Origin of the sequence: Amycolatopsis nivea (assembly GCF_004522235.1) — a bacterium.
Lineage (GTDB): Bacteria > Actinomycetota > Actinomycetes > Mycobacteriales > Pseudonocardiaceae > Amycolatopsis > Amycolatopsis nivea.
In genome coordinates this window covers 57,672-112,573 of the sequence record NZ_SDLT01000035.1, presented here as the reverse complement: position 1 = coordinate 112,573, position 54,902 = coordinate 57,672, and the positions used below count along the sequence as shown (strand labels likewise).

61 protein-coding genes are annotated in these 54,902 nt (G+C 70.2%); 25 read left to right on the top strand and 36 right to left on the bottom strand.

The genetic code is table 11. The annotated features are described in order from the left end of the window. Window positions 1–165: 165 nt before the first annotated feature. Window positions 166–804, bottom strand: a complete 639-nt coding sequence (locus EIZ44_RS32990) for a class F sortase (protein WP_043837428.1) — start codon at window positions 802–804, stop codon at window positions 166–168. A gap of 4 nt (window positions 805–808) precedes the next feature. Further along, the gene (locus EIZ44_RS32985) at window positions 809–1,918 is read right to left on the bottom strand and encodes a hypothetical protein (RefSeq protein ID WP_134733045.1); all 1,110 of its coding nucleotides are present in this window, start codon (window positions 1,916–1,918) and stop codon (window positions 809–811) included. An 822-nt stretch (window positions 1,919–2,740) separates the two neighbouring features. Here EIZ44_RS32985 and EIZ44_RS32980 point away from each other — a divergent pair. Together EIZ44_RS32980 and EIZ44_RS32975 are read left to right on the top strand one after the other, a co-directional pair. Continuing rightward, window positions 2,741–3,061 (top strand): ArsR/SmtB family transcription factor, encoded by a 321-nt coding sequence (locus EIZ44_RS32980; protein ID WP_205673384.1) that lies wholly within the window; start codon window positions 2,741–2,743, stop codon window positions 3,059–3,061. A 2-nt stretch (window positions 3,062–3,063) separates the two neighbouring features. Then, window positions 3,064–3,477 carry a Fur family transcriptional regulator gene (locus EIZ44_RS32975; protein ID WP_162473063.1) on the top strand — a complete coding sequence of 138 codons (414 nt, stop codon included), beginning with the start codon at window positions 3,064–3,066 and terminating at the stop codon, window positions 3,475–3,477. A 588-nt stretch (window positions 3,478–4,065) separates the two neighbouring features. On the opposite strand, the gene EIZ44_RS32970 is transcribed toward EIZ44_RS32975, so the two are convergent. From EIZ44_RS32970 to hrcA, 18 genes are all read right to left on the bottom strand, one after another. Further along, window positions 4,066–4,821: a TIGR03943 family putative permease subunit gene (locus EIZ44_RS32970; RefSeq protein ID WP_134733043.1), complete on the bottom strand. Its 756-nt coding sequence runs from the start codon at window positions 4,819–4,821 to the stop codon at window positions 4,066–4,068. Then, entirely contained in the window at window positions 4,818–5,837 is a 1,020-nt protein-coding gene (locus EIZ44_RS32965) for a permease (RefSeq protein ID WP_167754346.1), read from the bottom strand. Before EIZ44_RS32965 ends, EIZ44_RS32970 begins: the two co-directional genes overlap by 4 nt. Before the next feature lie 1,004 nt (window positions 5,838–6,841). Further along, a complete protein-coding gene (locus tag EIZ44_RS32960) occupies window positions 6,842–7,261 on the bottom strand; it encodes a YbjN domain-containing protein (RefSeq protein WP_037813576.1) in 420 nt (139 codons plus the stop codon). Further along, entirely contained in the window at window positions 7,258–8,076 is an 819-nt protein-coding gene (locus EIZ44_RS32955; protein WP_037813582.1) for an isoprenyl transferase, read from the bottom strand. The genes EIZ44_RS32960 and EIZ44_RS32955 overlap by 4 nt, the downstream gene beginning before the upstream one ends. 26 nt (window positions 8,077–8,102) lie before the next feature. Beyond that, the gene (gene recO, locus EIZ44_RS32950) at window positions 8,103–8,879 is read right to left on the bottom strand and encodes a DNA repair protein RecO (protein ID WP_037813585.1); all 777 of its coding nucleotides are present in this window, start codon (window positions 8,877–8,879) and stop codon (window positions 8,103–8,105) included. A 49-nt stretch (window positions 8,880–8,928) separates the two neighbouring features. Then, window positions 8,929–9,390, bottom strand: coding sequence for a CD225/dispanin family protein (locus EIZ44_RS32945; protein ID WP_134733039.1), 462 nt, complete (start codon window positions 9,388–9,390; stop codon window positions 8,929–8,931). A gap of 45 nt (window positions 9,391–9,435) precedes the next feature. Further along, complete coding sequence (locus EIZ44_RS32940; protein WP_134733037.1) at window positions 9,436–10,533, bottom strand: RDD family protein; 1,098 nt, start codon at window positions 10,531–10,533, stop codon at window positions 9,436–9,438. 175 nt (window positions 10,534–10,708) lie between these two features. Continuing rightward, window positions 10,709–11,164 (bottom strand): DUF2752 domain-containing protein, encoded by a 456-nt coding sequence (locus EIZ44_RS32935; RefSeq protein WP_167754345.1) that lies wholly within the window; start codon window positions 11,162–11,164, stop codon window positions 10,709–10,711. Then, window positions 11,155–11,484, bottom strand: coding sequence for a CD225/dispanin family protein (locus EIZ44_RS32930; RefSeq protein ID WP_043837415.1), 330 nt, complete (start codon window positions 11,482–11,484; stop codon window positions 11,155–11,157). The genes EIZ44_RS32935 and EIZ44_RS32930 overlap by 10 nt, the downstream gene beginning before the upstream one ends. A 76-nt stretch (window positions 11,485–11,560) precedes the next feature. After that, window positions 11,561–12,460 carry a GTPase Era gene (era, locus tag EIZ44_RS32925; RefSeq protein WP_037813591.1) on the bottom strand — a complete coding sequence of 300 codons (900 nt, stop codon included), beginning with the start codon at window positions 12,458–12,460 and terminating at the stop codon, window positions 11,561–11,563. Beyond that, a complete protein-coding gene (locus tag EIZ44_RS32920) occupies window positions 12,457–12,795 on the bottom strand; it encodes a cytidine deaminase-like protein (RefSeq protein ID WP_043837413.1) in 339 nt (112 codons plus the stop codon). Before EIZ44_RS32920 ends, era begins: the two co-directional genes overlap by 4 nt. After that, the gene (locus EIZ44_RS32915) at window positions 12,788–14,113 is read right to left on the bottom strand and encodes a hemolysin family protein (protein ID WP_037813598.1); all 1,326 of its coding nucleotides are present in this window, start codon (window positions 14,111–14,113) and stop codon (window positions 12,788–12,790) included. The genes EIZ44_RS32920 and EIZ44_RS32915 overlap by 8 nt, the downstream gene beginning before the upstream one ends. A 9-nt stretch (window positions 14,114–14,122) precedes the next feature. Continuing rightward, on the bottom strand, window positions 14,123–14,674 hold the full coding sequence (gene ybeY, locus EIZ44_RS32910) for an rRNA maturation RNase YbeY (protein WP_043837412.1): 552 nt from the start codon (window positions 14,672–14,674) through the stop codon (window positions 14,123–14,125). Next, a complete protein-coding gene (locus tag EIZ44_RS32905) occupies window positions 14,671–15,717 on the bottom strand; it encodes a PhoH family protein (protein ID WP_134733035.1) in 1,047 nt (348 codons plus the stop codon). Before EIZ44_RS32905 ends, ybeY begins: the two co-directional genes overlap by 4 nt. 94 nt (window positions 15,718–15,811) lie before the next feature. Beyond that, on the bottom strand, window positions 15,812–16,183 hold the full coding sequence (locus tag EIZ44_RS32900; protein ID WP_037813605.1) for a histidine triad nucleotide-binding protein: 372 nt from the start codon (window positions 16,181–16,183) through the stop codon (window positions 15,812–15,814). Window positions 16,184–16,606: 423 nt separating this feature from the next. Beyond that, window positions 16,607–17,359, bottom strand: coding sequence for a 16S rRNA (uracil(1498)-N(3))-methyltransferase (locus EIZ44_RS32895; RefSeq protein ID WP_037813609.1), 753 nt, complete (start codon window positions 17,357–17,359; stop codon window positions 16,607–16,609). A gap of 2 nt (window positions 17,360–17,361) precedes the next feature. Further along, a complete protein-coding gene (dnaJ, locus tag EIZ44_RS32890) occupies window positions 17,362–18,525 on the bottom strand; it encodes a molecular chaperone DnaJ (protein ID WP_037813614.1) in 1,164 nt (387 codons plus the stop codon). Window positions 18,526–18,576: 51 nt separating this feature from the next. Next, window positions 18,577–19,602, bottom strand: a complete 1,026-nt coding sequence (gene hrcA / locus EIZ44_RS32885) for a heat-inducible transcriptional repressor HrcA (protein WP_134733033.1) — start codon at window positions 19,600–19,602, stop codon at window positions 18,577–18,579. Window positions 19,603–19,823: 221 nt separating this feature from the next. Between hrcA and EIZ44_RS32880 the strand changes: the two genes are divergently transcribed. From EIZ44_RS32880 to EIZ44_RS32860, 5 genes are read left to right on the top strand one after another with little or no spacing between them, the layout of a single operon-like run. Continuing rightward, window positions 19,824–20,324: a YbaB/EbfC family nucleoid-associated protein gene (locus EIZ44_RS32880; RefSeq protein WP_134663008.1), complete on the top strand. Its 501-nt coding sequence runs from the start codon at window positions 19,824–19,826 to the stop codon at window positions 20,322–20,324. Beyond that, window positions 20,324–20,647 (top strand): type VII secretion target, encoded by a 324-nt coding sequence (locus EIZ44_RS32875; RefSeq protein ID WP_134663009.1) that lies wholly within the window; start codon window positions 20,324–20,326, stop codon window positions 20,645–20,647. Before EIZ44_RS32880 ends, EIZ44_RS32875 begins: the two co-directional genes overlap by 1 nt. Next, entirely contained in the window at window positions 20,644–21,870 is a 1,227-nt protein-coding gene (locus EIZ44_RS32870) for a hypothetical protein (RefSeq protein WP_134733031.1), read from the top strand. Before EIZ44_RS32875 ends, EIZ44_RS32870 begins: the two co-directional genes overlap by 4 nt. Next, window positions 21,867–22,445 (top strand): hypothetical protein, encoded by a 579-nt coding sequence (locus tag EIZ44_RS32865; RefSeq protein ID WP_134663011.1) that lies wholly within the window; start codon window positions 21,867–21,869, stop codon window positions 22,443–22,445. Before EIZ44_RS32870 ends, EIZ44_RS32865 begins: the two co-directional genes overlap by 4 nt. Then, a complete protein-coding gene (locus EIZ44_RS32860; protein WP_134733029.1) occupies window positions 22,442–22,954 on the top strand; it encodes a hypothetical protein in 513 nt (170 codons plus the stop codon). Before EIZ44_RS32865 ends, EIZ44_RS32860 begins: the two co-directional genes overlap by 4 nt. Window positions 22,955–22,961: 7 nt before the next feature. Here the strand turns inward: EIZ44_RS32860 and EIZ44_RS32855 are convergent, their stop codons facing one another. Next, complete coding sequence (locus EIZ44_RS32855) at window positions 22,962–24,455, bottom strand: CoA-acylating methylmalonate-semialdehyde dehydrogenase (RefSeq protein WP_134733028.1); 1,494 nt, start codon at window positions 24,453–24,455, stop codon at window positions 22,962–22,964. A 130-nt stretch (window positions 24,456–24,585) separates the two neighbouring features. On the opposite strand from EIZ44_RS32855, the gene EIZ44_RS32850 reads away from it, so the two are divergent. From EIZ44_RS32850 to EIZ44_RS32840, 3 genes are all read left to right on the top strand, one after another. Next, a complete protein-coding gene (locus EIZ44_RS32850; protein ID WP_134733026.1) occupies window positions 24,586–26,232 on the top strand; it encodes a PucR family transcriptional regulator in 1,647 nt (548 codons plus the stop codon). A gap of 28 nt (window positions 26,233–26,260) precedes the next feature. Continuing rightward, the gene (locus EIZ44_RS32845) at window positions 26,261–26,632 is read left to right on the top strand and encodes an SSI family serine proteinase inhibitor (protein WP_134733024.1); all 372 of its coding nucleotides are present in this window, start codon (window positions 26,261–26,263) and stop codon (window positions 26,630–26,632) included. 99 nt (window positions 26,633–26,731) lie between these two features. After that, the gene (locus tag EIZ44_RS32840) at window positions 26,732–27,595 is read left to right on the top strand and encodes a hypothetical protein (RefSeq protein ID WP_240691479.1); all 864 of its coding nucleotides are present in this window, start codon (window positions 26,732–26,734) and stop codon (window positions 27,593–27,595) included. Between the two features lie 4 nt (window positions 27,596–27,599). Here EIZ44_RS32840 and EIZ44_RS32835 read toward each other — a convergent pair whose 3' ends face one another. From EIZ44_RS32835 to EIZ44_RS32825, 3 genes are all read right to left on the bottom strand, one after another. Next, entirely contained in the window at window positions 27,600–29,087 is a 1,488-nt protein-coding gene (locus tag EIZ44_RS32835) for a DUF4153 domain-containing protein (RefSeq protein ID WP_134733020.1), read from the bottom strand. A gap of 158 nt (window positions 29,088–29,245) precedes the next feature. Continuing rightward, a complete protein-coding gene (locus EIZ44_RS32830; protein ID WP_134733018.1) occupies window positions 29,246–30,298 on the bottom strand; it encodes a HAMP domain-containing sensor histidine kinase in 1,053 nt (350 codons plus the stop codon). Beyond that, window positions 30,295–30,966, bottom strand: a complete 672-nt coding sequence (locus EIZ44_RS32825) for a response regulator (RefSeq protein ID WP_043837387.1) — start codon at window positions 30,964–30,966, stop codon at window positions 30,295–30,297. The genes EIZ44_RS32830 and EIZ44_RS32825 overlap by 4 nt, the downstream gene beginning before the upstream one ends. Before the next feature lie 241 nt (window positions 30,967–31,207). Between EIZ44_RS32825 and EIZ44_RS32820 the strand changes: the two genes are divergently transcribed. The 4 genes from EIZ44_RS32820 to EIZ44_RS32805 are packed head-to-tail and all read left to right on the top strand — an operon-like array spanning window position 31,208 to window position 35,939. Beyond that, window positions 31,208–32,713 (top strand): NCS1 family nucleobase:cation symporter-1, encoded by a 1,506-nt coding sequence (locus EIZ44_RS32820; RefSeq protein WP_134733016.1) that lies wholly within the window; start codon window positions 31,208–31,210, stop codon window positions 32,711–32,713. Next, on the top strand, window positions 32,706–33,548 hold the full coding sequence (locus EIZ44_RS32815) for a nitrilase-related carbon-nitrogen hydrolase (protein ID WP_134733014.1): 843 nt from the start codon (window positions 32,706–32,708) through the stop codon (window positions 33,546–33,548). Before EIZ44_RS32820 ends, EIZ44_RS32815 begins: the two co-directional genes overlap by 8 nt. Further along, window positions 33,548–34,930, top strand: coding sequence for a dihydropyrimidinase (gene hydA / locus EIZ44_RS32810; RefSeq protein ID WP_134663015.1), 1,383 nt, complete (start codon window positions 33,548–33,550; stop codon window positions 34,928–34,930). The genes EIZ44_RS32815 and hydA overlap by 1 nt, the downstream gene beginning before the upstream one ends. Before the next feature lie 10 nt (window positions 34,931–34,940). After that, the gene (locus tag EIZ44_RS32805; protein ID WP_043837380.1) at window positions 34,941–35,939 is read left to right on the top strand and encodes a TIGR03842 family LLM class F420-dependent oxidoreductase; all 999 of its coding nucleotides are present in this window, start codon (window positions 34,941–34,943) and stop codon (window positions 35,937–35,939) included. Here the strand turns inward: EIZ44_RS32805 and EIZ44_RS32800 are convergent, their stop codons facing one another. The 4 genes from EIZ44_RS32800 to EIZ44_RS32785 are packed head-to-tail and all read right to left on the bottom strand — an operon-like array spanning window position 35,940 to window position 38,813. Next, window positions 35,940–37,172, bottom strand: a complete 1,233-nt coding sequence (locus tag EIZ44_RS32800; protein WP_134733012.1) for a serine hydrolase domain-containing protein — start codon at window positions 37,170–37,172, stop codon at window positions 35,940–35,942. It lies immediately after the preceding gene. A 10-nt stretch (window positions 37,173–37,182) separates the two neighbouring features. Further along, window positions 37,183–38,001: a siderophore-interacting protein gene (locus EIZ44_RS32795; protein WP_134733010.1), complete on the bottom strand. Its 819-nt coding sequence runs from the start codon at window positions 37,999–38,001 to the stop codon at window positions 37,183–37,185. 57 nt (window positions 38,002–38,058) lie between these two features. Then, window positions 38,059–38,418 (bottom strand): hypothetical protein, encoded by a 360-nt coding sequence (locus EIZ44_RS32790; protein WP_238605184.1) that lies wholly within the window; start codon window positions 38,416–38,418, stop codon window positions 38,059–38,061. Continuing rightward, window positions 38,406–38,813 (bottom strand): SgcJ/EcaC family oxidoreductase, encoded by a 408-nt coding sequence (locus EIZ44_RS32785; RefSeq protein WP_134733008.1) that lies wholly within the window; start codon window positions 38,811–38,813, stop codon window positions 38,406–38,408. Before EIZ44_RS32785 ends, EIZ44_RS32790 begins: the two co-directional genes overlap by 13 nt. Window positions 38,814–38,909: 96 nt before the next feature. Here EIZ44_RS32785 and EIZ44_RS32780 point away from each other — a divergent pair, with 96 nt between their 5' ends. Beyond that, window positions 38,910–39,617, top strand: a complete 708-nt coding sequence (locus EIZ44_RS32780) for a TetR/AcrR family transcriptional regulator (RefSeq protein WP_107051056.1) — start codon at window positions 38,910–38,912, stop codon at window positions 39,615–39,617. Here EIZ44_RS32780 and EIZ44_RS32775 read toward each other — a convergent pair. Both EIZ44_RS32775 and hemW read right to left on the bottom strand, forming a co-directional pair. Then, a complete protein-coding gene (locus tag EIZ44_RS32775; protein ID WP_134733006.1) occupies window positions 39,607–40,527 on the bottom strand; it encodes an NADP-dependent oxidoreductase in 921 nt (306 codons plus the stop codon). The two genes, EIZ44_RS32780 and EIZ44_RS32775, sit on opposite strands and share 11 nt — an antisense overlap. A 70-nt stretch (window positions 40,528–40,597) precedes the next feature. Beyond that, entirely contained in the window at window positions 40,598–41,806 is a 1,209-nt protein-coding gene (gene hemW / locus EIZ44_RS32770; RefSeq protein WP_240691478.1) for a radical SAM family heme chaperone HemW, read from the bottom strand. Here hemW and EIZ44_RS46190 point away from each other — a divergent pair. The 6 genes from EIZ44_RS46190 (at window position 41,739) to EIZ44_RS32745 (ending at window position 47,587) form a co-directional block, all read left to right on the top strand. Further along, window positions 41,739–42,161, top strand: coding sequence for a putative leader peptide (locus EIZ44_RS46190; RefSeq protein ID WP_369127029.1), 423 nt, complete (start codon window positions 41,739–41,741; stop codon window positions 42,159–42,161). The two genes, hemW and EIZ44_RS46190, sit on opposite strands and share 68 nt — an antisense overlap. A gap of 106 nt (window positions 42,162–42,267) precedes the next feature. Beyond that, window positions 42,268–43,968, top strand: a complete 1,701-nt coding sequence (locus EIZ44_RS32765; protein WP_134733002.1) for a nitrite/sulfite reductase — start codon at window positions 42,268–42,270, stop codon at window positions 43,966–43,968. Then, window positions 43,965–44,660 carry a phosphoadenylyl-sulfate reductase gene (locus EIZ44_RS32760; RefSeq protein ID WP_134733000.1) on the top strand — a complete coding sequence of 232 codons (696 nt, stop codon included), beginning with the start codon at window positions 43,965–43,967 and terminating at the stop codon, window positions 44,658–44,660. The genes EIZ44_RS32765 and EIZ44_RS32760 overlap by 4 nt, the downstream gene beginning before the upstream one ends. Before the next feature lie 10 nt (window positions 44,661–44,670). Then, window positions 44,671–45,591, top strand: a complete 921-nt coding sequence (cysD, locus tag EIZ44_RS32755; RefSeq protein ID WP_037813676.1) for a sulfate adenylyltransferase subunit CysD — start codon at window positions 44,671–44,673, stop codon at window positions 45,589–45,591. Continuing rightward, complete coding sequence (locus EIZ44_RS32750) at window positions 45,591–46,853, top strand: sulfate adenylyltransferase subunit 1 (protein WP_134663020.1); 1,263 nt, start codon at window positions 45,591–45,593, stop codon at window positions 46,851–46,853. Before cysD ends, EIZ44_RS32750 begins: the two co-directional genes overlap by 1 nt. Next, window positions 46,850–47,587 carry a sirohydrochlorin chelatase gene (locus EIZ44_RS32745; protein ID WP_134732998.1) on the top strand — a complete coding sequence of 246 codons (738 nt, stop codon included), beginning with the start codon at window positions 46,850–46,852 and terminating at the stop codon, window positions 47,585–47,587. Before EIZ44_RS32750 ends, EIZ44_RS32745 begins: the two co-directional genes overlap by 4 nt. Window positions 47,588–47,590: 3 nt before the next feature. On the opposite strand, the gene EIZ44_RS32740 is transcribed toward EIZ44_RS32745, so the two are convergent. Then, complete coding sequence (locus EIZ44_RS32740) at window positions 47,591–48,448, bottom strand: oxidoreductase (RefSeq protein ID WP_037813681.1); 858 nt, start codon at window positions 48,446–48,448, stop codon at window positions 47,591–47,593. A gap of 47 nt (window positions 48,449–48,495) precedes the next feature. Here EIZ44_RS32740 and EIZ44_RS45230 point away from each other — a divergent pair, with 47 nt between their 5' ends. Both EIZ44_RS45230 and EIZ44_RS32730 read left to right on the top strand, forming a co-directional pair. Then, window positions 48,496–49,044 (top strand): TetR/AcrR family transcriptional regulator, encoded by a 549-nt coding sequence (locus EIZ44_RS45230; protein ID WP_205673382.1) that lies wholly within the window; start codon window positions 48,496–48,498, stop codon window positions 49,042–49,044. 179 nt (window positions 49,045–49,223) lie between these two features. Further along, the gene (locus EIZ44_RS32730; RefSeq protein WP_037813684.1) at window positions 49,224–49,853 is read left to right on the top strand and encodes a hypothetical protein; all 630 of its coding nucleotides are present in this window, start codon (window positions 49,224–49,226) and stop codon (window positions 49,851–49,853) included. Between the two features lie 44 nt (window positions 49,854–49,897). Here the strand turns inward: EIZ44_RS32730 and EIZ44_RS32725 are convergent, their stop codons facing one another. Together EIZ44_RS32725 and EIZ44_RS32720 are read right to left on the bottom strand one after the other, a co-directional pair. Beyond that, window positions 49,898–51,220, bottom strand: coding sequence for an alpha/beta hydrolase family protein (locus EIZ44_RS32725; RefSeq protein ID WP_134732996.1), 1,323 nt, complete (start codon window positions 51,218–51,220; stop codon window positions 49,898–49,900). A 91-nt stretch (window positions 51,221–51,311) separates the two neighbouring features. Then, window positions 51,312–51,881: an ArsR/SmtB family transcription factor gene (locus EIZ44_RS32720; protein WP_134732994.1), complete on the bottom strand. Its 570-nt coding sequence runs from the start codon at window positions 51,879–51,881 to the stop codon at window positions 51,312–51,314. A 96-nt stretch (window positions 51,882–51,977) separates the two neighbouring features. On the opposite strand from EIZ44_RS32720, the gene EIZ44_RS32715 reads away from it, so the two are divergent. After that, the gene (locus EIZ44_RS32715) at window positions 51,978–52,751 is read left to right on the top strand and encodes an enoyl-CoA hydratase-related protein (RefSeq protein ID WP_134732992.1); all 774 of its coding nucleotides are present in this window, start codon (window positions 51,978–51,980) and stop codon (window positions 52,749–52,751) included. Window positions 52,752–52,793: 42 nt separating this feature from the next. Here the strand turns inward: EIZ44_RS32715 and EIZ44_RS32710 are convergent, their stop codons facing one another. The 3 genes from EIZ44_RS32710 to EIZ44_RS32700 are packed head-to-tail and all read right to left on the bottom strand — an operon-like array spanning window position 52,794 to window position 53,805. Further along, the gene (locus tag EIZ44_RS32710; RefSeq protein ID WP_037813689.1) at window positions 52,794–53,144 is read right to left on the bottom strand and encodes a barstar family protein; all 351 of its coding nucleotides are present in this window, start codon (window positions 53,142–53,144) and stop codon (window positions 52,794–52,796) included. After that, entirely contained in the window at window positions 53,141–53,593 is a 453-nt protein-coding gene (locus EIZ44_RS32705; RefSeq protein ID WP_134663027.1) for a guanyl-specific ribonuclease, read from the bottom strand. The genes EIZ44_RS32710 and EIZ44_RS32705 overlap by 4 nt, the downstream gene beginning before the upstream one ends. Window positions 53,594–53,604: 11 nt before the next feature. Further along, window positions 53,605–53,805, bottom strand: coding sequence for a hypothetical protein (locus tag EIZ44_RS32700; RefSeq protein WP_037813693.1), 201 nt, complete (start codon window positions 53,803–53,805; stop codon window positions 53,605–53,607). 60 nt (window positions 53,806–53,865) lie between these two features. Here EIZ44_RS32700 and EIZ44_RS32695 point away from each other — a divergent pair, with 60 nt between their 5' ends. After that, on the top strand, window positions 53,866–54,831 hold the full coding sequence (locus EIZ44_RS32695) for a zinc-binding dehydrogenase (protein WP_037813695.1): 966 nt from the start codon (window positions 53,866–53,868) through the stop codon (window positions 54,829–54,831). Window positions 54,832–54,902: the final 71 nt, after the last annotated feature.

Here is a 54,902-nt window from a genome sequence, read left to right as displayed (position 1 = left end):
AGCGTGCAGGCGGCGCGGCCGCAGCGTGCAGGCGGCGCGGTCGCGGCGGGCTGGCAAGACGGCGGCGCAGCGGTCGCGACGTGCTGGGCGGGGCGGACCGGGGTCGCTGACGCTCGGCCAGCCGGTCCCGCAGGTCTGGCGGCGCGGTCCCGCAGGTCTGGCGGATCAGTCCGGCCGGGAGACCAGGTCCGCCGTGACGATCCGGTTCTCGTCGTAGCCCTCGGTGCCGCCGACGTAGTCGCCGCCGCAGGTGACCAGGACCAGCCGGTGCGGGCCGGTCTGGGCGAACCAGCCGGGGGCCTGCGCGGGCAGTTGTTCTTTCGGGATCGTGGTCGCGCCGGTGACGCGGTAGAGCCAGCGGCCGCCGGACGCGTCGACGATGCTGACGTTGTCGCCGGTGCGGACGCGCCACAGGTCGTCGAAGGGACCCTTCGTGCCTGCCCAGTTGACGTGCCCGGACAGCACCGCCGCGCCCTGCTGCGCGCCGAGGCGGGCGCCCCACCACGCGGCGTCGCCGAGGCCGCGCGGGATCGGCAGGATGCCTTTCTGGGTGATCTCGGTGCGCTTCAGCCGGGCCTCGGAGCCGTCGGGCAACCGGATGCTGCCGGGGCGTTGCAGGCCGATCGCCTGGCCGTCCGCGGGCAGTTCGGCGGGCGCGCCGTCCTCGCCCGGCAGCGAGCCGGGCGGCGGGTCGGCGACGGCGACCGGGCTCGGCGCGGGCACCCAGGTCAGGACGATCACGCCGGCCGCGATCGCCAGGACGGCGATCACCGCCGACGCGACCGTGAGCACGGTGCGCGGCACGGCCCTATTCGCCGCGGGAGCGGACGACCCGCGCCGCGCGGCGCCGGCCGAGCACGATCGCGGCGGCTCCGAAGAGCAGCCCGCCGCCGAGCAGGCCGAAGCCGAGCGGCAGGCGCAGGTCGTCGGACGGCGCGGCGGCCTGCGGGCCGAGGTAGCCGGCCGGGACCTCGGTGGGCACGGTCGGCTGCTGCACGGTGCCGCCGCTGCCCGAGCCGTTGCCGGCCGCGGGGACGAAGTTCTTCGGGATCGAGCAGCTGACGCCGCCGAGCACCATGGTGGTCTGCACGTCGCTGAGCTTGGTGTTCTTGGCGTCGCGCGCGTGCGTGGTGATCTCGACGCGCCAGCCGGCCTGCGCGGTGACGTCGCCGGAGCGCCAGCCGTCCTGCTTGATCAGCTGGTCGAACGCGGAAACGCGGGACACGACGAGGTCGGAGGTGGTCTTGCCGGGGTCGCTCTGTGCCACGGAGGTGGGCGAGCCCATCTTGAGGCCGGTGACGCTGAGTGTCCCGGTGGCGGGCATCGCGACCTGCTTCAGCACGTCGTCCTCGCCGCGCACCCAGACGCGGGCGGCCGTCGTGGTGCCAGTGACCTTGCCAGGGCCGGAGCAGTCGACCGAACTGCGCGCGCCCTCGAGGACCAGCATCGTGTTGCCGACCGCCTTGAGCTGCTTGCGGCCGTTGTCGCGCAGCGCGTAGTTGGTCTCCGCGACGGCGGTGGGCACGTGCGTGGTCTGCAGCGCGGCGACGACCTGGTGGTCGCGGCTCGCGATGCCCTGCGGGTACGGGCTGACCGAGCTGTCCGCGTACTTGCCGAGGTCGATCTCGTAGTTCGGGCCGAAGGTATTGCGCTCGCCGTCGTTCTTCGGCACCGCCACGCGGTCCGTGCCGAGCTGCGACTGGCCCGGGGTGAGCGGGGACCGCTGGGTCTCGGTGATCAGCGCGCCGCCGTGCTGCGGGTCGCCGCCCAGGCGCACGGACGCCACGTTGGCGAACGACACCGGACCGGTCTTCTCGTCGACGGCCTGCCCGGCCTGGGTCTGCGCCGCGGCGGCCGAGGCCAGCGCCGGCAGTGCCACCAGGGCCGCCACCGCGGCCTTCGTCACGAAACGAGTCATGTCTCCCCACTGCCCTCCGGCAACCCCGAGCGATGCGCCACTGTACGAGACGCGACGAATCGCCCCCGAGACAACCTTGCACCGTTCGTCACGACTTGCGAAGCCGACAAGCCACATCTTCACGAACTCACCCGATCGGGTCAATCCGGAACGCCGGTCCCCCGGGCCCCGGCGATCACCGCGCCCGGGGAAGGGAACACTACGATGGCGGCGAAGGTTATCGGCAATGACATCCGGCTTCGGAAACGCCGTCCCCTGGTCGGCGCCCGGCCCTGGGACGCGGCGAGACGGAGCGGACGCGGGACGCGAGTGGAGGCAGCGATGACGTCGGCACCTTCGAGCGCCCTGTCCGACGGTATGGGGGCCGGGTCTCCGGGTTCGGCGGGTTCGGTTGCCGCGGGCTCGGCTGCCGCAGGCGCGACTGCGGCGACCTCGGCCGCGAACCACTCCGGCCCGGCAGAAGCGACTGCTGCAGACTCAGCCGCCCCAGCGTCGGCATCGACCGGCGGCGGTGAGGCCTCAGCAGCCCACGCAGCCGCGGACGAGACGACCGCCGCAGCTCCGCACTCCGCCACGACCGAGGCATTCGCAGAACACCACAGCCCGGCTGTGGGCGACTCCGACACCCCGGGACCGACGACGACCAGGAACGCCGAGGCCTCAGTGAAGAACGTTGCCGCAGACCACATCGAGGCAGACAGTTCTGCCGCTCCAGCTCCGAGCGCAACCGAGAACCCCGCGACTTCTGCGGACGAGGCCGCCGCCGACGGTCAGGCAGAACTGTCCGCGGACCCGCCGCATCCCGTCGACGCAGGCGGCTCGGTGGGGCGGCCCGCCAGTTCCGAGCCTGCGGTCATGCCTCCCGGCGTGCTCGCCGACGCCGGCGAACTGCTCCGGGCGCTCGCCGCTCCGGTGCGGATCGCTATCGTGCTGCAGTTGCGGGAGGCGGACCGGTGCGTGCACGAACTCGTGGACGAACTCGACGTCGCCCAGCCGTTGATCAGCCAGCACCTCCGCGTTCTCAAGACCGCGGGCGTGGTCCAGGGCGAGCGGCGCGGCCGCGAGGTCGTCTACCGGCTGGTGGACGACCACTTGGCGCACATCGTCGTCGACGCGGTCGCCCACGTGCAGGAAGGGAAGTGACGATGTCCTCGGCCCCCAAACCGGTCCCGGTGCCCGGCCGGCGCTCCACGAAGCAGCGTGCGGCGGTGGTCGACCTGCTGAGCACCGTCGACGACTTCCGCTCGGCCCAGGAGCTCCACGACGAACTCCGCAAGCGCGGCGACGGCATCGGCCTGACCACCGTCTACCGGACGCTGCAGTCGCTCTCCGAGGCGGGCGAGATCGACGTGCTGCGCACCGACTCCGGCGAGGCCATCTACCGCCGGTGCTCGTCGCACCACCACCATCACCTGGTGTGCCGCGTGTGCGGGCGCACGGTGGAGGTCGAGGGTCCCGCGGTGGAGCGCTGGGCGGAGAAGATCGCCGCGGACCACGGGTTCACCGACATCAGCCACACCGTGGAGATCACCGGTACCTGCGCCGAGCACGCGAGCTGACCTTCGTCCGCGTCGCGGCCCTCGTCGGCACCGCGGGCGTCCTCCGCGTCGTGACCCACGCTCGCGTCGCGGCCCTCGTCGGGCGTCACAGCCCTCGTCTGCAGCGTGGCCCACGCTCGCGTCTCTGCCCTTACCGGCGTCGGGGCTCGTCCGCGTGGTGACCGCGCTCGCGTGGTGACCGCGCTCGCGTCGTGGCCTGCGTCGGCGTCGCGGCTCTCGTCCGCACGTGACCCACGCTCGGCGCCGTAGCTCTCGTCGGCCAGGCCCGTCGGACAGGTGAGCCGACCGGTGTCCGGCGGCGGAAGCGCTCCGGGCTGGGCGAAGACGCGGGCGTCGAGGTCCGAGCAGCTTCCGGCAAGCGGAGCCGCTGCGAGGGCCGTCGGGCCGCGGGGTTTCGCAACTCTGAGGAACTCGGGCCGACTACGGCCGGGGTCCGTTCGGGGGCTGCTCAAGCGGCGGGCTTGAAACAGGGCACGAAGCAGGACGCTCCGGGGATCAGCCGATGAAACTCAGGTGCACCGGGCGGGTCGAGGCGGCGGTCCGCGTTCCGAGGCGGGTGCGGCGGGCGTGTCGGCGGCGTTGGCCCTCTCAGTATTCATACGGATCCTTCGGCGCGGTGATCCGTTCGACTGTCACCGGGACCAGGTCCGGCGTGTAGCCGTTGGCCTGGGTCGCGGTGCCCGGGACGATCTGGCCCGCGACGCGCAGCCAGGTGTCGCTCGGGAAACGGTCGGCGCCGCCGCCTTTGAGGTGCACGGTGACGGGGGCCGCGTCGGCTGCGCAGCAGCTGATTACCAAGCGGGCCAACAGGGTTTGGCCTCCGGTGTGCACGACGAAGCCGGAGATCTCGACGGTGCGTCCGTTCATGGTGCCGTTGGCGTCCCAGCCCGCGCGCGTGACGACCTCGTTCATCGCCATCGGCACCACTGCTCCGGCGGGGAGCGGCGGGAACGCGGCTGCCGAGGTGGTCGCGGCGCTGGCGGGAAGGCGTGCTTCGGTGCGGGTGACCGAATCCGCGCCGAGTGCGGGCGGGGCGACCAGGAACACCGCCAGTACCGGGGCGACGAGCAACCAGGCTGAGCGCGCGGGGTGATGGTGGTGGCCGTGCGCGTCTGGATGTTCCGTGCCTGCTTCGGATTCGTTCGCTGCTTTCGCCGCGGCGCGTGCGGCTGCGATGTCGCGGATGATGGCTGTCGCGCCCAGCACGAGCATCACTGCGCCGCCCGCGATGATCCAGGGTTGCTGGGCTGGTTTTACGTAGCGCAGGTAGTCGCCGTTGAGCGCGATTTTCACCAGGGCGCCGCCCAGGAGGATCAGCAGGACGTTTTGGGTTTCGCGCCTCATTGGACGCCTCCGAGGAAGATCACGCCCGCGACGGTCCCGCACGCGATCGCCACCACGAAGGTGACCGGGGCGAACCGCGCGGCGAAGGAACGGCCGAAAGTGCCGGTCTGCAAAGCGAAAAGCTTGACGTCGATGGCCGGGCCGACCACCAGGAACACCAGCTTCGGAAGCAACGGCACGGCGGTGAGCGAGGCGGCGACGAATGCGTCGGCCTCGCTGCACAATGCCAGGACCACAGCCAGAACCGCCATCACCACGACGCCGACGATGATCTGCCCGGACAGCACTTCAAACCACTTCGCGGGCACGAGAACGTTGAGCGAAGCGGAAATCAGCGCGCCGAGGACGAGAAATCCGCCTGCTTCCACGAGATCGGTGCGGGCGGTTTCGGCGAATACGCGCCATCGCTGTCCCGATTCGACATCGGGCAAGCGGCGCAGCGCCCGTTCGGTGATCCAGGAGAGCTTGCCCCAGCGGGCCCAGATCCAGCCCATCACCATCGCGGTGGCGAGCGAGCCGGCGAACCGCGCGAACACCATTTCCGGACGGCCGGGGAACGCGACCGCGGTGGCCACCAGCACGACGGGGTTCACCGCGGGCGCGGCGAGCAGGAAGGTGAGCGCGGCGGCGGGTGCGACGCCTTGGCCGATCAACCGGCGCGCGACGGGAACCGACGCGCATTCGCATCCGGGCAAGGCGACTCCGGCCAGCCCGGCGACGCCGACCGCGGCCGACGCTTTCTTCGGCAGCACCCGTTCCAGCGCGCGGGCGGGCACGAAGGCGGCGATCGCGCCGCTGATCAGCACGCCGAGCACGAGGAACGGCAGCGCCTGCACGCACACCGCGACGAACACGGTGGATCCGGTGCGCAGGGCGGGCACGTCGAAGAGGTCTTGGAGCTTGCTTTGCGCCAGGACCGCGACCAGCAGGACGGCGCACAGGATCTCGATGGAGCTGATCCGGAAGCGCCGTGTGCGGGGGCGTTCCTCGGCGGCGTTGTTGGAAAGGGTTTCCACGAAGGCGATGATGCCAGCCGGGTCCGACAGAACCCCAGCCGCCGGTGGTGCGAGGGGACCCCTCGCGCCGGTTTTGCGTGAATGTCACCCGATTGGGAGGGAGGAAGGGGCGGAAACGGGCGGGCGATGCGAGAGAGAGCGGGGTCGGGGCGGGGAGGCTTGGACGGAAGGGCTTGGCAGCGAAGCGGCGCATCGGGCGGGCGGTGCGAGAGAGAGCGGGGGCGGGGCGGGTGGCTTGGACGGAAGGGCTTGGCAGCAAAGCGGCGCATCGGGCGGGTGGCGGGGCTCCGCACGCAGCCCAAGCCGGGACAAGTAGCGGAGTGGCCTGGGCAGGAAAGCTTGGCAGCGAAGCCGCACACCGGACAGGCGACAGAGGTGCAGTCAAGCGCGCGACCCCATGGCGGAACTGCGTGAACCGAAGTGCTTGTCGGTGAACGGCCACACCGAGCAAGGGGCAAGGCTCCGCACCCAGCGCACAGACCACGCCAAAGACGAGTAGCGCAGCAGCCAGGACGGACGAGCGTGGCGGCGAAGCGGCACACTGCGCAAACGGCATTGCTCGCACGCAGCGCAATCCAAGCCGGGACGAGTGGCGCAGCAGCCTGCACAGAAGAGCAGCGAAGCCGCACACCGAACAGACAGCAGAACTCCAGCCCAGCGCGCGACCCTAGCCCAGACGGATAGCGGAGTGGCCGCGAACGCGGAAGCCAAGCAGGGCACCTGCCAGCGGCGGACTGGTCAAGGCGCGAGGTTGGGCCCGGCTAGGGAGATCCGTGATGCAGCAGAAACACGTGCGGGCGAGGCACCAGCACCGTCCGTCCGGGCCAGGCAGGGCACGAAACATGGTCTCGCCAAGGAAATTTCGCCAAGAGCCCAGGCACCAGCGACACACACGGAGCGCGAAGCCAATCAGGCAGCCAACCCGCCACCAGGCCGCTCAGACCGCTCAGACCGAGGCCACAGCAGCAGCGAAGCAAAAACCGCATGCCCAGCCGAAACCTGACTCAGGCCTCCACCCCAGGCAACTCCGTCCGCAGCTGCGAAGCAGTCGAAACCACCAGCATCAGCAGCGTCCCCAGCGGCGAAGGATCCATCCCCTCCGCCGGGAAGGCGTACCGCAGGGTCACGTCCACCCCGCGCTCCGTGTGGCCGACGCCCAAGGTCCCGAACAGCCCCTGTCCGGCCCGTTCGGCGACCGCGACCGCCAGGGCTGGGTCGTCGGGCAGGTCCCAGGCCACTACGCAGGTCAGGCTGAGCACGGTGAGGCCGTCGGCGAGGCGGGTGGCCTGGATGACGCACGGGACGTCCGCGTGGGAGAACGTGATCGCGCCGTCGTCGTCGACGTGGACCTCCAGGTAGCGTTCCAGTGCTTCGCGCGCCCGGGTGAGCAGTGCGCCGGTCTCGGCGGCTTCCGCGGTGCTCATTTCGTGCTCCCTGCCTGGTCCACCGCGCCGCCGAACCGGCGGTCGCGTTTCGCGAAGTCGAGGCACGCCTGCCACAGGTGGGTCCGGTCGAAGTCCGGGAACAGCGTGTCCTGGTAGACCATCTCCGCGTACGCCGACTGCCACAGCAGGAAGTTCGACGTCCGCTGCTCCCCGGACGGCCGGAGGAACAGGTCCACATCCGGCATTTCCGGCTGGTACAGGTACTTCCCGATGGTGCGCTCGTCGATCTTGTCCGGGTTGATCTTCCCCGCCGCGACGTCCTGGCCGATCCGGCGCATCGCGTCGCCCAGTTCGGCCCGGCCGCCGTAGTTGACGCACATGGTCATGTTGAGCTTGGTGTTGTTCTTGGTCTTCTCTTCGGCGACCTGCAGTTCCTTGATCACGCTCGCCCACAGCTTCGGGCGCCGCCCGGCCCAGCGGATGCGCACGCCGATCGAGCCGAGGTAGTCGACCTGGCGGCGGATGGTGTCGCGGTTGAAGCCCATCAGGAACCGGACTTCCTCGGGGCTGCGCTTCCAGTTCTCCGTCGAGAAGGCGTACACCGAAAGCCACTTCACGCCGAGTTCGACCGCGCCGCTCGCGACGTCGATCATCACGGCCTCGCCGCGTTTGTGGCCCTCGATCCGCGGCAGGCCGCGCTGGTTGGCCCAGCGGCCGTTGCCGTCCATGACGAGCGCGACGTGCTTCGGCACCAGGTCCGCCGGGATCTCCGGCGGCTTCGCGCCCGAGGGATGCGGATCCGGAGCCCGCAGCTCGTACCCCGCCGAGCGGGTCTCCCGTCCCCTGCGCAGCACTCCCGGCCTCCTGAAGAATGGATTTCCTACCCGGCCGACCCTACTGGGCCCGGCCCGGCGGCCTCCCGGGCACGCCGCTCCACGAGCGGGAGCGACCGCAGCTGCCGTTCCAGATGCCACTGCAGATGCGCCGCGACCAGGCCGGACGCGTCCCGGCGGGTGATCCCCGGCGACGATTCCGCGACCGCCCACTCCCCCTGCAGCAGCGCGTCCAGCAGGGTCAGCACCTCGGGCGCGGGATGCACCGAACCGGCGATCCGGCAGTCCGGGCACATCGAGCCGCCCGCGGCGACGTTGAACGCGGCGTGCGGGCCGGGCAGGCCGCAGCGGGCGCATTCGGTGATGGCCGGGGCCCAGCCCGCGTAGGCCATGGCGCGGAGGAAGAACGCGTCGAGCACCAGCGACGCGTCCCGCTGCCCGCCGGCCAGCGCCCGCAACGCGCCCACGACCAGCAGGTACAGCTTCATGACCGGTTCGCCCTCTTCGGCCGAGAGCCGGTCCGCGGTTTCCGCGATCGCCGACGCCGCGGTGTAGCGCTGGTAGTCGGCCACCAGCGGCAGCGCGAACGCGTCGACGGTCTCGACCTGGGTGATGACGTCGAGCGACCGGCCGGGATAGAACTGCACGTCCACGTGCCCGAACGGCTCCAGCCGCGCCCCGAACCGCGACGACGTGCGCCGCACGCCCTTCGCGACGGCCCGGACCTTGCCGTGCCGCCTCGTGAGCAGGGTGACGATCCGGTCGGCCTCGCCCAGCTTGTGCGTGCGCAGCACCACCCCGGTGTCGCGGTAGAGGTTCACCACCCCGACATCGTCCCACTTCGGGGGCGACGCCGGGGCGGGACACCCTGGTTCAGCAGTAGCTGCCGGTGCAGTAGTAGCTGTGCACCTCGGACGCGGCCACGAGACCCACGATGATCATGATGATCGCGACGACCCAGGCGAGCGCACCGATGATGGTGGCGATGAGGCACAGGGTCTTCGTCGTCTGCGACGCCTGCTGGGCCATCGCGTAGTTGCCCTGCATCTTGTACGACTGGACTTCGTTCGACTTCATGATCGCGAAGATCGCGAGGATCCACATCAGGAAGATGCAGCCGATCGCCCAGCCCTTGTAGTCCTTGATGGCGCTCATGTCGCCGCCGGGCGCGCCGCCGAAAGCGGGCTGGCCGTACGGCGCGGGCTGGCCGTAGGGCTGCTGCGGGTACGGCTGCGCCGGCGTCGCACCGGACTGCGGGTACGGCTGCTGCTGGCCGTAGGGCTGCTGCGGCTGGCCGCCGTAGGGCTGCTGGGGCTGGCCGTAGGGATTGGTCATCTGGGTTCCCCCGAGTTCCTCGTACTTACCGTGATCCGGTGCGGATCAGGACTGGGCCGGACCGGGCTTCGGCGATTCCGGCTTGATCATCTGCGTCGCCTCCGGCTCGCCTGCCGGATGCACGACCTGGGTGCGTTCGGCGGCGTCGAACGCTTCGGACGGTGGTTGCTGGGGCGCGGGCGGGCGCACGACCTGGGTCGGCTCGGGCTGGTCGAACGGCGTGGGGCCCGGCTGCGGCGCTCCCGCGGACGGCTGCCCGAATCCCGGCTGCGGCTGGCCCGGCTGCCCGAACGCGGGCTGCGGCTGGCCGAATCCTTGCTGCGGCGGGGTTCCCGGGACCGGCGGCTGGCCGAATCCCGGCTGCGGAGCCCCGAATCCGGGCGGTGCGGCGGGAAAACCGGCGTTCGGCGACGGCTGCGCGGGGAAGCCGCCCGAGGCGGGCTGCCCGAAACCAGGCTGCGGCGCGGTGCCAGGGAAACCTCCCGGCTGACCGGGAAAACCGCCGGGCTGGCCGAACCCGCCGGGCTGACCCGGCTGACCGAACCCGCCCGGCTGGCCGGAAAACCCGCCCGGCTGCCCGAAACCGCCCTGCCCGAAACCAGCCGCGCCCGAAGGCTCTGAACCGGCGGGCAGCACCACCGTGCTGAGGATCTTGTCCGAGAACGTCTGCGCCTTGTCGTCCCACAGCGGCCACAGGTAGCCGAGCGCGAACGCCATGCTGTCCAGCGCGTGTGCGAGGTCGCGGACGAACGCCATCCCGGCCCCGATCGGTTCGCCGGTGGCCTCGCCGACGAGTTTGATCCCGACGATCCGCTTTCCCAGCGACTGGCCGGTGTTGCCGCCGTTGATCCAGCGGTTGAAGACCGTCCAGGCGAGACTGCCGAGAATCGCGAGGAGGTAGACGATCGTGCCCCCGACGCCGGAGAACAGCGACACGAGGAGGGCGATCAGCACCCCGCCGAGAAGCGGGGCGAAGTCGATGAGATAGGCGCCGGCGCGCTGGCCCCAGTCCGCGTAGACCCGGCCGTACGGCTGGCCGAAGCCGGCGGGTGGCGGGTAGCCCGGCGCCTGCTGTCCCGGCGGCGCGCCGAACGGCGGTCCGCCTTGAGGCGGGCCGCCGGGCTGGCCGTAGGGATAGGTCATCGAGTGTCCCCCTCGTTGCTGCAAGCTGGGCCTGGCCGCGTCCGCTGTGGACACGTCAGTGCGCGGGAGCGTACCTCGTCTGGCGAGGCCGGGCCGAGCAGGTGTCCGCATCGGGTGACGCGGGGGACGGCACCGCCGCCGAAGTCGTTCCAGGCACAGCGAAAACGGGGCTAACTCAGACGTACAGGCCGGTGAACGGCGAGAACGGAACGTTGCGCGCCACGAACCACAGGACGAACACGACCGCGACGACGTGCGGCGTCCAGCGCCAGTGCAGCCAGGACCGCATCGTCCGGCCGCGCAGCCGTCCCATCGTCCAGGCGAGACCGCTCCACGCGAAGAGCGCGCCGAACACCAGCGCTACCGCGTTGTAGTGCAGTGCCGCGGAAAAATCGCCGTGCAGCACGCTGTAGGCCATCCGGAGCCCGCCGCAGCCGGGGCAGTCGATCCCGAAAAGCAGCTTGGTCGGGCACACCGGGAGCGGGCCGCCGGGCGTGGTCGGATCGCCGAACCACACCGCGACGCAGGCGAGGCCGATCCCGCCCGCCGCGGCCGCCGGACCCGCCAGAGCCCTTGCCACCGCACGGGTTCCGCGCGCCGGCTGTCCGGTGTAGACGGTGCTCAATGCCACCAGAGCACGTTCCCGGCGACCGCCAGCACGATGATCGCGACGAGCACGTACAGCCCGATCAGGATGGCGATGCTGAGCGCCGACCACATCGCCCACTTGCGCGCCTCGTCCGCCGCGCGGTGCGCTTCGGCCGCGTATCCCTGGTACCACAAGGTGTTCACCTGGCTGGCCTTGACGATCGCGACGATCCCCAGCGGGAGACAGCAGAACACCGTCGCCAGGATCGCCCACACCAGGTTGCTGTCCGGCGGCGGCGGATACTGCGGCGGGTAACCGTACGACGGCGGGTACGGGCCCTGCGGCGGATACGGGCCGGTCATGCGGTCCCCCTGGACAAATCGGATGCGGTTCGGCCCGACGTTACCCGCCCTCGCCGCCGGGCACGGCCACAACCGGTCAGAAACCCAGCCTGCGGAGCTGCTTCGGGTCCCGCTGCCAATCCTTGGCGACCTTGATGTGCAGGTCGAGGTACACCTTCGTGCCCAGCAGCCGCTCGATGTGCTTGCGCGCGGTCGCGCCGACCTCGCGCAGCCGTTCGCCCTTGTGCCCGAGGATGATCCCCTTCTGGCTGGGGCGTTCCACGTACAGCAGCGCGTGGATGTCGATGAGGTCGTCGCGGTCCTCGCGCGGCAGCATTTCCTCGACGGTCACCGCGATGGAGTGCGGCAGTTCGTCGCGGACGCCTTCGAGCGCGGCTTCGCGGATCAGCTCGGCGACGAGGGTCTGCTCGGGCTCGTCGGTGAGCTCGCCGCCCGGGTACAGCTGCGGGCCTTCGGGCAGCCGCTGCACCAGCAGGTCGGCGACCGTCTGCACCTGGAAACCGTCGACGGCGGACACCGGCACGAGGTCGGCGAACTCCATCACCTCTTGCAGCGCGACCAGCTGCTCGGCGACCTGCTCCGGCTTCACGAGGTCGGTCTTGGTGACGATGCCGATCACCGGGGTGCGCCGGGCGATCTTCTTCAGCTCGGCGGCGATGAACCGGTCGCCGGGGCCGACTTTTTCGTTGGCGGGCACGCAGAACCCGACGACGTCCACTTCGGACCAGGTCTCGTGCACGATGTCGTTGAGCCGCTGGCCGAGCAGCGTGCGCGGACGGTGCAGGCCCGGGGTGTCGATGATCACCAGCTGCGCGTCGTCGCGGTGGACGATGCCGCGGATGGCGTGCCGGGTGGTCTGCGGCTTGCTGGAGGTGATCGCGACCTTCGTGCCGACGAGCGCGTTCGTGAGCGTCGATTTGCCCGCGTTGGGGCGGCCGACGAAGCAGGCGAAACCGGAACGGTGCGGTTCGGTCACGACTGCAGCACCTCGACGACGGCGCCGGACGGGTCGGCGAAGATGATCGGCGCGGTCTTGGTCACGTCGCGGACCGCGTGCACGGACGCCTCGGCGACCAGCGCGTCCGCGGTGACCACGGCGGCGGCTTCGAGGCCTTCGGCTCCGCTGGACAGCGCGGCGGCGACGGCGGCCTGCACGGCGGTGAGCTTGAACGACGGCTGGTCGACCGTGGTCGCGGCGTAGGTGCGGCCGTCGGTGTCGCGGACCGCGGCGCCTTCGTCCGCGCCGTTGCGGGCGCGGGCCGAACGGGCCAGCGTGACCAGCTTCTGGTCCTCGGCGTCGAGGTCAGGCATGTTCGACTCTCCTGTCGTGCTCTTCGGGCTGGGGCGGGCGGGTGCGCGGGCGCGCCGACGACGGCCGGACGACCACGGAGGTGATGCGCATCCGGCCGCGGCGGTCCTTGCCCCCTTCGGCGAACAGCCGAAGACCGGCGACCTCGGCTTCGGCCCCCGGCAGCGGGACCCTACCCAGTCGCTCGGCGAGCAGCCCGCCCACGGTCTCCACGTCGTGGTCTTCGAGGTCGATGCCGAACAGTTCGCCGAGGTCGTCGACGCCGAGCCGGGACGACACGCGGACCGACCCGTCCTCGAGCTCCTCGACCTCGGGGCGTTCGTCGGCGTCGGATTCGTCGGTGATCTCGCCGACGATCTCCTCGAGGATGTCCTCGATGGTGAGCAGGCCGGCGGTGCCGCCGTACTCGTCCACCGCGATCGCCATGTGGTTGTGCGTGCGCTGCATTTCCTTGAGCAGCTCGTCGAGCCGTTTGGAGTCGGGCACGAAGCTCGCCGGGTTCATCACCGCGCCGACGACCGTGCTCGGCCCGTCCGGGCCCATGTACTCGGGCATGAGGTCTTTGATGTTGACCACGCCGACGATGTCGTCCACCGAATCGTCGATCACGGGGACCCGGGTGAAGCCGGTGCGCAGCGCGAGCGCGAGGGCCTGGCGCACGGTTTTGGTGCGTTCGATCCACACGATCTCGGTGCGCGGCACCATGACCTCGCGGGCGACGGTGTCGCCGAGTTCGAACACCGAGTGGATCATCTCGCGTTCGGAGTCCTCGACGACGCCGCGTTCCTGGGCGAGGTCGACGAGTTCGCGCAGTTCGACCTCGGAGGTGAACGGGCCTTCGCGGAAGCCGCGGCCGGGGGTGATCGCGTTGCCGAGCACGATCAGCAGCCGCGACAGCGGGCCGAGGACGGTGCCGAGGGCGCGGACCGGCCCGGCGACGATCGTGCCGACGCGGTACGGGTGCTGGCGGCCGATGGTGCGCGGGCCGACGCCGATGAGGACGTAGCTGACCACGACCATGACGACCGCGGACACCAGGATGGCGAGCCACAGCCGGTCGAACCAGGCGACGAAGGACACGGTGACCAGCACCGTGGCGGTGAGTTCGCAGGCCAGCCGGAGCAGGAGCAGCAGGTTGATGTGCCTGCGGCGTTCGGCGACGACCGCGGCGAGCTGGCGGGCTCCGACGCGGCCGTTGCGGACGAGGCCGTCGACCCGGGCTTGCGACACCGTGCCGACCGCGGCGTCCGCGGCGGCGAACACGCCCGCGAGCAGCACCAGCGTCACCGCGATGACGACCTGTGCCGGGGGGTTTCCCATCGTCGGAGCCTAGGGCGTTTCCCCGGGCCGCGGCGCGTCGAGCCCGGCGATGCCGAGCACGCGGTCGTCGACGTCGCGTTGCGCGTCGCGGGCCTGGTGCGCGGCGACCGCGGCCTGGAATTCGCCGAGGATCCGCTTCTGCAGCCCGAACATCTCGCGTTCCTCGGCGGGTTCGGCGTGGTCGTAGCCGAGGAGGTGCAGGCAGCCGTGGACGGTGAGCAGGTGCAGTTCGTCGATCAGCCGGTGGCCCGCGGTTTTCGCCTGGTCTTTCGCGAAGGCCGGGCAGAGCACGATGTCGCCGAGCAGCGCCGGGGACGAGTCGGGCGCGTCGGGGCGGCGCGAGGAGTCGAGTTCGTCCATCGGGAAGGCCATGACGTCGGTGGGCCCGGGCAGGTCCATCCAGCGTTCGTGGAGGTCTTCCATCACCTCGAGGGTGACGCACAGGATGGACAGCTCGGCGAGCGGGCTGACCTCCATTTTCTCCAGCGTGTAGCGCGCGGCGGAGACGATGGACGCCTCGTCGACGTCGACGCCGGATTCGTTGGCGATCTCGATGCTCATCGGCGGGTGCCTTTCCAGCCGCCGGTCTGCTGCTCTTGCGCGTCCTGCACGGCCTGCCACTTCTCGTACGCGTCGACGATGTCGCCGACCAGTTTGTGCCGGACGACGTCCTGGCTGGTGAGCTCGGCGAAGTGCAGGTCCTCGACGCCGCCGAGGATGTCGCGCACGACGCGGAGCCCGCTGCGCTGCCCGCCGGGGAGGTCGATCTGGGTGATGTCGCCGGTGACGACGATCTTCGCGCCGAACCCGAGGCGGGTGAGGAACATCTTCATCTGCTCGGGCGTGGTGTTCTGCGCCTCGTCGAGGATGATGAAGGCGTCGTTCAGCGTCCGGCCGCGCATGTAGGCCAGCGGTGCGATTTCGATCGTCCCCGCCTGCATCAGCCGCGGAATCGACTCCGGTTCGACCATGTCGTGCAGCGCGTCGTAGAGCGGCCGCAGGTACGGGTCGATCTTCTCGTTCAAGGTGCCCGGCAGGTACCCGAGCCGCTCGCCGGCCTCGACCGCCGGACGCGTCAGCACGATCCGCGTGACCTGCTTGGCCTGCAACGCCTGCACGGCCTTCGCCATCGCGAGATACGTCTTGCCGGTACCGGCGGGCCCGATCCCGAAAACGATCGTGTGCTTGTCGATCGCGTCGACGTACCGCTTCTGGTTCAGCGTCTTGGGCCGGATGGTCTTCCCGCGCCGCGACACGATGTTGAGGCTCAGGACCTCCGCGGGCGACGCGTCGCCGCTGGACAGCATCCCCACAGTCCGCCGCACCGTGTCGGGCCCGACCTGCTGCCCGCCGCCGGCGAGCTGCACCAGCTCGGTGAAGACCCGCTCCGCGAACGCCACATCGGCCGCGGCACCGGTCAGCGTGACCTCGTTGCCGCGCACGTGCACGTCAGCAGCCAGCAGTTCTTCGGCCACCCGCAGGTTCTCGTCCCGGGACCCCAGCAGGCTCAGCTGAGCCGCCTCCGGGATCGGGAATCGAACCTGTGCCTCGGCCGATACCCGATTGTCAGGTCGGGCGGCTCCACCCGTCTCAGTTCCGGCCACGTGGCCTCGGTCCTGCTTTCTGCGCACTTCGCAAGTCAACGTACAGGGACCCCATAGATGCTACTTGTCCCCGACACCCGCTCGCAGCCCGGTTTCAGTGCACCCCGGCCTGCGGCTTCCCGAACAACCCGAGCTGCTCCCCGCCGAGCACATGGGCATGCACATGAAACACCGTCTGCCCGGCATCGGCGTCAGTGTTGAAAACCACCCGATACCCACTGCCAGAGATCCCCTCGATCTCCGCAACCTTCCGCGCCGTCAACAACACAGCGCTCAACAACTCCGGATCCGCCTCCGCCAACTCCCCGACGTTCCGGTACCTCTTCCGAGGCACCACGAGCACATGCACCCGCGCCTGCGGATTGATGTCCCGAAACGCAAACGTGGCGTCGTCCTGATACACCACATCCGCCGGAATCTCCCCAGCAATAATCCGCTCGAACAACGTCTCCGCCGCATCGCTCATACGCGACACCCTACAAACCCCCACTCGCCAAGGCGACGAACACACGCCACGCAACCACCCCACTCGCCAAGGCGACGAACGCACGACACGCAACCACCGCACCGTGGGGGTCCGGGGGGGCTCGGCCCCCCGGGAGTAATGGCGGAACCAGCGGCGGCGAAGGATCGCCGCCAGGCGATACGAAGACGCCGCGGCGCGGTGGAGCCTGGGGGTCGCTCCACCGCCGCCGCGGCTCCGCCGGACCGAGGGGGGAGGTGCCCGGCGGGGTATGGGTTCGCGTACTCAAGGGTAATGCCCGCGTGGGGGCGGGCTGAAACCCTCGTGTTCCCACGTTGCGAAGCAGAGTAGCTGGCGGGGCTGCGGCGCGCCATCACCTGGTGCGGATGTTTAGGGGTTCTGCCGGGTTTCGCGGGCACCGGGCGGTCAGTGCCAGCGGCCGGTGAGGACGCCCAGTGCGCCTAGTGCGACGGCGGCCGCGGTGGAGGTGCGGAGGACGGTCGGGCCGAGGCGGACCGTGGTGGCTCCGGCTTGTTCGAGGGCGGCGAGTTCGTCGTCGGTGATGCCGCCTTCGGGGCCGACGACGAGGAGGAGGTCGCCGCCGTCGGGGAGGTCGAGGTCGGTGAGTTTGCTGGTGACGCCGGATTCGAGGACGAGCGTCGCGGACATCGTGGCGGCCAGCTGTGCGAGCTCGCGGGTGCCGACTGGTTCCGCGACGGCGGGCACGTGGGCGCGGCGAGCTTGTTTCGCTGCTGAGCGGGCGGTGGCGCGCCAGCGGGCGAGGGCTTTCTCGCCGCGGGGTCCGTCGTCCCAGCGGGCGACGCTGCGGGCGGCGCGCCAGGGCACGATCGCGTCCGCGCCGGCTTCGGTGGCCAGTTCGACGGCCAATTCCCCGCGGTCGCCCTTGGCGAGGGCCTGAGCGACGTGGACGCGCAGCGCGGGCGGTTCTTCTTGCCAGCGCTCGAGAACCGTGAGCGTGACCGAGGCCGCCCGGCCCGCTTCGACGGCGTCCACGGCGCAGCGGGCCATCGCGCCGGCGCCGTCGGAGAGCACGAGCTGCTCCCCCACGCGCAGCCGGCGCACGGTGGCCGCGTGCCGGGCTTCCTCGCCGTCGAGCAGCGCCCGCCCTTCCGCGGGCACCGCCGGGGCGAGGAAGACCGGCAGTGTGGTGTCCGGCACAGTCAGCGGTTCTTCGCGCGGAGCTTGGAGAACAGGCCGCCGTGCTTGCTGCCGTTGGCGGCGAGCGTCGGGACCTCTTCGCCGCGCTGCTGGGCCAGGTCGACGAGCAGGTCGCGCTGGGCCTCGTCGAGCTTGGTCGGCACCACGACGTCGATGTGCACGTGCAGGTCGCCGCGGCCGTCGACGCGGCCGGACGAGCGCAGCCGCGGCATGCCCTTGCCGGTGAGCACCAGTTCGGTGTTGGGCTGGGTGCCGGGCTCGATGTCGAGTTCGTAGTCGCCGTCGACCAGGGTGGCGATCGGGACCGTCGCGCCGAGCGCCGCGGTGGTCATCGGGATGCGGAAGTTGCAGTGCAGGTCGTTGCCCTCGCGGACGAACACCTCGTGCGGGGCCTCGTCGATCTCGACGTAGAGGTCGCCCGCCGGGCCGCCGCCGGGGCCGACCTCGCCCTGGCCGGACAGCCGGATCCGCATGCCGTCGCCGACGCCGGGCGGGATCTTCGCGGTGACGCCGCGCCGCGACCGGATCCGGCCGTCGCCGCCGCACTGGCGGCACGGGTCGGGGATGACCTCGCCGAAGCCGCGGCACACCGGGCACGGGCGCGCGGTGACGACCTGGCCGAGGAACGACCGCTGCACGGACTGGACCTCGCCGGCCCCGCCGCAGGTGTCGCAGGTCTTGGTGCTGGTGCCCTCGGCGGTGCCCGCGCCGCGGCACAGGTCGCAGACGATCGCGGTGTCGACGGTGATCTCGCGGTCGACGCCGGTCGCGCACTCCTCGAGGGTGAGGCCGAGCCGGATCAGCGCGTCGGAGCCGGGCTGCACGCGGCTGCGCGGCCCGCGGCCCCGTCCGCCGCCTCCGCCCGCGGCGCCGAAGAAGGCGTCCATGATGTCGCCGAGCCCGCCGAAGCCCGCGAACGGGTCGCCGCCGCCTCCGCCGCGGCCGCCCCCGTCCATCGGGTCGCCGCCGAGGTCGACGATCTTGCGCTTCTGCGGATCGGAGAGCACCTCGTACGCGGTGGTCACCTCGCCGAAGCGGTGCTGGGCGTCCTCCGACGGGTTCACGTCGGGGTGCAGCTCACGGGCCAGCTTGCGGTACGCGCGCTTGATCTCCTGATCGCTCGCGTTCTTGGCCACCCCGAGGATCCCGTAGTAGTCCCTCGCCACGTTGCTCTGCCTTCTCCTTCGTGTTCCGCCACGTCCCCGGCCTGCCGCCGGTCAGCGGCCGGACAGGATCTGCCCCACGTAGTTGGCGACCGCTCGGACCGCCGCGATCGTGCCGGGGTAGTCCATCCTGGTCGGCCCGACGACGCCCATCCCCCCGAGCAGCATGTCGTCCCGGCCGTAGCCGATGGACACGACCGAGGTGCTGCGCATCTGCTCGTCCTCATTTTCCTCACCGATGAGCACGGTGACCGCACCGGGGTTGCGGGCGGCGGCGAGCAGCTTCAGCACCACCACCTGTTCCTCGAGCGCTTCGAGCACCTGGCGCAGCGACCCGGGGAAGTCCGCGACGTTGCGGGTGAGGTTGCCGGTGCCGCCGAGCACGATCCGCTCTTCCGGGTGCTCGACCAGCGATTCGACCAGTGTGGTGCAGATCCGGGTGAGGTGGTCGCGCAGGTCCGGCGGAGCGGCCTCGGGCAGCTCCGCCACGTTCGCCGCCGCGTCGGCCAGCCGCCGCCCGGCGAGCGCGCCGTTGAGCACGGTGCGCAGGCGCAGCACGGTCTCCTCGGTGACCACGTCGCCGAGGTCGACGGTGCGCTGGTCGACCCGGCCGGAGTCGGTGATCAGCACGAGCATGAGCCGCGCGGGCGTGAGCGGGACCACCTCGAGGTGGCGCGCCACGGTGTTGGTGAGCATCGGGTACTGCACCACCGCGACCTGGCGGGTGAGCTGCGCGAGCAGCCGGACCGACCGGCGCAGCACGTCGTCGAGGTCGGTGCCGGAGTCGAGGAAGCTGGTGATCGCGCGCCGCTCGGCGGCCGACAGCGGCTTGATCTCCGAAAGCCGGTCGACGAACAGCCGGTACCCCTTGTCGGTCGGGATCCGGCCCGCGCTGGTGTGCGGCTGGGCGATGTACCCCTCTTCTTCCAGGGCGGCCATGTCGTTGCGCACGGTGGCACTGGAAACGCCGAGGTTGTGCCGCTCGACGATCGTCTTCGACCCGACCGGCTCCTGGTTCGAGACATAGTCGGCGACGATCGCGCGCAGCACCTCGAAGCGACGCTCGTCCGTGTTCGCCACCGGCACCTCCTTCGCGGTCCTCCTGCTACTCACAACGAGTTTACGGACCCGGCGGTGCCCGGCGCGCCCTCCGGTCCGGGCGAGCGGGAGTAAAAGGCTGGCAAACAATTTTTAATAGCGACGAACCGGGCAACTCGGAACTTCGCTTGCACGGGGAACCGGAACCCGGTTTTCTGCCTCGGAAAGACTATGAACCACTCGATCCGAAAGCAGTGGCCGACATGAACGCACTTTCTCCCGAAATCGCCGAAATCCGGCAGCGGGCCGCGGAGGCCCAGGAACGGCTGAAGCACGTGTCGGCGACCGCGACGAGCCAGGACGGCGCGGTCACCGCGACCGTCAACACCGCCGGTGCGCTGCAGGAACTCCAGTTCGGCTCCCGCGCGGACGAGATGCCGCGCGCCGCCCTCGCGGCCGCTGTCCTGGCCACCGCCCGGCGCGCCCAGGCCCAGGCGGCGCAGCAGCTGACCGCGATCATGGCACCGGTGATCGGCGAGAACAGCGACGCGATGAAATTCCTCGAAGAACAGATCCCGGAACCGGAAGTTCCGGAGGAAACGGCCCCGCCCGCACCGCCGCAGCCGCAATTTTTCGACGCACAGGACGATTCCGCGCCTCCCACCGCTCCGCCGTCCCGTCCCGCGCGCCCCGCCCGCCCGGCGCCGGACCCGACGGACGACGACGACTACTACGGCGGCGGCTCGTTCCTGGGGAGGAACTGATGGCAGACGGATCGAAGGTCGACCTCCCGGCGCTGCGCGCGCACAAGGGCGAGGTCGAGGACATCGCGGCGGGCGTGCACACCGCGGCGCAGGCCACCGAGTCCGGGCAGACGTTCGGCGACGACGCGTTCGGCATCGTCGGCCAGGTGTTCGCGATGCCGCTGCAGATCTGGATGTCGATCGCTTCCTCCTTCGTCGAGGACGTGGCGGGCAAGGCCGACGACATCGCGGACCGGCTGCAGCAGGCGCACGATCATTACGACAACCACGAGAAGCAGACCGTCGGCCACATCAACGGCCTCGGCAAGGAGCTGCCGGAATGACCGAGACGCAGGAAAACCCGCTGGTCGCGAAGTCGGAGTCGCCGAGCGGCCTGACCACGAACATGGGGTCGTCCTCGAACGAGCTGGACAACCTCAACGCCCAGACCTCCGGCTCCGGCATGCTCAACGACGTCGCGGCGACGCTCACCGACGCCCGGCACGGCGACTGGGGCAACTTCGGCGTGGACGTCGTCACTGACGGCCTCGACCTGCTCGGCGCCGCGATGGACCCGCTGGGCACGCTGGCCAGCGCCGGGGTGGGCTGGCTGATCGAACACATCAGCTTCCTCAAGGAAGGCCTCGACCAGCTCGCGGGCAACCCGGAGGCCGTCACCGCCAAGGCAGTGACCTGGTCGAACATCTCGAAGCAGCTGACCGAGAGCGCGGACCAGTACGACCAGGCCGCGAGCAAGGTCGCCCCGAACTTCCAAGGCCAGGGCGGCGAGGCATACCAGAAGACCGCGAAGGACTACGCAAACGCGCTTCGGGGCGTGGCCGGGCACGCGAGCGCCGCGTCCACCGGGATGAACGTGGCCGCCGCGCTGGTCGGCACCGAGCGTGGGCTGATCCGCGACATGATCTCGTCGTTCGTCGGCGAGTTGATCATCAAGGGCATCGCCGCGCTGGCGTCGTCGTGGTGCACCTTCGGCGGCACGGTCGCCGCGTTCATCGCCGACACCGTCGTCGAGGGCGGGATCCTGGCGGAGAAGATCGGCACCCGGATCGCGAAGGTCGTGGAGAAGCTGGACAAGCTCGCGGAGAGCGCGGGCAAGTCGAAGGCCGCCATCGAGCAGGCGGCAAACGCGTTGCGGAAGGCCGGCAAGGCGGCGGGCAAGGTCACGGACAAGAGCGTGGACATCGCTGCCGGTCTGGAGAAGAAGGCCGGCGACCTCAAGCAGGCGGGCAAGGCCGAGAGCGCCGCGGACAAGGCCGAGCGCTGGACCAACTCGGCCAAGGAGAAGGTGCCGGGCCGCGAGCACTTCGAACACGCCTGTGAGACGTATTCGGAGGACGGGCGGAAGTTCTTCAAGCTCCAGGAATGGCAGAAAGAGGGAGGTCGGCCGCCGTTCACCATGGCCGACTACACAGGAGCGGGCACCGAAGTCCGGAGGCAGGAGAACGAGCAGTACGACCGGTACGCCGAGGGCTCCGAGGCCTACAAGAAGGAGCACGAGAAGGCCGAAGGCGGCTCCGGCGAAGGCGAAGGCGGCACTGGAGAGTGAGCAGCGAAACCGTGCAGGCGGCCGCCGACCAGGCCAACCGGGAAGGCCGGCTGCATCCGTCTCAGCGGACAATGATCCTGAACGCGGGCTTCTCGATGGCTGTCGTGTGGATCGTCCTGTTCGTCGCCGCCGCGGTCCTGGCACCGATCGGAATCGGCGTGAGCGGCGACGCACTGCGGAGCCTGAACGCGGTGAACACCGACCTCGGCACCCCGCCGGTCTCGTACTGGTCGATGAACTGGCCGGTGTACCTGCTGACGGTGCTCTTCCTCGCGCTCGCCGTGCTCCCCGGGCGACTTATCTGGCGACGACTGGCAGAGGTGCGCAGCGGCAAACTCGACGTAGTGCCCGGCTGGACGCACGACTACGGGCACGTCACCAAGATCCCCCCGCGCGGACAGCACGCGATGTACCTGTACGAGATGACCGACCGGATCAAGTTCACTTATCTCGTCGTGCACGGCAAGACGTACCGGCTCGACTACGACATGCGGCAGCGTGTGCTCGGCAACCGCACGAACGCCGCGATCCTCACCCCGCGCAGCAAAATCCTGGTCAACGTGGTCGCCGCGTGACCGCGAAAGCCGATCCCGGCGAGGTCGCCGCCGCCAATCTCGCCGGGAGGCTGCACCGGAGCCAGCGCGGCGAGGTCCTCGGCTGGTTCTTCTGGGCGATCTGGGTGTTCGTCGCGATCGAGGTGGCGATCGCGGTCGTCGCGGTCGCCAAATCCGGCTTCACCGCGTCCGCGTTGGTGGCGGTGGCGGTCGCCCTGGTCGTCCTCGTGCTGGCAGTCCGGTTCGGGCGGCGGCAGTTCGCCGACTGCCGCGCGCCGCTGACGGTCGTGCCCGGGCCGGTGCACGATTTCGGTACCGGCCCGATCACCGACGACTACCCGGTCGGGTTCAAGCACACCCCGCGCGGTCCGGGGACGATCGAGAAATGGCAGCTCCGTGTGGGCGGCCGCACTCATTCGGTCAATCCGGCCCGTGGCAAACGGCTGGCGGACGAGCGAGTCGTCGCGGTGTGCCTGCTCGGGAACAGCGGCACGGTGGCGAGCATCGTCGGCGAAAACGGCGTGTGGTGAGCCCGGGTCACGAGTTCTTCGGGAACCCCAGGTTCACCCCCGCGTGCGAGGTGTCCGGCCACCGCGATGTGACCACCTTTGTCCGCGTGAAGAAGTGGAATCCCTCTGGTCCGTAGGCGTGCGTGTCGCCGAACAGGGAGTCCTTCCAGCCGCCGAAGGAGTAGTACCCGACGGGCACCGGGATGGGGACGTTGACGCCTACCATGCCTACCTCGACCTCGTTCTGGAAGCGGCGCGCGGCGCGTCCGTCGCCGGTGAAGATGGCGGTTCCGTTGCCGTACGGGTTGGCGTTGATGAGCGCCAGCGCGTCGTCGAAGCTCGTCGTTCGGGCGACGGACAGCACGGGGCCGAAGATTTCGTCGGTGTACACCGCCATACTGGGCGTGACGCGGTCGAAAAGCGTGGGGCCGAGCCAGAATCCGTCGTTCTCGCCGTCTGCTTCCACGCCCCGGCCGTCCATCACGAGTTCCGCGCCTTCGGCGACTCCGGTGTCCACATAGGACGAAACTCGCTCGTGGTGTGCCCTGGTGACCAGCGGGCCCATCTCCGACGACGGTTTGCGGCCGTCCCCGACGCGCAGTTTCCGCATCCGGTCCGCGATTTTGGCCACCAGTTCGTCCGCGATCGGCTCGACGGCGACCACCACCGAAACCGCCATGCACCGTTCGCCCGCCGAGCCGAAACCGGCGGACACGGCGGCGTCCGCGGCCAGGTCGAGGTCGGCGTCCGGCAATACGACCATGTGGTTCTTCGCCCCGCCGAGCGCTTGCACGCGCTTGCCGTGGCTGGTGCCGGTTTCGTAGACGTAGCGCGCGATCGGGGTCGAGCCGACGAAGGAGATCGCCTTGACGTCCGGGTGCGCGAGAAGTCCGTCGACCGCGACTTTGTCGCCCTGCAGCACGTTGAACGCGCCGGACGGAAGGCCTGCTTCGGCAAGAAGCTCAGCGATGAACAGCGCCGCGGACGGGTCCTTCTCGCTCGGCTTGAGCACGACGGTGTTGCCGCACGCCAGCGCGTTCGGCACGAACCAGAGCGGCACCATCGCAGGGAAGTTGAACGGCGAGATCACGCCGACCACCCCGAGCGGCTGCGCGATCGAGTAGACGTCGACGCCGGTGGAGGCGTTTTCGCTGAACCCGCCCTTGAGCATTTGCGCCGCGCCGCACGCGTATTCGACGTTCTCGATCGCGCGCGCGACCTCGCCCGCGGCGTCCGATTCGACCTTGCCGTGCTCGCTCGTCACGATCTTCGCCAGCTCGTGTTTGCGTGCCTGGAGCAGCTCGCGGAAGGCGAACAACACGCGCGTGCGCCCGGCGAGCGACGTGCCCCGCCAGCCCGGCAAGGCAGCGGTCGCGGCGGCTACCGCCTGGTCCACCTCGGCCGGCCCGGCGAAGTCCACCTGCGCGCTGACCTGGCCGGTCGCCGGGTCGTACACGTCGCCGGTGCGTCCGGAGCCGACGACCGGCTTGCCGTCGATCCAATGGCTGATGCGGTCGGTCACGACGTCCGCTCCTTCCGGTCGGGTGTCCCCGAGTCTCCGGGCGAGACGCCCCGGTCCGCCATCGACAACGTGTACGGACTACCCCTCTCCGCCGTACAGTCTGTGCCCTGCCGGCCAGCAAGGGGGACCGATGTACCCGACCGTCGCCGAGGCGCTCGCGTTGCCGGTGCTGCGCCAGGGGTGTCCGCGCGTGGTCGCGGGCAGCACCGGGCTCGAACGGCGGGTGCGCTGGGCGCACGCGGCCGAGGTCGCCGACATCGCGCACCTGCTGCGCGGCGGAGAACTCGTGCTCACCACGGGGGTCGCGCTCCCGGACGACGACGCGACGCTGACCCGGTACGTCGCCGACCTCGCCGAGGTGGGTGTCTCGGGCCTGGTGGTCGAACTGGTGCGGCACTGGAACGACCGGCTGCCGCGCGCCCTGGTCACGGCGGCTGAGCAGCGCGGATTGCCGCTGGTGACGCTGTCCCGCGAGACGCGCTATGTCGCGGTGACCGAGGCAGTGAACGGAATGATCGTGGACGCGCAGCTCGCCGAACTGCGGGCGGCGGAGCGGGTGCACGAAACATTCACGTCGCTGACTGTCGCCGGAGCTGAACCCGCTGCGGTGTTAGCCGAAGTTGCGCGGCTGACGGAGCAGCCGGTCGTGCTGGAGACGCTGGAACACGAAGTCCTCGCCTACGACACGGCGGGCACTGATCCGGGAGAACTGCTGGTCGGCTGGCCGGCACGGTCGCGAGTGGTGCAGGTCGGCGAGCGCACCGGGTACCACTCGGCGGCGGGCTGGCTGGTCACCGTGGTCGGCGCGCGCGGCCACGACTGGGGTCGGCTGGTGCTCGTGTGCGCTGAGCCGCCGCCGCATCGATACCAGGTGGTCGCCGAACGAGCCGCGTCCGCGCTGGCGGTACACCGTCTCGTCGCGCGCGACTCCGACACCCTCGAACGGCAGGCGCACCGCGCGGTGTTGACCGAGCTGCTGAATTCGCCCGCGCCGACCGCGGAGATCCTCGCGCGCTGTTCTGCGCTCGCCGTGCCGCTGACTGGACGACAGCTGGTGGGCCTCGCGGTACGGCCACGCATCACTGCCACTACGCGACCGACGCTGTCTACGCCGCCACTGTTGCGCGAACTAGCCGAAGCGACCGCGCTCGCCACTCGCCGGGCGAAGGTGTCCGCGCTGGTTTCGACGGACGAGACTGCCGTACGCGCCCTTCTCGCACTCTCGCCGGAAGCCAACGCCGACGCCGTACTCCAGCGCCTAGCCACCGACATCCACGACGCGCGCGCTTCCGCGCCAGCCGCGCTCGGCGTAGGCACGACTGTCACCGGACCCGCTGAGGCACAACGCACTTTGGTCGAAGCCGCGCACGTCGCTGCCGCCGCCCTCGACGAGGATGACGGACAACCGTTGCACCGTCTCAAGGACGTTCGGCTACGCGGCCTGCTGCACCTTCTCGCCGACGACGAGCGCGTACACGCCTTCGCCGCGCGAGAGCTGGGTCCGCTCCTCGAACGCGACGCTGCGTCGGGCAGTCGCCTTGTCCCAGCGCTGCGGCACTACTGCGCGCACGGCGGCAACAAGTCCGCCGCGGCCGTCGCTGCCCACACCTCGCGGACGGCGTACTACCAGCAACTCGCCCGCATCGAACAGGTGCTGGGAGTGCGACTGGAAGATCCAGAGTCGATGTTGTCGCTGTACGTGGCATTGCTCGCGCACGACCTCGGCGCCGCCACCCGTCCGAGCGAGGAAAACCCACCCGGACGAGGAGCACAGTGATCGGGTTCGCGGTGCCGATATCCCTCTTATGGTGTTCTCTTCCTTCGCTCCGGTCGCAGCGGCCTTGATCGGGTTCGGCGGCCTGGCCGCACCGCACGTCCCGGAGTCCGTGCTGCAGCTGACCGTGCACGAGACCTCCGGGCGCGTCACGAGCGCGTCCCTCACCTGCGACCCCACCGGCGGCACGCACCGCCACCGCGACACCGCCTGCGCGACCCTCGCCGCGGTCGACGGCGATTTCGCCCGCATCACGCCGCATCGGCAGAAGTGCACGATGATCTACTCCCCCGTGGACGTCACCGCGCTGGGCAGCTGGCACGGCACCCGGGTCACGTACCGGGCGACATACCCGAACAAGTGCGCGGCGGACAGCCAGTCGAACGGGGTCTTCGCGCTTTAGGGCCCGGCGGCGATCGGTTCCGGCGGTCCCGGAGCCGGTTGCCGCGGCGGGAAATTCGGTGGGCCGCCGACACTGTCCTCCGTAGGCTGCGTCGTCGTGATGACCCCGACGACCCTGCGCGAGCTGTACTTCGCGGTGCACGAATACACCGGCTCGGCAGTGTTCTCCGACGTGCTGTCCCCGTGGCTCGGCGAGCATGCCGCCGACGCGCGCGAGATGCTGGCTCCGCTGGCGGTCTGCGGAGAATGGCAGCGGACGGAATACGTCTGGGGCGATCTGCTCGAGCAAGCGTATGCGCTCCACCGGATCAGCGACCTCCTGCTGCTGGGCTTCCAGTCCGGCCTCCCGGACGGAACCACAACGCCGTGGGCGCACCGATTGCACCTGCCCGACCACGAAGTGCGCGTCACCGCGGACGAGTACGTCGGCTTTTTCTCCGCGCTGGGCATGCGACGGGTGGAAGTCGCCCGGTTCGATCCGTTTTTCCACGAGATCGCGGCCGTCGACCAGAGCGATGATCCGGACGAGCCCATCGAGCTCACCGGCGAACAGTGGCCGTGCCTCATGCTCGGCGAACTGCTGTTCGGCCGGGCCGGGGTCGTCGTGCGGGCCGGGGAAAGGCACGCGACAGCGGGGATCGCGGACCGGTCGGCGCTGGAGGATTCGTTCCTCCGCCGCCATCGGCCGACCAGCGACGGATCGCTCGGCTGGGGGCGCAATTCGCAGTGGAAGACCGATTTCCGCCGCGACTACCTGACCGCGGACGCCTACCGGTTCAACGTCGACGCGAACGCGGACATCGACGGGGAAAGCCCGTTCGGAGACGCGGACCTGACCCCGGTGGAGCGCCGCGACCTGGTGCGCCATCGCTGCGCGGTGCGCCGCTCCGAGCACCTGCCGGACGCCGAAAACCCCGACGAGAACCCCTTGGTCGACTGGCGGCTGATTGTGCCCCGGAGCTGACCCGTCATTCGCACGGGGCCTGGGCCCGGAGGATCTCCCGGGCCTGGGAACGGCTCAGGTTCCAGGCAGGCCAAGAATCGTCGGGCAGCGCACGGGCGATCGGGCGCAGCAGGCACGCCGCGTCGGGACGGCGTTCCGCCACGACCGGGGCCACGTCGGCGGAGAACTGGCGCAGGTAGTGGAGGTCGAGCGGCTTGCCCTGCGCCGCCCGGTCCAGGTTGGCGGTCGTGATCGCCGCTTCCGGGTTCGCCGCGGCCAATCCCAGCAGCGCCACGGCAGCAGTCGCGATCGCCGCGCGGGGCAGCCAGCCCGCGCGGAGCGTGCCCAGCGTCGCCCCGATCAGGACGAACACCACGCCCAGCCAGATCTCGCACACCTCCACCAGCAGCCGCAGCACGGTGAATCCGTAGGCCTGCTGGTAGGTCCACATGCGACTCAACGCGGACAGCACCACGACCAGGCTCAGCACGGTCAGCGCGCCGAGCAGTGCCCGCAGCACCGTCCGGTCGGCGCGGGTGGCTTTCGGGGCCCAGCGCAGGGCCGCGGCGACGATGCCGAGGGTTAGCACGGTGCAGGCGCAGAGTTGCCAGAAACCGCCGCGTGCGTAGTCCGCCGAGGTGAGGCCGTCGGTGCGGAGGACGTAGTCCGTGCCACCGAAAAGGGCGGTCGCTTGCACGCCGACGTATGCGGTGAACAGCACCGACAAGGTGCCCAGCAAGGACGTCCACGACAGCCGGTCGCCGACCGTGGTCGTCCGGTTTTCCCTAGTGGGCAAGGGATCCGCGGAGATCAGGAAGACCGCTGCCATCGCCGCGAAACCCACTCCGAACACCAGCGCGGCTTGGACGGCCGAGCCGGGACGCACCTCCGGGACGAGGCCGCCGACGAACTCCGCGAAGCGAGGGTCCGAGGTGATCAGCAACGGCAAGAACACCACCAGGACCAGCCCGGACAGCAGAACCGCGCCGAGGGCCCGCCCCTGTCGCCGCCCGGACCGGGGACTCCGGCGCAGCAGCCACGGCACCGCGCGGAACGCTTCGAGCGGGACGGCGAGCACGTCGTACGTCGTGCCGTGCACAGTCCGCTTCCCCACGACGGCAAGCGACGCCGCGACTGCCGCCGCGAGCCCGCACAAGACGAACAACCATTCGGCCGCGCGCAGGGCTCCCACCGCGAGCAGCGCGATCGCCAGCAGTGCCCAACCGGCCTGCCCCCAACGCCTCGCTTTTCCTTCTCCTGTCCCGGACAGCCGCGCGCACGCCAAGAGCACCACGGCCGCGACCAGCAACGCCAGGACCCAGCCGATCCCAGGCCGGTCCACCGGCACGACGACCGCCGCCACGACCGCGACCGCCAGCGCGGCCACCTTCGCTCCAACGGGCACCGCGACTTCGGCCCGCTCGAACAACGGCCTCGGCCCCGGCTGCCGGACGATGCGCACCACCCACGGCGGAACGGCATGCGCGGGGTGATTCTGGACCTGCTCGGACATGGAACCTCTCTTCGCGATAGCAAATCACAGTGGGTACGGCGGGCGCGGATTCTCACCTGCCGATACACGCGCCTCGGCGGTACGTGAGGGGAACCCTGCGGGAATCAGATTCCGTGCGGGGAACCCTCACTCACCTCAGCGGGAGCGCGGCCAGCAGCTCAAGCGGGCAGGGTCACCCGGATCCGGCATCCGGGCCCGCCGCCAGCAGCAAGACCTCCGCTAGGCACCGGATCGACCACCGCGACGGTCCCCCCGTGCAGTTCCACCACCCACCGCGCGATCGCCAAGCCCAGCCCGGTCCCGCCGCCGCCAGCGCGTTCTCCCCGGGTGAACCGTTCGAACACCCGTTCCCGGTCGGCTTCCGGAATCCCCGGCCCCTGGTCGTGCACCTCGATCCGCGCCTCCCCGGGCTCGACCCGCGCCAGCACCGCCACCTCTCCCCCGGCCGGGCCGTGCCGCGCGGCGTTCTCCAGCAGGTTCAGCACCACCTGGTAGATCCGTTCCCGGTCGGCGGGCACCGTCGCGCCGGACGGGGTCACCGAGATCGCGAACCGGACGCCCCGGCCTGCCGCCGCGGCCATGGCTTCCGCCTCCGCGGCGACCTCGGCGAGCAGGTCTTCGAGATCGACCTGCGAACGGTCCAGCGGCAGCGTTCCGGCGTCGATCTGCGACAGGTCCAGCAGTTCGGTGACCAGCCGCCCCAGGCGTTCGGTCTGGTGCAACGCCGTGCGGAGCGTCGCGGGATCCGGCGAAGCGACGCCGTCCACGAGGTTCTCCAGCACGGCGTTCAGCGCGGTGATCGGCGTCCGGAGTTCGTGCGACACGTTCGCGACCAGTTCGCGGCGCTGCCGGTCCGCGGTGGACAGGTCGGCGGCCATCTGGTTGAACGCCGCGGCCAGCGAGCCGACCTCGTCGCGGGCGGTGGCGCGGATCCGGCGGGTGTAATCGCCCTTCGCCATCGCCCGCGCGGCCGCCGTCATCTCGCGCAGCGGCCTGGTCATGCCGTGCGCCAGGATCTGCGACGTCAGCAGCGCGATCACCACCGCGGTCACCGTCGTCCGCGGCGGCAGCCAGCCGATCTGGTAGCGGAAGAACGCGAACGCGATCCCGCCGGACGCGACCATCAGGATCGCCAGTTTCAGCTTGATCGACCGGATCCGGTCCAGCGGTCTCGGCAGGAAATCGACGGCCTTCGCGACGAACGGCTTCACGCGGGAACCTCCAGCGCGTACCCGACCCCGTGCACCGTCCGGATCAGGTCGGCCCCGAGCTTCCTCCGCAGCGCCTTGATGTGGCTGTCCACCGCCCGGGTGCCGGCTCCGGTCGCGTGCACGTCCCAGTCCCACACCTCGCTCAGCAGCCGTTCCCTCGGCTGCACCGCGCGCGGACGGCGCGCGAAATGCACCAGGAGGTCGAATTCGATCGGCGTCAGCTGGGCGGGTTCGCCCCCTCGGCGAACCCGCCGTTCCGCGATGTCGATCTCCAGATCCCCCAGCACGATCCGTTCCTCCGCCGCCGCCGAGGACCGCTCCACCCGCCGCAGCAGCGCCTGGATCCGCGCGGACAGCACGCGCATCGAGAACGGCTTCGTGAGGTAGTCGTCCGCGCCGACGCCGAGCCCCACCAGCAGGTCGGTCTCGTCGGCGCGCGCGGTGAGCATGAGCACCGGCACCGGACGGCGCGCCTGGATCCGGCGGCACACCTCGAGACCGTCGAAACCGGGCAGCATCACGTCGAGAACCACCAGGTCGGGACTAGTCGCCGCCTCGGCGTCGACCGCCGCGGGGCCGTCGTGCGCGACCGTCACGGAGAACCCTTCCGCGCTCAGCCGGGCATCGATCGACGCGGCGATGGTGAGGTCGTCCTCGACGACCAGCACCCGTCTTCCCCCGTTGTCCATGCCGCCGACTTTAAGCAATCCCCGTGGAGGCCATCCGGGTGAGATGTGGAGATCCGGTGGAGATGTTTCCGCCGTTTTGCCCGGACGTCACGAGCGGGTTGTGACGTACGTCATGCATCCCGGCGCGGTTCGGCGCAATCGACAGACTGCGCCAAGGGCGGCCGAACAGTGAACAGTCTGTCTCTGCCCCCGGCCCCCGCCCGGCGCGCAGGATTCCGCAATGGAGCCGACGACACGTGAGCACAGCCGGGTGGACCTCGGCGACGTGCGGGCGCTGCGAGGCAGCCGGTTCTTCAACGACGAACTGGCCCCGGTCCTGGTCGAGAAGCGGACCTGGACGACCTACAACTATTTCGCGCTCTGGATGGGGATGGCGCACAACATCCCCTCGTACGCACTGGCCGCGTCGCTCATCGCGCTCGGCATGAACTGGCTGCAGGCGCTGATCACGATCACCATCGGCAACCTGATCGTGCTCGCGCCGATGCTGCTCAACAGCCACGCCGGCACCAAATACGGCATCCCGTTCCCGGTGTTCGCCCGCGCGTTCTACGGCCTGCGCGGCGCGAATCTCGCCGCGTTGCTGCGCGCGTTCATCGCCTGCGGCTGGTTCGGCATCCAGACCTGGGTGGGCGGCGAGGCGATCTACGTGATCGTCGGGCGGCTCGCCGGGTCCGGCTGGCGCGATTCGGCGGTGATCGCCGGGCAGCACTGGACGATGTGGCTGTCGTTCGCGGTGTTCTGGCTGCTGCAGATGCTGATCATCTGGCGCGGCATGGAGGCGGTCCGCAAGTTCGAGAACTGGACCGCGCCGCTGGTGTCGGTCGGGTTCCTGATCCTGCTCGGCTACGTGCTGGTGAAGGCGGGCGGGCTCGGCCCGATCCTGCACGACAGCGGGAAGCTCGGCTGGGGGCCGGGATTCTGGAAGGTGTTCGCGCCGTCGCTGATGGCGATGATCGCGTTCTGGTCGACGCTGTCGCTGAACATGCCGGACTTCACCCGCTTCGGCGGAAGCCAGCGCAAGCAGATGCGCGGCCAGATCCTCGGGCTGCCGACGACGATGACGTTCATCGCGATCGTCGCCATCCTCACCACGTCCGGCGGGCACGTGCTCTACGGGCAGGACATCTGGGACCCGGCGCAGCTGGCGGACAAGTTCTCCAGCCCGGTCGTGGTGGTCGTCGCGCTGGTCGCGCTGGTGCTGGCGACGATTTCGGCCAACCTGGCGGCGAACGTCGTCAGCCCGTCCTACGATTTCTCCAACGCCTTCCCGAAGCGGATCACCTTCGCGCTCGGCGGCCTGATCACCGGCGTGATCGGCGTCCTGATCCAGCCGTGGCGGCTGTACTCCGACCCGGACATCTACATTTTCGCCTGGCTCGGCTTCTACGGCGGTCTGCTCGGCGCGGTCGCCGGGGTGCTCGTCGCCGGGTACTGGGTGGTCAAGCGGACCCGGTTGAAGCTGGCCGACCTGTACCTGCCGAGCGGGCAGTACTGGTTCACCGCGGGCTGGCACTGGCGCGCGCTCGTCGCGACGCTGATCGGCGCGGTGCTCGCGGTCGGCGGCGCCTACGGCGGTCCGTTCCCGGCGGACGGGCTCATTCCGTTCCTGAAACCTTTGTACGACTACAACTGGGCAATGGGATTTGTCGGCGCCTTCGTCGCCTACATCCTGTTCAGCCTTCCTTTGAACGCGCACCGGAACGAGGAGGAAACCAGTGTCTGACACGGTCCGAGCCGGCTTGATCCAGCAGCGGTGGACAGGCGACAAGGAGTCGATGATCGCGAACGCGGTCGACGCCATCGGCAAGGCGGCTTCGCAAGGCGCACAGGTGGTGTGCTTGCAGGAACTGTTCTACGGCCCGTATTTCTGCCAGGTGCAGGACGCGGATTTCTATTCCTACACCGAAGCGATCCCGGACGGCCCCACCACGAAGGTCATGCAGGAGGTCGCCGAACGACATGGCGTGGTGCTCGTAGTTCCGATGTATGAACAGGAACAGCCGGGCGTCTACTACAACACCGCGGCGGTGATCGACGCCGACGGGAAATACCTCGGAATGCACCGCAAGAACCACATTCCGCAGGTGAAGGGCTTCTGGGAGAAGTTCTACTTCAAGCCGGGCAACCTCGGCTACCCGGTCTTCGACACCGCGGTCGGCCGGATCGGCGTGTACATCTGCTATGAACGGCACTTCCCCGAAGGCTGGCGCGCGCTCGGGCTGGCCGGGGCGCAGATCGTGTTCAACCCGTCGGCGACGAGCCGCGGACTGTCGGAGTACCTGTGGCGGCTGGAGCAGCCGGCGGCCGCGGTGGCGAACGAGTACTACGTGGGCACGATCAACCGGGTCGGCGTGGAACCGCTGGGCGACAACGACTTCTACGGCCAATCGTACTTTGTGGACCCACGCGGCCAGCTCGTCGGCGAGGCGGCTTCGGACACCGAAGAGGAGATCGTGGTCCGCGACCTCGACATGGGGCGGCTCGCCGAGGTCCGCGATCTGTGGCAGTTCTACCGCGACCGCCGCCCGGACAGCTACGGCCCGCTCGCGGAGGCCTGATGACCACCCTCATCCAAGGCGGGCAAGTCGTTTCGCCGTCCGGCGCGGTCGCCGCCGACGTGCTGGTGGACGGCGAAACCATCGCGGCGGTCGGCGCACCCGGCACGCTGACCGGCGACGAAACGATCGACGCGACCGGCAAGTACGTGCTGCCCGGCGGGATCGACGCGCACACGCACATGGAAATGCCGTTCGGCGGCACACATTCGGTCGATTCCTTCGAGACCGGCACCATCGCCGCCGCGTGGGGCGGGACCACGACGATCATCGACTTCGCCGTGCAGGCCAAAGGCACGTCCCTGCTGTCCACACTGGACAAATGGCATGCCAAAGCGGACGGCAACTGCGCGATCGACTACGGGTTCCACATGATCGTGTCGGACGTCAACGACTCCTCGCTCAAAGAAATGCGGGCGTGCGTCGACGGCGGGGTCGGCAGTTTCAAGATGTTCATGGCCTACCCCGGCGTTTTCTATTCCACCGACGGGGAAATCCTGCGCGCCATGCAGCAGGCGCGCGAGATCGGCGCGACGATCATGATGCACGCGGAAAACGGCATCGCGATCGACGAACTGGCCGCGCAGGCGGTCGCCGCCGGGCACACCGACCCGGTGCAGCACGGCCTGACCCGGCCGCCCGAACTGGAAGGCGAGGCGACCTCGCGAGCGATCCGGCTCGCCCAAGTGACCGGATCCCCGCTGTACATCGTGCATTTGTCGGCCGCACAGGCGCTCGCCGCGGTCGCCGAGGCGCGGGACAACGGCCAGAACGTCTTCGCCGAGACCTGTCCGCAGTATCTCTATCTGTCCATTGAGGACCTGGCGAAACCCGATTTCGAGGGTGCCAAGTTCGTCGCTTCGCCGCCGCTGCGGGAGAAATCGCACCAGGCGGACCTGTGGCGCGGGCTGCGCACGAACGACCTCTCCGTGGTGTCCACGGACCATTGCCCGTTCTGTTTCAAGGACCAGAAAGAACTGGGGCGCGGCGATTTCCGGGCGATCCCGAACGGGATGCCGGGCGTCGAACACCGGATGGACCTGCTACACCAGGGTGTCGTCGCGGGCGAGATCTCGCTGGGCCGCTGGGTCGAGACGTGCTCGGCGACGCCCGCGCGGATGTTCGGGCTGTACCCGCGCAAGGGCGTGATCGCGGCGGGTTCGGACGCGGACATCGTGGTGTACGACCCTTCCGCACCGCAGACGCTGTCCGCGGCGACCCATCACATGAACGTGGACTATTCGGCGTACGAAGGGTTTTCGCTCACCGGGAAGGTCCACACTGTCCTGTCGCGCGGTCGTGTCGTGGTCTCTCCGGATGGTTTCCACGGCAGCCCCGGACACGGAAAGTTCTTGTCCCGCGAACTCAATCAGTATCTGAATTGAGGGCCCCCTGATGGATTTCGGGATCGTGCTGCAGACCGACCCGCCCGCGGCGGAGGTCGTGCGGATGATGAAGGCCGCCGAGGACGCCGGGTTCCGGTACGGCTGGACGTTCGACTCGTGCGTGCTGTGGCAGGAACCGTTCGTGATCTACTCGCGGATCCTCGAAGCGACGTCCGCGCTGGTCGTGGGCCCGATGGTGACCAGCCCGGGCACGCGGGACTGGTCGGTGATGGCGTCGACCTTCGCGACGCTCAACGACATGTTCGGCAACCGCACGGTGTGCGGCATCGGCCGCGGCGACTCCGCGCACCGGGTGGTCGGCCGTCCGCCGTCCACTTTGGCCACCGTGCGGGAATGCATGCGCGTGGTGAAGGATCTCGCCGAGGGCCGCGAGGTCACGATGAACGACACCGCGGTCCGGATCCCGTGGATTCGCGGCGGACGGCTGGAAATGTGGATGGCCGGGTACGGCCCGAAGGCGTTGCGGACCGTCGGCGAACACGCGGACGGTTTCATCCTGCAATGCGCCGACCCGGCCATCGCCCGCTGGACCGTCGGCGCGGTCCGGGACGCCGCCCGGGCGGCCGGGCGCGATCCGGGCGGGATCACGATCTGCGTCGCGGCCCCGGCGTACGTCGGCGAAGACCTGGCGCACCAACGGGAACAGCTCCGCTGGTTCGGCGGAATGGTCGGCAACCACGTCGCGGACCTGGTGGCCCGGTACGGCTCGTCCGGCCCGGTGCCGCACGAGCTGACCGACTACATCCGCGAGCGCGAAGGCTACGACTACTCCCACCACGGCCGCGCCGGGAACCCGTCGACCGCGTTCGTGCCGGACGAGATCGTCGACCGGTTCTGCCTGCTCGGCCCGGCCTCGGCGCACATCGCGCGGCTGGAGGAACTGGCGGAGCTGGGGGTGGACCAGTTCGCGCTGTACCTGATGCACGACGAGCGGGAGGAGACGATGGCCGCGTACGGGGCGCAGGTGATCCCTAAGCTGACCGCCTGATCAGTCCAGCATCGCCTGGTACACCAACTGCCGCAGCTGCTGCCGGATCGGATGGGTCGACGACGGCAGCAGCTGCGTGTAGAACGCGACCGTCAGGTCCTCGTCCGGATCCACCCAGAACGCCGTCGACGCGGCGCCGCCCCACGCGTATTCGCCGGGCGTGGCAAGGGTTTTCGCCTTCACCGAGTCGATCAGGACCGAGAAGCCCAGCCCGAAGCCGTACCCGTCGAAAGGCATCTCCGCGAACAGCGGGCGGCCGTACGCCTCCAGGTCCACATGCCCCGGCAGGTGGTTGGCCGTCATCAGGTCCACCGTGCGCGGGCTCAGCACGCGCACGCCGTCGAGTTCGCCGCGGCGCAGCAGCATCTGCGTGAACCGGTGGTAGTCCGCTGCCGTCGAGACCAGGCCGCCGCCGCCCGAAAGGCACGCCGGACGCGACGTGCCCACCGCGCCGAAGGCGTCGTTGCGGACCAGCTTCTTCGTCCCCGGCGCGGGCAGGTACAACGCCGCCAGCCGGTCGGTGTCCGAAGTCCAGAATCCGGTGTCTTCCATGCCCAGCGGGCCGAAGATCCGCTCGGCGAACACCTCGTCGAGCGGCTTCCCCGCGAGCACCTCGACCAAGCGGCCGAGGACGTCGCTCGCCACCGAGTAGTTCCATTCCGCGCCCGGCTGGAACACGAGCGGGAACCGCGCCCACGCCTTGGTGCATTCCGCCAGGTCCAGCCCGGGCGGCGTGCCCCATTCGTACCCGCCTGCCCGGTAGACCGCGTCGACCGGGTGCGTGTGGTGGAAGCCGTAGGTGAGGCCCGCGGTGTGCGAAAGCAGGTGCCACAGCCGGATCGGTTCGGTCGCCGGCTCGGTGACCGGAGCCAGCGCCGAACCTTTCGCGTACACCCGCGGCTCGGCGAATTCGGGCAGCCACCGGGAAATCGGGTCGGTGAGGTCGATCAGGCCCTCCTCGACGAACGTCATCGCCGCCACCGAGGTGACCGGCTTCGTCATCGAGAAGATCCGCCAGATCGTGTCGGTCTCGACGGGGACGCCGGCCTCGACGTCACGCGAGCCGTGCGACGCGACGTGCACGATCCGGCCGTGCCTGCTCACCACCGCGAGGAAGCCCGGCAGCAAGCCGTCGTCGACGTACCGGGCGAAATGCCGGTCGATCCGCTGCAGTCGTGCCCCGTCGAAACGCGCGTCGGCCGGATCGGCCTCCACCTTCACCTCGGTCGCCATGGCGGCGACCTTACGCCGGACTGGCCGCTTTCCGCTCCGCCGCCTTTTCCTCGCGCCAGGCCTCGTCGTTCTTGCCCTCGCGCCAGTATCCGGACAGCGACACCGCGTCCCGCGCGACGCCACGCTCGTCGAACAGGTACCGCCGCAGCTCCCGCACGAAGCCGGCCTCGCCGTGGACGAACGCGTGCACGTCCTCGTCCGGCCACGGCAGCGCCTTCACCGCGGCGACCAGATCGTCGGACGCCGAGCGGTGCAGCCACGTGACCTGCGCGTCGGCCTTGGTCGCGAGCGGCTGGTGCTCCGATTTGTCCGCCACGAGCAGGAACACGTGCGCCCGCGCCCCCGCCGGCAGCGCCTCCAGCGCGGCGGCGATGGCGGGCACCGCCGATTCGTCGCCCACCAGCAGGTGCCAGCCGGCGTCGGCGTGCGGCGCGTACGCCCCGCCCGGACCGGCCAGCAGCAGCTCGTCGCCCGGCTGTGCGCGCTGCGCCCACGGCCCGGCGAGTCCCTCGTCGCCGTGCACGACGAAGTCGAGCACCAGTTCGCCCGCGGCCTCGTCGTACGAGCGGACGGTGTACGTGCGCAGCCGCGGAGCGTGCTCGCGCGGCAGTTCTTCGCGGATCCGGTTCAGGTCGAACGGCTCCGGATACTCCACCCCGGCCACCTTGAAGATCACCTTCACGTACGCGTCGGTGAACTCGTTCGGGCGGAAATCCTTGAGCCCCTCGCCGCCGGCCACGATCCGGATCATGTGCGGCGTGAGGTGCTCCTTGCGCAGCACCTCCAGCCGCACCGCGGTCCTCCCCTTGCGCGCCGGACCTTCGGCCATCGAACACCCCTGTTTCAGTAAGGTTTACCTAAGTCGCGGCTCCCACGGTACGCGCCTTCACCCGTTCCGCCCAGTGCCGCCGTCCCCGAGTCCGGCGAGCGTCGCCCGGAAGCCCGCCCTGACCCGGCCCCGATACCCGGCGAAGAACCGGTTCGCCAGCAGCACCGCCCACCACTGCCCGGTCGCGGCGTTGCGGACGCGGTGCGTGACGCGGGCTCCGGCCGGGTCGTCGGCGACCTCGTACTCGCCGCGGTACCACCAGCCGCCTTGCGCGGCCAGGAACCGGCGATCGCGATCCGCTTCCAGCTTCATCGAGCGGTCCGCCGCGGTCAACCGCTTTTCCAGCCGCGCGAACACCTCCGCGGGCGCGGCCGAGACGACTCCGGAGACCTCGACGATCGTTCTCACGCTTCCCACGGCTTCGACACCCGGGTGTTCTGGAACGCGGTGATCCGCCACCCGTCGTCGTCCCGCACCAGGACGTAGGTCAGCGTGCTTTCACGGCCTTCCGCCGCCGGGTCGTCGCCTCCGGTCAGCGACGAACCGCCGCCGGTCACGATGACCGCGACGTCGTCCCGCAGGAAACGCACCCGCGGTTCGCCGAACCCGGTGAGCTTCGAGCCTTTCAGCGGCCCTTGGAACAGCTCCCGGTGCGAGTCCGCGATCGCCTGGCGGCCCTCGGACCGGAACCCGAAGAACGTCACGTAATCGGCGTCTTCGGTGAACAGGTTCCCGTAGGCGGTGGCGTCGCCGCTGTTCCACGCGTCGGCGAGGCGGGCGAGGACGGACAGGACTTCTTCGCGCTGCGACATGCTGATACTCCTTAACGAACGTCGTTCGCGTACGAGGTCCAGTTGTACTCACGAACACCGTTCGCGTCAAGCGCGGAGGTCGTCTAGGCTTCGGGAATGACCGCACCGCCCCCGCCCTGGCGCCGGACGCCGAGCCCGCGCCGGCGCGCCGCGAAGCAGATGCTGTCGCAGGAACTGATCGTGAAAACCGCGCTCGAAATCCTCGCCGCCGAGGGCATCGACGCCGTCTCGATGCGCCGGGTCGCGCAGCAGCTGGAGACCGGGCCCGCGTCGCTTTACGCGTACGTGGCCAACAAAGAGGAACTGGACGAGCTGATGCTCGACGCGGCGCTGAGCGAGGTGCCGTGCCCGGAACCGGATCCGCAGCGGTGGACCGAACAGGTCAAAGAGCAGGTGCGGCACCAGATCCGGGCGATGATGGCGTATCCGGGCATCGCGAAGGTCGCGTGGCAGACGCCGATCCCGGTGACGCCGAATTCGTTGCGGCAGGGCGAGATCATGCTTCAGCTGCTGCGCGCGGGCGGCCTGGATCTGCGGCAGGCGGTGTTCGCCGGCGACGCGTTGAGCACGTACACCAAGGCATTCGCCTACGAAGCGAGCGGCTGGACGTTCGGCGATTACGACCCGGAGAAAATGAGCGAACGCGAGCGGCAGATGGCCGACTACATGCGGTCGCTGCCCGCGAGCGCGTTCCCGAACCTGTTGCAGGCCGGGGAATTCTTCACCGCGGACACCAGCCAGGCCCGGCTCGAATTCGCCTTGGAGGCGTTCGTGGCCGGGCTGGCGGCGATGGTCAGAAAGTGAGCACGATCTTTCCGCGCGCGTGTCCCTGTTCCAGCTCCCGGTAGGCGGCTTGGACCTCCGCGAGCGGATACGTCGCGGCGATCGGGACCTCGAGCAATCCCTTGTCCGCCAAGGCAACGAGGTCGCGCATGACCTCGGCGCTCGCACCGGCGATGTTGCCCTCGGTCTTCACCCGGTACTTCTCAGCGGCGTCGAAGTCGACCACCGTGTCGATCCGGCCGGGGTAGACGCCGAGCCGCAAGGCCAGTTCGACGTAGCCGTCGCCGTAGGTGTCGATGAACGCGTCCACCCGGTCGCCAGTCAGCTCGCGGAGCCGCTCTTCGAGCCCTTCGCCGTACGCGATCGGGACGATCTCGTGCTCGCGCAACCACTCGTGGTTCGCTTCGCCGGCAATGCCGATGACGGTCGCGCCGGTGAGCTTCGCCAGTTGCACGGCGAGCGAGCCGACCCCTCCGGCGGCTCCGGACACGACGATCGTCTCGCCCTCGCGCGGGCACACCGCGCCGACCGCGGCGTACGCGGTCGTTCCGGCCACGAACAAGCCGCCCGCGACCTCCCACGACAGCCCGTCCGGCTTCGGGACGAGATGCTCCGCCGGGACGAGCACGTACTCGGCGTGGCTGGAGCGGGTGTGCACGAAGCCGACGACCTCGTCCCCCACCTGGATTTCTTCGACGTCCGGGCCCAGTTCGGCCACCACTCCGGCCAGGTCGCTGCCCTGCCCGGACGGGAAGGTGGACGGCCAGCGCTCGGCCAGCGCACCCACCCGGATCTTCGTTTCCCCCGGATTGATCCCCGCGGCCCGGACCCGCACGAGCACCTGCCCGGATTCCGGCTCCGGCCGGGGCACTTCGGCCAGCTGCAGCACTTCGATCCCGCCGTGTTCGCCGTATCTGACCGCCTGCGGCATACGCGTCTCCCTCGCTCGTATGGTTAGTCCAACAAACGATCGGACGAATTTATGCCCGGCGGGCGGAAATTCAGCCGGCGAGCCTCCGGACCACGGCATCCGCGAGCAGGCGGCCGCGATCCGTGAGCACCGCGCGGCCCCGACTGTCCAAATCGGACTGTTCGAGCAAGCCCTCCGCGGCGGCCGCGCGGGCCTCCTTCACTCCGGCCTCGTCGAGCGCGGACAGCGCCAGCCCGTCGGAGATCCGAAGCTCCAGCATGATCCGCTCCAGGTGCTGGTCCTCCGGGGTGAGCACCTCGCGATCGGCTTCCGGGCTCTGTCCCTGCGCGAGGAGGCTGGAGTACTTGGCGGGATGCTTGACGTTCCACCACCGCACGCCGCCGACGTGGCTGTGCGCGCCCGGCCCGGCGCCCCACCAGTCGCCGCCCTGCCAGTAGCCGAGGTTGTGGCGGCACCGCGCCGCCTCGCCGGTCGCCCAGTTCGACACCTCGTACCAGGTCAGGCCCGCACCGGCGAGGACGGAGTCGATCATCTCGTAGTAGCTGGCCAGCGTGTCGTCGTCCGGTGCGGGCAGTTCGCCGCGCCGCACCCGGCGGGCCAGCGCCGTGCCGTCCTCCACGATGAGCGCGTACGCCGACACGTGGTCGACGCCCGCCGAAAGCACCGCGTCGAGCGACGCGCGCAGGTCTTCGACGCGCTCCCCCGGCGTGCCGTAAATAAGGTCGAGATTCACGTGCTCGAACCCGGCGGCCCGGGCCTCGCGCGCGGCGTCGACCGGACGGCCGGGCGTGTGCACGCGGTCGAGCACCTTCAGCACGTGCCGGGCGGCGGACTGCATGCCCAGCGAAACCCGGGTGTAACCCGCGTCACGGATGCCCGCGAAGAACTCGGGCGAAGTGGACTCCGGGTTCGATTCGGTCGTCACCTCCGCGCCCGGCGCGAGCCCGAACACCGACCGGACGCCGTCGAGCACCTCGGCCAGCCCGTCCGCGCCGAGCATGGACGGGGTCCCGCCGCCGACGAACACCGTTTCGGCCTGCGGTGCGTTGCCGAGGATTTCCGCACCGAGCTCCAGCTCGCGGCGCAGCGCGTCCAGCCACGACCGCGGCGAGGCGGCGGAGCCGAGTTCGCCCGCGGTGTAGGTGTTGAAGTCGCAGTAACCGCAGCGGGTCGCGCAGAACGGCACGTGGACGTACACGCCGAACGGACGGGTGCCGAGGCCCGCGAGCGCGGTCTCGGGCAGTCCGGCGGAAGGACGGTGGGTGTCGGCAACAGGCACGACGTCCATTCTCCCCCGCCGCGCCCGGGTCGCCGCGCGCCCCTGCGCCACCCGGCGGAAAGTTCGGCCGCCGAACGATGCAACGCCGGGCGCGCGCTCCGCCGCCAAGCCGCCGATACCGTCTCACCAAGAGTCCGAAAGACGGGAAAGACCTGGCAGATCGCCCGCCCCATGCACATCCGGGACGGTTTCGCACCGCTGGAGTGAGCCTTCTCCCACGATCCGGACGCCCTTGGACGACGTTCGGCCCGCGTGGCAATCTGAGCCGGTGAGTCCTGCCGGTGTCCTTCTCGTGGCGCGCCGCCACGTCGACCTTCTCCGGGTCGCGAGCGCGCTCTGCCGGCCTGTTCGCTGACTCCCGCGCCAAGCCTGCCCAGCCCACCACCTGGACCACCGGCCCGCTGCCGCCCGCGCCGACGCCGCGGCGGAGCCGCCTCGACAACCCCGCCCGGAGGATCTCCATGTCCGCACCCCCGCGTGAAACGCCCGCGAAGGGCCGCACGCCTCGGACGCGCCAGAAGCGCGGCGAGGGCCAGTGGGCGCTCGGCTACCGGGAGCCGCTGAACCCGAACGAGCAGTCGAAGAAGGACGACAACCCGCTCAACGTCCGCGCGCGGATCGAGAACATCTACGCGCACCGGGGCTTCGACGCGATCGACCCGGGCGACCTGCGCGGCCGGTTCCGCTGGTTCGGCCTCTACACCCAGCGCAAGCCCGGCATCGACGGCGGCCGCACCGCGCAGCTGGAGCCGGAGGAGCTGGAAGACAAGTACCTGATGATGCGCGTCCGCACCGACGGCGGCGCGCTCACCACCGAGCAGCTGCGGGTGCTCGGCGAGCTGTCGCAGAAGCACGCGCGCGACACCGCGGACATCACCGACCGGCAGAACATCCAGTACCACTGGATCGGGATCGAGGACGTGCCCGCGATCTGGTCGCGGCTCGAGTCGGTCGGCCTGACCACCACCGAGGCCTGCGGCGACAGCCCGCGCGGCATGCTCGGTTCGCCGGTCGCCGGGATCGCCGAGGACGAGGTGCTCGACGCCTCGCCCGCGCTCGAGGAGATCCGCCGCCGCTACATCGGCGACCCGCGGTTTTCGAACCTGCCGCGGAAGTTCAAGACCGCGATCTCCGGGCTGCCGGACATCGTGCACGAGATCAACGACATCTCCTTCGTCGGCGTCGACCACCCCGAGCACGGCCCCGGCCTCGACCTGTGGGTCGGCGGCGGGCTGTCCACGAACCCGATGCTCGCCCAGCGGCTCGGCGTGTGGGTCCCGCTGGACGAGGCGGCCGACGTCTGGGAAGGCGTCGTCTCCATCTTCCGCGACTACGGCTACCGGCGGCTCCGTTCGCGGGCGCGGCTGAAGTTCCTGGTCAAGGACTGGGGTCCGGAGAAATTCCGGGAAGTTCTCGAAACGCAGTACCTGAAGCGGAAGCTGATCGACGGACCGGCGGTGCAGAACCCGGCCGTCCCGGTCGACCACGTCGGCGTGCACAAGCAGAAGGACGGCAAGTTCTACCTCGGCGCCGCGCCGATCGCCGGCCGGGTGTCGGGCAGCACGCTGGTCGCGGTCGCCGACGCGGCCGAGCGCGCCGGGTCGCGCCGGGTGCGGCTGACCCCGCTGCAGAAGCTGGTCGTGCTCGACGTGCCGGAGGCGGAAGTCCCGGCGCTGCAAGCGGAACTGGCCGAGCTGGGCCTGCAGGCCAAGCCGTCGCCGTGGCGGCGCAGCGTGATGGCGTGCACCGGGCTGGAGTTCTGCAAGCTCGCGATCGTCGAGACGAAGGTGCGCGCGCAGCAGCTGGTCGCGGACCTGGAGAAGTCGCTCGCCGACATCAACGCGCAGCTCGAAACGCCGGTGACGGTGCACCTCAACGGCTGCCCCAACTCCTGCGCCCGCGTGCAGACCGCGGACATCGGGCTCAAGGGCCAGATCGTCACCGACGCCGACGGCAACCAGGTCGAGGGCTTCCAGGTGCACCTCGGCGGCGGGCTCGGCGCCGACGCCGGGTTCGGCCGGAAGCTGCGCGGCCACAAGGTCACCGCGGGCGAACTGGTCGAGTACGTGGAACGCGTGGTGCGCGCGTACGTCGCGGGCCGCGAACCGGGCGAACGCTTCCCGCAGTGGGTGCTGCGGGCGGACGAAGGGGTGCTGCAGTGACCGCGGTGGCTGACTACCGGGCGCTGGCCGAGCGCGCCGGGAAGGAACTGGCCGACGCGACCGCCGAGGAGGCGCTGCGCTGGACGGCCGACACCTTCGGCGACGACTTCATCGTGGCGTCGAACATGCAGGACGCGGTCCTGATCGACCTCGCCACGAAGGTCAAGCCCGCGGTGGACGTGCTGTTCCTGGAGACCGGCTACCACTTCGCCGAAACCCTCGGGGTGCGCGACGCGGTGCAGACGGTGTACCCGGACGTGCGGATCGTCAACGCGCAGGCCGAGCAGAGCGTCGCCGAACAGGACGCGGAGTACGGGCCGAAACTGCACGAACGCGACCCCGGGCAGTGCTGTTTCCTGCGCAAGGTCGTGCCGCTGCGGCAGACGCTCGGCAAGTACTCGGCGTGGGTCACCGGCGTGCGCCGGGTGGACGCGCCGACCCGCGCGAACACGCCGATCGTCACCTGGGACGAGCGCAACGGCCTGGTGAAGATCAACCCGATCGCGGCGTGGACCGACGACGAGTTCAACGGCTATCTGCACGAGAACGGCATCCTGGAGAACCCGCTGGTGTCGATCGGCTACCTGTCGATCGGCTGCGCGCCCTGCACGGCGAAGGTCGAGCCGGGCCAGGATCCGCGCAGCGGCCGGTGGGCCGGGCAGTCGAAGACCGAGTGCGGATTGCACGGCTGAGAGAGGACGCATGACGACTTTGGAACCGGCGGCCGACGCGGCCGTCGACAACCTGGCCGCCCTTGAGTCCGAGGCCATCCACATCTTCCGCGAGGTCGCGGGCGAGTTCGACCGGCCGGTGATCCTGTTCTCCGGCGGCAAGGACTCGACGCTGATGCTGCACCTGGCGATCAAGGCCTTCTGGCCCGCGCCGGTGCCGTTCCCGCTGCTGCACGTGGACACCGGACACAACTTCGACGAGGTCCTGGAGTTCCGCGACCGCGTCGTCGAAAAGCACGGCCTGCGCCTGGTCGTCGCGAAGGTCCAGGACTGGATCGACGACGGACGGCTCGAGGAACGCGCCGACGGCCTGCGCAACCCGCTGCAGACCACGCCGCTGCTCGAGACCATCGCGGAGAACAAGTTCGACGCAGTGTTCGGCGGCGGCCGCCGCGACGAGGAGCGGGCGCGGGCGAAGGAGCGGATCTTCAGCCTGCGCAACGCTTTCGGCCAGTGGGAGCCGCGCCGGCAGCGGCCCGAGCTGTGGAACCTCTACAACGGGCGGCACCGTCCCGGCGAGCAGGTCCGCGTGTTCCCGCTGTCCAACTGGACCGAGGCCGACGTGTGGAACTACATCGCGCGGGAAAAGGTCGAGCTGCCCTCGATTTACTACGCCCACCAGCGCGCGGTCTACCAGCGCGACGGCATGTGGCTCAGCGAGGGCCCGTGGGGCGGGCCGCGTCCCGGCGAGGACGTGCGCGAGCTGAGCGTGCGCTACCGGACCGTCGGCGACGGTTCGTGCACCGGCGCGATCGAATCCACGGCGTCCACTGTGGAGGAAGTGATCGCCGAGGTCCAGGCTTCGCGGCTCACCGAACGCGGCGCCACCCGCGCCGACGACCGGATGTCCGAAGCGGCCATGGAAGACCGCAAACGGGAGGGCTACTTCTGATGTCGAGCCTGCTGAGGCTGGCCACCGCGGGCAGCGTGGACGACGGCAAGTCCACGCTGGTCGGACGGCTGCTGTACGACACCAAGTCCGTCCTCGCCGACCAGCTCGACGCGGTCACCCGCGCGTCTGTCGACAAAGGACTGTCCACTCCGGACCTGTCGCTGCTCGTCGACGGCCTGCGCTCGGAGCGCGAGCAGGGCATCACGATCGACGTCGCGTACCGGTACTTCGCGACGCCGAAGCGGTCGTTCGTGCTCGCCGACACCCCGGGGCACGTGCAGTACACGCGCAACACGGTCACCGGCGCGTCCACCGCGCAGCTCGCGGTGCTGCTGGTCGACGCGCGCAACGGCGTGGTCGAGCAGACCCGGCGGCACGCGGCCGTGCTCGCGCTGCTCGGCGTGCCGCAACTGGTGCTGGCGGTGAACAAGATCGACCTCGTCGACTACGACGAGAACACCTTCAGCGTCATCGCCAAGGAGTTCACCGCGCACGCGGAATCCCTCGGCTACGACTCGGCGTCCGTCGTCGCCATCCCGGTTTCCGCGCTGGTCGGCGACAATGTCGCGACCCGGTCCGAGCGGACCCCGTGGTACGACGGCCCGTCGCTGCTGGAGCACCTCGAAAACGTGCCGGTGGCACCGGATCCGCACGATTCGGCGCTGCGGTTCCCGGTGCAGTACGTGATCCGCCCGCGCACCGCCGAGTATCCGGACTACCGCGGCTACGCCGGTCAGATCGCCGCCGGAACGGTGCGTCCGGGCGACGAGATCGTCGTGCAGCCGCAAGGGATCCGCAGCCGCGTCGAGCGGATCGACACCGCGGACGGGCCGTTGGAAGAAGCAGGCGCCGGCACCTCGGTGACCCTGCTGCTCTCCGACGACATCGACATCAGCCGCGGCGACCTGATCGCTGCGGCCGACGCGTCGCCGGAGGTCACGGACGAGATCACCGGCACGCTGTGCTGGCTGTCGTCGAAGCCGCTCAAGACCGGCGCGCGGGTGCTGATCAAGCACGGCGCCCGGACCGTGCAGGGGCTCGCCACCGAGTTGCACGCCCGGTTCGACGAGCAGACCCTGTCCAGTGTGGACTCTCCGGCAAGCCTGGAGCTCAACGACATCGGCAGCGTCAGCCTGCAGCTGGCCGAGCCGCTGCCGGTGGACGACTACGGCGTGAGCCCGCGCACCGGCGCGTTCCTGGTGATCGACCCGAAGGACGGCGACACGCTCGCCGCCGGTCTCGTCGGCGAGCGGTTCTCGTGACGCCGCCCCTGGTCGCCGTCGCGCACGGCAGTCGCGATCCCCGCTCCGCCGCGACGGTGCGGGCGCTGGTCGACGTCGTCCGTGCGCAGGCGCCGGGGCTGGACGTGCACGAGTCGTTCCTCGACCTGTCGGAGCCGCGGGTCACCGACGTGCTCCGCGGGCTTTACGCACAGGGGCACCGCTCCGCGGTCGTCGTGCCGTTGTTGCTGGGCAGCGCTTTTCACGCCCGGGTCGACATGCCCGCGCTGGTCGACGAGGTGACCGCGGACTGCCCCGGGTTCCGGATCCGGGTGTCGGACGTGCTCGGCGCCGACCCGGCTCTCGAAGCCGTCGCCCTCGACCGGCTCGCCGGAGCCCGCCGCCGCGGCGGAACCGGGGTGCTGCTGAGCGCGGTCGGCTCCTCGAACCCCGAGGCCAACGCGGTCGTCGCCGGAGTGGCCGCACGCTGGGAAAAGCGGCTCGGCCTGCCGGTCAGCGAGGCGTTCGCCAGCGCGACCCAGCCGGACATCCCGGCCGCCGCGGCCCGGCTGCGCGACCGCGGCGCGCGGCATCTCGTGGTGGCGTCGTGGTTCCTGGCCCCCGGCCTGCTGCCGGACCGGATCGCGGCGCTGGCCCGCGAGGCCGACCCGGGCGCGTTCATCGCCGAGCCGCTCGCGGACGACCCGCGCGTGGCGGACGTGGTGATCGGCCGGTACGCCGCCGCGATTTCCGGTCTGCTGCGCACCGCCGCCTGACCTTCACACCGGGCAGCCCACCCCGGTCGCCCGCAGCGAGGCCTCCCACAACCGCTTCTGCAGATCGGCGTCGTGCGAACGCGCGCTGGACTTGACCAGCTCCGGGTAGCCGCGGATCTCGAAAAGCCCGCCGGGACCGTAATACTCGCCGTTGCGCGCGCCGGGATCGGTCGCCGCCCGCAGCGTCGGCAACGCACCCATCGCGGGCGTCCGCCCGAACAGCCGCGCGATCGCCAGGTTCGCGCCCCGGAAGACGGACGACGAGTGCCGGAAAATCTCGGTAGTCGCCCCGCCGGGATGCGCGGCCAGCGAGACGGTTTCGGTGCCCCGCAAGCGTTTCGCGAGTTCGTAGGCGAACAGCAGGTTGGCCAGTTTCGACGCCGGATACCCGCCCGCCGCGCGCAAGTCTTCCGGGTCGATCCGGCCGAACCGGTGCGCGATGCTGCTGACCGTCACCACCCGCGAGCTCGGCACTTCCAGCAACCGGTCGAGCAGCAGCGCGGTCCACGCGAAGTGGCCGAGGTGGTTCACCCCGAACTGCATCTCGAACCCGTCCGCGGTCCGGCCGGGCGCGTTCGTCACGCCCGCGTTGTTGATCAGCAGGTCGATCCGGTCGTGCCGGGCGCGCAGCTCGTCGGCCGCCTCCCGCACGGAGTCCAGCGACGCCAGGTCCAGCCGGACGACCTGGGTTCCCCGGCCGATCCGGCTCGCCGCGTCGCGTGCTTTCCGCTCGTCTCGGCAGGCCAGCACGACCCTAGCCCCGTGCTCAGCCAATGCGCGGGCCGTGGCGAAGCCGAGGCCGGTATTCGCTCCAGTGACCACCGCGACGCGTCCGCTCGACAACCTGAACCACTCGTTCATGTTGTATAGTGAACCACCAGTTCACCTTTACCGGCAAGGAGCGAGCAGTGCGGGCAGACGCGGCACGAAACCGAGCGGCAATCCTGGCGGCCGCACGACGTTTGCTGGCGACTCGTGGTCCCGAGGCCGGAATGGACGAGATCGCTGCCGAAGCCGGTGTCGCCGTCGGCACCCTCTACCGGCATTTCCCGACCAAACAGGACCTGGTGCGGGAGATCGCCGAAGACCTCGGCACCGCGATCGCCGACGTGCTCGACAACGCCGCCGCCCGCGTCGCCGCCGAGCAGACCGCCGCGGCCGACGAGCTTCTCGACCTGATCCGCCGCGTCGTCGTCGATCTCAGCGAAGAACGCCTGCTCCGCACCGCACTCTCGAACCTGTCGCCCGAGCCACTGCAAGCGATGCGCCAGCACGCCACCCGCGCGATCGAATCCCTGATCACCGCCGCCCACCGGGACCACGCCTTGCGCCCGGGAATCTCCGCCGACGACATCGGGTTGCTCCTCGCCACCTCGCCGGGCGCGGACGTTCCGGAGCCCGACCGGCAGCGCTGGGTCGAACTGGTCTGGCTCGCCCTGTCGGACCACCGTCGGTAGGCCCGAACGGCCGATCAGCCCACTGTTACCGCCACAAGGTGAGCAGTATTCACATTTTTCGTCACCGTGCGCTGCTGTGAACGGTCAATCCTTGACGCACTACTTAACTTGCCGGTAACTCTCTAATCGCTGCGCAGCTTTCTCTCTCCCCCGTGAAACCCGCAGGTAGGAGCACACAGATGAAAGCACCTCACTTTTACCGGCTGGCCGCGCTGACGGCGGCCGCCGCCCTTCCGCTCGCGCTGGCGGCCCCGGCGTCCGCCGCGACCGCGATCAACTTCGACTGCCAGGCCGACGCGCCGGTGGTCGGCCCGCAGCAGGTGTCGCTGACCCAGAACGCCGACGTCACCGCACCCGCGACGGTCGCGCCCGGCGGCGCGTTCGACGTCGTCATCGACCCCGCGCCCAACACCGTCCCGAGCGACGTCGGCGGCAACAAGGTCAAGAACATCAACACCTTCGCGCTGAAGTTCCCCGTCCCGGCCAACTCGACCTACGTCAGCGCCGACCTCGCCGGCGGCTCCGGCCTCGGCGACACCGCGCCGACGATCAGCGTGGCCGACGGCGTCGCGACGCTGAGCTTCCCCGGCCCGATCGCCGGCGGTTCGACCTTCGAACTGCCGACCATCACCGCGCACCTCAAGGCAGGCGACTCCGGCACGATCGAAACGAAACTGTCCGGCACCAGCTACAGCGACCCCGGCCTGACCTTCAAGGCCGTGGCGAGCAGCATCATCGGCGACGTGACCGCGCCGACGGCGTGCTTCCCCAACCCGAGCCCGGTTTTCACCACCACGACCATCGGCTGACCCGGACCGCGGCCACCCGCTGCGCCCGGGTGGCCGCGGCCGATTCACGGCAGCAGCAGTCCCCAGTAGACCGCCCACGGCACGAACACCAGCCCGGCCGCGAGCGGCGCGATCGCCCCGCGCCGCCGGTCCGGTTTCCGTAGCCCGGCAAGGGTTACCGCCCACGCCGCCACCGTCGCGACCGCCAACACCTGCACCGCCAGCCACGGCAACGGCCGTCCGCCGATGACCGGTCCGAGATCCTTCATCCCGGACATCTGCGCCCAGCCGAGCATCCCGACGAATCCGGCGACCGTCGCCGTCCCCAGTCCGGCCAGCCACCGCGACGATCTGGTCCCCCGGCGACGCACCAGCGAAACCACGCCGCCGACCGCAAACCCGGCCAGCAGCAGGGCGAGCGCAATCCCCTGTGCCGCAACAGATTCCCACCACGCCAACGGCGGGAGCGCTTCCGACGGCCGCTGCGCGAAGGCCGCGGTCTCGACGTGCACGCCCTGCCGAGCCGCCAGCCAAGCCGCGACCGCTGCCGGGTAGCCCGGCACGACCCGAGGCAGCCGGTCGAACCCGGCGTCGCTGGTCGCGTAGAGATCCGGCCCGCCGCCGGCGATGAACCGGATCGTGTGATTCGGGTGCTGCGCCAACGCTTCCGCGAAAATCCGCGAGCTCTCGACCGGTACGTGGTTGATGTCGAGGTCGCCCCACAACGCCAGGATCGGCTGTTTCAGCCGCCGCAGCACCGGCACCGGGTCGTAGTCCGCCTCGGGAAACAGCCCCGCTCCGACGGCGAACCGCGTTCCCCGCACCGGCAATGTCGTCAGCAGCGAACCGGAAATCCCTTGGTGGCGAAGGACATTGCCCCAGTACCACGAGGTCTGCCGGGCACCGCCCATACCGGAGCCGCCGACGGTGATCACATACGAGATGTCCGCCGTCCGCGTCGCGGCGAGCGGCGCGACCCACGCGCCCTCGCTGACGCCCCAGACGCCGACCTCAGCGGCTCCCGAATGCGCCCGCAACGCGCGGACCGCCGAGACCAGATCGTCCGCCAGCACGCCGTAATCGCGCTGGGTCTTGGAATAACCGCTGGTACGCCGGTCGTACACGAGCGTCGTGACGCCGAGCCGCCTGAACATCTCGGCCTGCACGCGGAGGTTGTCCCGCGTCCGCCAGTCCGAACCGCCTTGCAGGACGATCGCGGATTTCGCCGGACCGTCCGGCCGGAATACCGTGCCGTGCAACGTGATTCCGCCCGAACCGGCGAAGCTGACGTCGCCGGACGGTGGTGCTGATACCGGCTGGGCGGTCGGCAGGACCGAGCCCAGCACGAGGATCGCGGCGGTCAGCCGCGATTTGCCCCAGGGCAGCATGAAGTGTTCTCCTTGCTTCGGGAGATCGTGCGCGTTTTCCCTTATTCCTGGGTGCCGAGTGGCCGCTCGGCACCCAGGGCCTTCCTCGGATTCAGTCCCGGACTGCCTCCTCTCCGCCCGGAGCCGGGAACGCGAGCATCCGCGTCTCGACCCGGCGCGCCCCCTCCGGCGTCTCGTCGTCCGGCCGCTGATACCGCCGCAGCAAAGCGAGATACGCCTCGAAGAAGTCGCCGAGCTCGTCCAGGGTCACGGTGATCGCGCCGCGCGAGTACGGGATCGCGTCCGCCCACTCCCCCAGCTGCGGCCGCTCGCGCTCGAACCGTTCGTACAGTTCGGTGTCGCCCGCGAGCCACAGCCGGTGCAGCTCGCCGATCGCCGCCTTCGCCGGATCGTCCTCGGCAGGCGGCAATCGCAGGTCGTGCGGCACGGCACGCCACCAGCGCTCCCGCCCGCGCGCGCGTTCGGGAAGCTCCTCGACGAACCCGTTCTCCGCCAGGACCCGCAGGTTGTAACTGGTCCCGCCGCTGGTCACGCCCAGCCGCTCGGCGAGCGTCGTGGAGGTCGCCGGTCCGGACGAGGCCAGCAGCTCGAGTATCCGCTGCCGCAACGGGTTCGCGAGCGCCTTGAGCGCCTTCAGATCAGCGCGACGAGGTTCTGCCATGTCCCCAAGGTAGCGGTGCACGAGTTTTCATGCACGAGTTTTCGTGCATGAACTTCACACCCGCTCCCGGACGGACGGTGTGCGAAAGTGTCAGGCATGGCTGACGAACTGGTGCACTACGAGGTGGCGGCCGGCATCGCCACGATCACCCTGGACTCCCCGCACAACCGCAACGCGCTGTCGGCGCAGCTGCGGCGGGAACTGAGCGAGTCGCTGACGAAGGCTCGCGAGGACGACGCGGTGCGCGTGGTGCAGCTGACCCACACCGGCCCGGTCTTCTGCGCGGGCATGGACTTGAAGGAGGCCCGCGGCGCCGGTTCGTCCGACCAGGGCGTGAACGAGTTCCCGCGGATCCTGGACCAGTTGTGGACGAGCCCGAAGCCGGTCGTCGCACGGCTGGCGGGCCCGGCTCGTGCGGGCGGAATCGGCATGGTCGCCGCGTGCGACATCGCGGTCGCGGTCCCGGAAGCGACGTTCGCCTTCTCGGAGGTCCGGATCGGCGTCATCCCGGCGGTCATCAGCCTGACGGTGCTCCCGCGGCTGAACGCCCGAGCCGCGCACGAACTCTTCCTGACCGGCGACGTCTTCGACGCGAAGCGCGCGGTGGAGATCGGCCTGCTGAACGCCTGCGTCCCGGCGGAAGACCTGGACAAGACGGTCGAGGGCTACCTCAAGTCGCTGACCCTCGGCGGCCCGAAGGCCCTGGCCGCCACGAAGGAGCTGCTGGCCCGTCCGCGCCCGGCGACCCCGGCCGAAGGCTTCGCCGACATGAACGCCCTGTCCGCGGGCTTCTTCGCGAGCGAGGAAGGACAGGAAGGCATCCAGGCCTTCGCCCAGAAACGCAAGCCGAACTGGGTTCCGCAGGACTGACGCTGCCCGTGAGGGGAACCCCGGGGTTCCCCTCACGGCTTCTCAAGAATCCACCAGCACCAAGGTCAGCCGATGCGCCCCGGAGCCCATCGCCCGCTGCGCGTCCGAAAGCACGCTCCGCACCGCCAGATACGCCTTGGGCTCGGCCGCCTTCAACCCGTCCGACCCGGTCCAGATCAGCACGTGCTCGCCGGCAGGCAGCCACGACAAATCCGTGAGCATGTCGTACAAGGCGTCCAGATTCCGCCCGAAATAAGACGGGAAGGAAAGCGCCTCGCCGATCGCGTCCAGCGCCGACAGCTTGTCCAGCGTCCGCGTTCCGTCGACCCGATGCGGATAAGCCCCGCGCGCGAACGCCGCGTCCGCCGCGGCCTGCGCCGTCTCCCCGCTCACCGCGCGGGATCCACAACGACGAACGACGCGTAATGGTCGGCTGTGTAATACAACTCTTTCCCCGCCCCCGTGATCAGCCTGCGCGCCCCTCGGTCCGGGCTGCCCGGCGTTTTCACGGTGTATTCGTGGTAATAGCCGTTCTTCTCCGCGGGAAGCACCTTTTCCCGGTTCTGGAAGACGACGTCGTCATTGCGCGGATACGGGTAGGGCCCGCCCTTTTGGATCAGGTTCCAAGTGTCCTTCGCCTGCGAAGGCAGCGAGGACAGCGGTTTGACCGGCAGCTTGGAGTCCGCCCCCGGCACCTTCCCGGAAGCGGCGGCGGGAGCGCCCGACGAGGACGAGGGCGCCGGCGAATCCGAGGAGCCGGCGGTTTCCTTGACGAGCCACCCGCCGAGCACCAGCACGAGGAGACCGACGAGCGCAGCGGTGATCCGCCTACGGTTGACCATGGTGTGCCAGCTTAGGAGCGGCCGGGACCGTCGTCGTCACGGGCCGTGCCGAACCAGCGGCCGAAGCGTTCGACCAGCTTGTCGATGGCCCACGCGGCGAGCAGGCACAGCGGCACGAGCACCGCCATCACCAGCACGAACTGCACGGGGAACCAGGCTTGGGCAAGCCACAGCTCGACCCCGTCCCACCAGTTGGCCAGGCCCTCGAACACGAGTGTGAGCCTACGCGCGCTCGACTGCGCCGGGTCGGGCAGGGGAGGTAGGTTGCTGTCATGTTCGCCGTATACGCGCAGGAACCCAACGCCGAGTCCCCGCTCGATTCGCTGGTCGTCGGCGAGCGGCCGGAACCCGAGGCGCCCGAAGGCTGGGTCCGGGTGCACGTCAAAGCCGCCAGCCTGAACATGCACGACCTGTGGACCTTGCGCGGCGTCGGCATCAAGCCCGACCAGTTCCCGATGATCCTCGGCTGCGACGGAGCGGGAACGCTCGACGACGGCACCGAGGTCGTGCTGCACTCGGTGATCAACGCGCCGGGCTGGCAGGGCGACGACACGCTCGACCCGAAGCGCACCCTGCTCACCGAAAAGCACCAGGGCACGTTCGCCGACCAGGTCGTGGTCCCGGCCCGCAACGCGGTGCCGAAGCCGGCCGGGCTGAGCTTTGCCGAGGGCGCGACGATGGGCACCGCGTGGCTCACCGCGTACCGGATGCTGTTCGTGAAGTCGGGTCTGCGGCCCGGCCAGACGATGCTGGTGCAGGGCGCGTCCGGCGGGGTGTCGACCGCGCTGATCGCGCTCGGCCGCGCGGCCGGGTTCCGCGTGTGGGTCACCGGGCGCACCGAGGAGAAGCGCGCACTGGCCGAGAGCGTCGGCGCGCACCAGACGTTCGAGTCCGGCGCGCGGCTGCCCGAGCGGGTGGACGGGGTGTTCGAGACCGTCGGCAAGGCCACCTGGGGACACACGCTGAAGTCGCTGAAGCCCGGCGGCGTGGTCGTGGTGTCCGGTTCGACCAGCGGCCCCGACCCGTCGGCCGACCTGCAGCGCGTGTTCTTCCTGCAGTTGCGGGTCCTCGGCTCGACCATGGGCACCCGCGACGAGCTGGCCGACCTGCTCGCCTACCTCGACCTGAAGGGCATCAAGCCGCAGATCGGCACCGAGCTCCCCCTCACGGAGGCCCCCGCGGGATTCGCCGCGATGGCCGCCGGGGAGACCGCGGGCAAGATCGTCTTCACCCGCTGATCCTGATCGCACCGCGCTGGCCTCGGCTTTTGTTCGTCGAACGAGCCTGGGCCAACGCTTTTACCTGTTCT

Coding starts and splice junctions, on each gene's coding strand:
- EIZ44_RS32780 (WP_107051056.1), top strand. CDS start 38,910: ATGACCGCACCGCCCCCGCCCTGGCGCCGGACGCCGAGCCCGCGCCGG.
- EIZ44_RS32970 (WP_134733043.1), bottom strand. CDS start 4,821: ATGAGGCGCGAAACCCAAAACGTCCTGCTGATCCTCCTGGGCGGCGCC.
- EIZ44_RS32740 (WP_037813681.1), bottom strand. CDS start 48,448: ATGAACGAGTGGTTCAGGTTGTCGAGCGGACGCGTCGCGGTGGTCACT.
- EIZ44_RS32795 (WP_134733010.1), bottom strand. CDS start 38,001: ATGGCCGAAGGTCCGGCGCGCAAGGGGAGGACCGCGGTGCGGCTGGAG.
- EIZ44_RS32960 (WP_037813576.1), bottom strand. CDS start 7,261: ATGAGCACCGCGGAAGCCGCCGAGACCGGCGCACTGCTCACCCGGGCG.
- EIZ44_RS32840 (WP_240691479.1), top strand. CDS start 26,732: ATGACCCCGACGACCCTGCGCGAGCTGTACTTCGCGGTGCACGAATAC.
- EIZ44_RS32880 (WP_134663008.1), top strand. CDS start 19,824: ATGAACGCACTTTCTCCCGAAATCGCCGAAATCCGGCAGCGGGCCGCG.
- EIZ44_RS32900 (WP_037813605.1), bottom strand. CDS start 16,183: ATGAGCGATGCGGCGGAGACGTTGTTCGAGCGGATTATTGCTGGGGAG.
- EIZ44_RS32835 (WP_134733020.1), bottom strand. CDS start 29,087: ATGTCCGAGCAGGTCCAGAATCACCCCGCGCATGCCGTTCCGCCGTGG.
- EIZ44_RS32765 (WP_134733002.1), top strand. CDS start 42,268: ATGTCCGCACCCCCGCGTGAAACGCCCGCGAAGGGCCGCACGCCTCGG.
- EIZ44_RS32845 (WP_134733024.1), top strand. CDS start 26,261: ATGGTGTTCTCTTCCTTCGCTCCGGTCGCAGCGGCCTTGATCGGGTTC.
- EIZ44_RS32920 (WP_043837413.1), bottom strand. CDS start 12,795: ATGCCTGACCTCGACGCCGAGGACCAGAAGCTGGTCACGCTGGCCCGT.
- EIZ44_RS32695 (WP_037813695.1), top strand. CDS start 53,866: ATGTTCGCCGTATACGCGCAGGAACCCAACGCCGAGTCCCCGCTCGAT.
- EIZ44_RS32785 (WP_134733008.1), bottom strand. CDS start 38,813: ATGTCGCAGCGCGAAGAAGTCCTGTCCGTCCTCGCCCGCCTCGCCGAC.
- ybeY (WP_043837412.1), bottom strand. CDS start 14,674: ATGAGCATCGAGATCGCCAACGAATCCGGCGTCGACGTCGACGAGGCG.
- EIZ44_RS32985 (WP_134733045.1), bottom strand. CDS start 1,918: ATGACTCGTTTCGTGACGAAGGCCGCGGTGGCGGCCCTGGTGGCACTG.
- EIZ44_RS32705 (WP_134663027.1), bottom strand. CDS start 53,593: ATGGTCAACCGTAGGCGGATCACCGCTGCGCTCGTCGGTCTCCTCGTG.
- EIZ44_RS32720 (WP_134732994.1), bottom strand. CDS start 51,881: ATGGCAGAACCTCGTCGCGCTGATCTGAAGGCGCTCAAGGCGCTCGCG.
- EIZ44_RS32850 (WP_134733026.1), top strand. CDS start 24,586: ATGTACCCGACCGTCGCCGAGGCGCTCGCGTTGCCGGTGCTGCGCCAG.
- EIZ44_RS32940 (WP_134733037.1), bottom strand. CDS start 10,533: ATGACCTATCCCTACGGCCAGCCCGGCGGCCCGCCTCAAGGCGGACCG.
- EIZ44_RS32875 (WP_134663009.1), top strand. CDS start 20,324: ATGGCAGACGGATCGAAGGTCGACCTCCCGGCGCTGCGCGCGCACAAG.
- hydA (WP_134663015.1), top strand. CDS start 33,548: ATGACCACCCTCATCCAAGGCGGGCAAGTCGTTTCGCCGTCCGGCGCG.
- EIZ44_RS32930 (WP_043837415.1), bottom strand. CDS start 11,484: ATGACCGGCCCGTATCCGCCGCAGGGCCCGTACCCGCCGTCGTACGGT.
- EIZ44_RS32725 (WP_134732996.1), bottom strand. CDS start 51,220: ATGCTGCCCTGGGGCAAATCGCGGCTGACCGCCGCGATCCTCGTGCTG.
- EIZ44_RS32800 (WP_134733012.1), bottom strand. CDS start 37,172: ATGGCGACCGAGGTGAAGGTGGAGGCCGATCCGGCCGACGCGCGTTTC.
- EIZ44_RS32715 (WP_134732992.1), top strand. CDS start 51,978: ATGGCTGACGAACTGGTGCACTACGAGGTGGCGGCCGGCATCGCCACG.
- EIZ44_RS32730 (WP_037813684.1), top strand. CDS start 49,224: ATGAAAGCACCTCACTTTTACCGGCTGGCCGCGCTGACGGCGGCCGCC.
- cysD (WP_037813676.1), top strand. CDS start 44,671: ATGACGACTTTGGAACCGGCGGCCGACGCGGCCGTCGACAACCTGGCC.
- EIZ44_RS32750 (WP_134663020.1), top strand. CDS start 45,591: ATGTCGAGCCTGCTGAGGCTGGCCACCGCGGGCAGCGTGGACGACGGC.
- EIZ44_RS32820 (WP_134733016.1), top strand. CDS start 31,208: ATGGAGCCGACGACACGTGAGCACAGCCGGGTGGACCTCGGCGACGTG.
- EIZ44_RS32870 (WP_134733031.1), top strand. CDS start 20,644: ATGACCGAGACGCAGGAAAACCCGCTGGTCGCGAAGTCGGAGTCGCCG.
- EIZ44_RS32775 (WP_134733006.1), bottom strand. CDS start 40,527: ATGCCGCAGGCGGTCAGATACGGCGAACACGGCGGGATCGAAGTGCTG.
- EIZ44_RS32915 (WP_037813598.1), bottom strand. CDS start 14,113: ATGGGAAACCCCCCGGCACAGGTCGTCATCGCGGTGACGCTGGTGCTG.
- EIZ44_RS32945 (WP_134733039.1), bottom strand. CDS start 9,390: ATGACCAATCCCTACGGCCAGCCCCAGCAGCCCTACGGCGGCCAGCCG.
- EIZ44_RS32805 (WP_043837380.1), top strand. CDS start 34,941: ATGGATTTCGGGATCGTGCTGCAGACCGACCCGCCCGCGGCGGAGGTC.
- EIZ44_RS32975 (WP_162473063.1), top strand. CDS start 3,064: ATGTCCTCGGCCCCCAAACCGGTCCCGGTGCCCGGCCGGCGCTCCACG.